37 protein-coding genes, 1 tRNA gene and 1 pseudogene are annotated in these 43,034 nt (G+C 44.3%); 35 read left to right on the top strand and 4 right to left on the bottom strand.

The features are described 5' to 3' along the window. Positions 1-123 (top strand): IS3 family transposase (locus IKG78_RS20375; protein WP_366075212.1); only part of this gene is annotated, 123 nt, incomplete at its 5' end. A gap of 62 nt (positions 124-185) precedes the next feature. On the opposite strand, the pseudogene IKG78_RS10465 reads toward IKG78_RS20375, so the two are convergent. Continuing rightward, positions 186-413: pseudogene (locus IKG78_RS10465) on the bottom strand (ORF6N domain-containing protein); the annotation flags it as partial. 311 nt (positions 414-724) lie between these two features. Here IKG78_RS10465 and hsdR point away from each other — a divergent pair. The 17 genes from hsdR to IKG78_RS10380 all read left to right on the top strand — a co-directional run bounded on the left by hsdR (position 725) and on the right by IKG78_RS10380 (position 22,528). Beyond that, on the top strand, positions 725-3,172 hold the full coding sequence (hsdR, locus tag IKG78_RS10460) for an EcoAI/FtnUII family type I restriction enzme subunit R (protein ID WP_290943118.1): 2,448 nt from the start codon (positions 725-727) through the stop codon (positions 3,170-3,172). Next, positions 3,172-4,608 carry an N-6 DNA methylase gene (locus IKG78_RS10455; RefSeq protein ID WP_173388370.1) on the top strand — a complete coding sequence of 479 codons (1,437 nt, stop codon included), beginning with the start codon at positions 3,172-3,174 and terminating at the stop codon, positions 4,606-4,608. Before hsdR ends, IKG78_RS10455 begins: the two co-directional genes overlap by 1 nt. Next, the gene (locus IKG78_RS10450) at positions 4,598-5,704 is read left to right on the top strand and encodes a PDDEXK nuclease domain-containing protein (protein ID WP_290943115.1); all 1,107 of its coding nucleotides are present in this window, start codon (positions 4,598-4,600) and stop codon (positions 5,702-5,704) included. Before IKG78_RS10455 ends, IKG78_RS10450 begins: the two co-directional genes overlap by 11 nt. A gap of 32 nt (positions 5,705-5,736) precedes the next feature. Further along, positions 5,737-7,035, top strand: coding sequence for a restriction endonuclease subunit S (locus IKG78_RS10445; RefSeq protein WP_290943112.1), 1,299 nt, complete (start codon positions 5,737-5,739; stop codon positions 7,033-7,035). 3 nt (positions 7,036-7,038) lie between these two features. Continuing rightward, positions 7,039-7,872 (top strand): hypothetical protein, encoded by an 834-nt coding sequence (locus IKG78_RS10440; RefSeq protein WP_290943110.1) that lies wholly within the window; start codon positions 7,039-7,041, stop codon positions 7,870-7,872. Continuing rightward, positions 7,872-8,165, top strand: coding sequence for a hypothetical protein (locus tag IKG78_RS10435; RefSeq protein ID WP_290943108.1), 294 nt, complete (start codon positions 7,872-7,874; stop codon positions 8,163-8,165). The genes IKG78_RS10440 and IKG78_RS10435 overlap by 1 nt, the downstream gene beginning before the upstream one ends. 230 nt (positions 8,166-8,395) lie before the next feature. After that, positions 8,396-9,436 (top strand): reverse transcriptase family protein, encoded by a 1,041-nt coding sequence (locus IKG78_RS10430; protein WP_290943106.1) that lies wholly within the window; start codon positions 8,396-8,398, stop codon positions 9,434-9,436. A gap of 50 nt (positions 9,437-9,486) precedes the next feature. After that, on the top strand, positions 9,487-9,813 hold the full coding sequence (locus IKG78_RS10425) for a hypothetical protein (protein WP_290943104.1): 327 nt from the start codon (positions 9,487-9,489) through the stop codon (positions 9,811-9,813). Positions 9,814-9,828: 15 nt separating this feature from the next. Then, positions 9,829-11,100: a nuclease-related domain-containing protein gene (locus IKG78_RS10420; RefSeq protein ID WP_290943102.1), complete on the top strand. Its 1,272-nt coding sequence runs from the start codon at positions 9,829-9,831 to the stop codon at positions 11,098-11,100. Positions 11,101-11,289: 189 nt separating this feature from the next. Then, complete coding sequence (locus IKG78_RS10415) at positions 11,290-15,057, top strand: hypothetical protein (RefSeq protein WP_290943100.1); 3,768 nt, start codon at positions 11,290-11,292, stop codon at positions 15,055-15,057. Positions 15,058-15,340: 283 nt separating this feature from the next. Then, positions 15,341-16,594: a hypothetical protein gene (locus IKG78_RS10410; protein WP_290943098.1), complete on the top strand. Its 1,254-nt coding sequence runs from the start codon at positions 15,341-15,343 to the stop codon at positions 16,592-16,594. Positions 16,595-16,790: 196 nt separating this feature from the next. Next, positions 16,791-17,630 carry a DNA damage-inducible protein D gene (dinD, locus tag IKG78_RS10405; protein WP_290943096.1) on the top strand — a complete coding sequence of 280 codons (840 nt, stop codon included), beginning with the start codon at positions 16,791-16,793 and terminating at the stop codon, positions 17,628-17,630. Positions 17,631-17,808: 178 nt separating this feature from the next. Then, positions 17,809-19,092: a phosphoribosylamine--glycine ligase gene (gene purD / locus IKG78_RS10400; RefSeq protein WP_097037028.1), complete on the top strand. Its 1,284-nt coding sequence runs from the start codon at positions 17,809-17,811 to the stop codon at positions 19,090-19,092. An 11-nt stretch (positions 19,093-19,103) separates the two neighbouring features. Further along, positions 19,104-19,637, top strand: a complete 534-nt coding sequence (locus tag IKG78_RS10395; protein ID WP_290943092.1) for a hypothetical protein — start codon at positions 19,104-19,106, stop codon at positions 19,635-19,637. Between the two features lie 14 nt (positions 19,638-19,651). Further along, the gene (purE, locus tag IKG78_RS10390; RefSeq protein ID WP_290943090.1) at positions 19,652-20,128 is read left to right on the top strand and encodes a 5-(carboxyamino)imidazole ribonucleotide mutase; all 477 of its coding nucleotides are present in this window, start codon (positions 19,652-19,654) and stop codon (positions 20,126-20,128) included. Positions 20,129-20,302: 174 nt separating this feature from the next. Then, entirely contained in the window at positions 20,303-21,463 is a 1,161-nt protein-coding gene (locus IKG78_RS10385; RefSeq protein ID WP_290943088.1) for a hypothetical protein, read from the top strand. Positions 21,464-21,607: 144 nt separating this feature from the next. After that, a complete protein-coding gene (locus IKG78_RS10380; protein ID WP_290943086.1) occupies positions 21,608-22,528 on the top strand; it encodes a DUF3108 domain-containing protein in 921 nt (306 codons plus the stop codon). A gap of 13 nt (positions 22,529-22,541) precedes the next feature. Here the strand turns inward: IKG78_RS10380 and IKG78_RS10375 are convergent. Together IKG78_RS10375 and rimO are read right to left on the bottom strand one after the other, a co-directional pair. Next, positions 22,542-22,613: transfer RNA gene (locus IKG78_RS10375), tRNA-Arg, on the bottom strand. Positions 22,614-22,756: 143 nt separating this feature from the next. Then, positions 22,757-24,079 (bottom strand): 30S ribosomal protein S12 methylthiotransferase RimO, encoded by a 1,323-nt coding sequence (rimO, locus tag IKG78_RS10370; protein WP_290943085.1) that lies wholly within the window; start codon positions 24,077-24,079, stop codon positions 22,757-22,759. A gap of 215 nt (positions 24,080-24,294) precedes the next feature. Here rimO and IKG78_RS10365 point away from each other — a divergent pair, with 215 nt between their 5' ends. The 5 genes from IKG78_RS10365 to IKG78_RS10345 all read left to right on the top strand — a co-directional run bounded on the left by IKG78_RS10365 (position 24,295) and on the right by IKG78_RS10345 (position 27,154). Next, positions 24,295-24,750 (top strand): hypothetical protein, encoded by a 456-nt coding sequence (locus IKG78_RS10365; RefSeq protein ID WP_290943082.1) that lies wholly within the window; start codon positions 24,295-24,297, stop codon positions 24,748-24,750. Between the two features lie 27 nt (positions 24,751-24,777). Continuing rightward, positions 24,778-25,218: a hypothetical protein gene (locus IKG78_RS10360; RefSeq protein WP_290943080.1), complete on the top strand. Its 441-nt coding sequence runs from the start codon at positions 24,778-24,780 to the stop codon at positions 25,216-25,218. A 74-nt stretch (positions 25,219-25,292) separates the two neighbouring features. Next, complete coding sequence (locus tag IKG78_RS10355) at positions 25,293-25,787, top strand: hypothetical protein (RefSeq protein WP_290943077.1); 495 nt, start codon at positions 25,293-25,295, stop codon at positions 25,785-25,787. Positions 25,788-25,810: 23 nt separating this feature from the next. Then, a complete protein-coding gene (locus IKG78_RS10350; protein ID WP_290943075.1) occupies positions 25,811-26,692 on the top strand; it encodes a hypothetical protein in 882 nt (293 codons plus the stop codon). A gap of 27 nt (positions 26,693-26,719) precedes the next feature. After that, a complete protein-coding gene (locus tag IKG78_RS10345; protein WP_290943072.1) occupies positions 26,720-27,154 on the top strand; it encodes a hypothetical protein in 435 nt (144 codons plus the stop codon). A gap of 139 nt (positions 27,155-27,293) precedes the next feature. On the opposite strand, the gene IKG78_RS10340 is transcribed toward IKG78_RS10345, so the two are convergent. Beyond that, entirely contained in the window at positions 27,294-27,848 is a 555-nt protein-coding gene (locus tag IKG78_RS10340) for an SPOR domain-containing protein (protein ID WP_290943070.1), read from the bottom strand. A 352-nt stretch (positions 27,849-28,200) separates the two neighbouring features. Between IKG78_RS10340 and IKG78_RS10335 the strand changes: the two genes are divergently transcribed. The 12 genes from IKG78_RS10335 (at position 28,201) to IKG78_RS10280 (ending at position 42,806) form a co-directional block, all read left to right on the top strand. Continuing rightward, entirely contained in the window at positions 28,201-30,144 is a 1,944-nt protein-coding gene (locus IKG78_RS10335) for a SpoIIE family protein phosphatase (RefSeq protein WP_290943067.1), read from the top strand. Between the two features lie 112 nt (positions 30,145-30,256). Next, positions 30,257-30,466 carry a 30S ribosomal protein S21 gene (rpsU, locus tag IKG78_RS10330; RefSeq protein ID WP_014546541.1) on the top strand — a complete coding sequence of 70 codons (210 nt, stop codon included), beginning with the start codon at positions 30,257-30,259 and terminating at the stop codon, positions 30,464-30,466. Between the two features lie 107 nt (positions 30,467-30,573). Continuing rightward, positions 30,574-31,044 (top strand): GatB/YqeY domain-containing protein, encoded by a 471-nt coding sequence (locus IKG78_RS10325; RefSeq protein ID WP_290943064.1) that lies wholly within the window; start codon positions 30,574-30,576, stop codon positions 31,042-31,044. Between the two features lie 449 nt (positions 31,045-31,493). Beyond that, on the top strand, positions 31,494-33,410 hold the full coding sequence (locus IKG78_RS10320; RefSeq protein WP_290943062.1) for a hypothetical protein: 1,917 nt from the start codon (positions 31,494-31,496) through the stop codon (positions 33,408-33,410). Between the two features lie 138 nt (positions 33,411-33,548). Further along, the gene (locus IKG78_RS10315; protein WP_290943059.1) at positions 33,549-35,078 is read left to right on the top strand and encodes a sigma 54-interacting transcriptional regulator; all 1,530 of its coding nucleotides are present in this window, start codon (positions 33,549-33,551) and stop codon (positions 35,076-35,078) included. Positions 35,079-35,280: 202 nt separating this feature from the next. Then, entirely contained in the window at positions 35,281-36,171 is an 891-nt protein-coding gene (locus IKG78_RS10310) for a LysR family transcriptional regulator (RefSeq protein ID WP_290943057.1), read from the top strand. Positions 36,172-36,377: 206 nt separating this feature from the next. Then, positions 36,378-37,595 carry a tyrosine--tRNA ligase gene (tyrS, locus tag IKG78_RS10305; RefSeq protein ID WP_290943054.1) on the top strand — a complete coding sequence of 406 codons (1,218 nt, stop codon included), beginning with the start codon at positions 36,378-36,380 and terminating at the stop codon, positions 37,593-37,595. 8 nt (positions 37,596-37,603) lie between these two features. Then, positions 37,604-38,560 carry a PfkB family carbohydrate kinase gene (locus tag IKG78_RS10300; protein ID WP_290943051.1) on the top strand — a complete coding sequence of 319 codons (957 nt, stop codon included), beginning with the start codon at positions 37,604-37,606 and terminating at the stop codon, positions 38,558-38,560. Between the two features lie 23 nt (positions 38,561-38,583). Next, positions 38,584-39,273 carry a futalosine hydrolase gene (gene mqnB / locus IKG78_RS10295; protein ID WP_290943048.1) on the top strand — a complete coding sequence of 230 codons (690 nt, stop codon included), beginning with the start codon at positions 38,584-38,586 and terminating at the stop codon, positions 39,271-39,273. Between the two features lie 87 nt (positions 39,274-39,360). Then, positions 39,361-41,535 carry a Vpu gene (locus tag IKG78_RS10290; protein ID WP_290943046.1) on the top strand — a complete coding sequence of 725 codons (2,175 nt, stop codon included), beginning with the start codon at positions 39,361-39,363 and terminating at the stop codon, positions 41,533-41,535. 149 nt (positions 41,536-41,684) lie between these two features. Further along, on the top strand, positions 41,685-42,476 hold the full coding sequence (locus IKG78_RS10285) for a 1,4-dihydroxy-6-naphthoate synthase (protein ID WP_290943044.1): 792 nt from the start codon (positions 41,685-41,687) through the stop codon (positions 42,474-42,476). Between the two features lie 126 nt (positions 42,477-42,602). After that, entirely contained in the window at positions 42,603-42,806 is a 204-nt protein-coding gene (locus tag IKG78_RS10280; RefSeq protein ID WP_290943042.1) for a hypothetical protein, read from the top strand. The last annotated feature ends 228 nt before the right edge of the window (positions 42,807-43,034 follow it).

Below are 43,034 nucleotides of genomic sequence, written 5' to 3'. Positions count from 1 at the left end.
GAGTTCAAGGCTGAACTTGAAAAATATCTGGAATGGTTTTGCTCGAAACGGATAAAGGTCGGACTCAACGGAATGAATCCAACAGATTATCGGAAACTATATTTGGACAAACAATCTGTCTAAATTATTGTCCGCATCCCCTTTTTTTTGCACCGCAAAATTTCTGCGTCATTTATGCCGGTAATTGCGGTCAAATTTTTTGACCGCAATTCTTCGACTTCCCTTTTGGATAGCTGAAACCGAAAATCCTCCGCAAAACGCTCGATATTATTCTTGACCTGCTGATTAAAAGACTTGGTCGAATACCCGTAAATCTCCGCCAAGTCGGCATCAAGCATCACCTTAACCCCGCGGATGGTATAAAATCCGCAATTGGCGAGTGTCGCGACAATCAAGCTTGCTTGAATTGGCATGACCGAGCCTTAGCGGATAGAACGAAGTACATCCGTGACTTGAGCAAATCCTCGTCTATCGGGGAAAATTCGGGCTTTTTCGGCGCAACGGCCCCGGCCGCACTGGCCGCAACATCTTTCTTCATCGTCGACTCCTCTGGCATACAAGCGAAAAAAATACCAAAGACTACACACTTGTGCACTGAATGTAAATTCAAAAAATCTTGTTTGTCAATAGGCTCGCGCGATTTTCTCTGAAATTTGCCTTTATCACCTTAATTCCGTATATTGCGCACTCTAATTTTGATATATATTTGCAAACAAGGTTTCCCATGGAAGTGAATAAGAAAGACCTCTCCGAACGCGACATTGTCAGCAAGTTCATTTTGCCCGGCATAACGAATGCTGGGTGGAGTCTTGATAAGCAAATTCGCGAAGAGGTCTCGTTCACAGACGGTCGAATTTTTGTGAAAGGCAAGACCATCGTGCGCGGGCAAAAAAAGCGCGCGGATATCATTCTCTATTACAAGCCGAACATGCCGATTGCCGTGGTAGAGGCAAAGGACAACAATCACTATGTAAGTGACGGCATTCAACAAGCTCTTTCTTATGCGCAGACTCTGGATATTCCCGTAGCGATTAGCAGTAATGGCGATGCGTTCTCGATTCGCTATCGTGAAAACTGCGGTCCGAAAGATAGCCAAGGAAACCCTATCGCAGTAGAAGAACGCGACCTGGACCATTTCCCGACAAGCGAAGAAATTTGGGCTTGCTACAAACGGTACAAAGGTATTGACTCTCCAGAAGCGGAATCCACGGCTACACAAGATTATTATGTCGATAGTTCAGGTTACAATCTGCGTTATTACCAACAGATTGCCGTCAACCGCACAGTAGAGGCGATTGCAAAAGGTAAAGATAGAATCCTTTTGGTAATGGCTACCGGTACCGGAAAAACGCTTACGGCATTCCATATCATTTGGCGGTTGTGGAAAAGCGGCTGGACAAAGAACAAGGTTCCGGGCAAGACCCCGCGAATTCTTTTCCTTGCTGACCGCGATAACCTGATTACGCAAACCAAGCGTGGAGACTTCAAGCCTTTCAAGGACAAAATGACGATTGTCCGCCATAAGCAGATTGATAAGGCTTATGAAATCTATTTGGCCTTGTATCAGGGGCTTACAAATTACGATGAAAATGCCGACGCATACAGGGAATTCTCGCCCGACTTTTTCGATTTGGTAGTTGTTGACGAATGTCACCGCGGGAGTGCGGCCGAAGATAGCGCTTGGCGAAAGATTCTGGATTACTTCAAGAGTGCAACTCACATTGGTTTGACTGCAACACCGAAAGAAACAAAAGACATATCGTCTTCGGAATACTTCGGTGACCCGATATACACTTATTCTTTGAAGCAGGGGATAGATGACGGATTCCTTGCTCCTTATACGGTTTTGCGTATTGGCATCAATGTGGACCTGGAAGGCTGGCGGCCTGAAAAAGGTAAACGTGACAAGAACGGAAACATCGTTGAAGATCGTATTTACAATACGAAAGATTTTGACCGCAACTTGGTGCTAGATGACCGCACGCCGATTGTTGCTCGCAGGATTGTAGAATTCCTGAAGCAGAACGATCCCATGGCAAAGACTATCGTGTTCTGCATAGACCAGGAACATGCTAGCCGCATGCGTGATGAACTTTGGAAAGCCGCTCCGCCGGAATGGCATGAAAGGTCTGACGAGTACATCATGCGCATTACCAGCGACGACAAAGAAGGCCGGCTAAAACTTGATGATTTCAAGAATCCAGAAAAGCCTTATCCCGTTATTGCCGTTACTTCAAAATTATTGAGTACAGGTGCTGATACAAAGACTTGCAAACTCATCGTACTGGAATCTAATATCAGCTCCATGACCGAATTCAAACAGATTATCGGCCGTGGAACAAGAGTTTATGAAGAATATGATAAACTCTACTTCACGATAATGGATTTCCGTAACGTGACGAACCTGTTCTCTGATCCAGCGTTCGATGGCGATGCCATTCGCATTAAGGAAGTCAAGCCAAATGACCCGATTCCTGCGGATAGTTCAACGGCTGGTGATGCTCCCGAAGACCTGATTGATCCAGTTACGGGCAGTGAAGTTGTCTTTCCGGACAAACCGCCGTATCCTACCCCCAATCCTCCTGGTGGAGAAGTTGCGGACAGGCCTTCAAAGGTCTATGTAGCGGGAGTTCCGATATCAATATTAAATGAGCGTAAGGAGTTCCTTGACCCCTCGGGCAAACTCATTACGACTACGCTCCGCGAATTTACCCGCCAGGGCATTTTAGACCGTTATCGCGACCTGCAAACATTCTTGCAAGAATGGAACAATGCGGATAAGAAAAAGGCGATTATCGAGGAACTTGAAAAACAGGGAATTATCGCCGAAAACCTGCAAGAAGAAATAAAAAAGGACTTGGATATTTTCGACCTGATTTGCCATATCGCATACGACGCTCCGGCACTCACACGCAAGGAACGAGCCGAAAACGTCCGCAAACGCAATTACTTTACCAAGTATGGCGACAAGGCGCGCGCCGTTCTGGAAGCCCTTTTAGACAAGTATGCCGAAGAGGGTATCGGAAATATCGAAGATACTGCAGTCCTAAAAGTGGACCCCATTACTAAATTTGGGACCCCGAAAGAAATTGTTGAACTGTTCGGCACCAAACAAGATTACCTGAAAGCTGTGCGCGAACTGGAAGATGAAATTTATAGAGGAGTAGCCTAATGGCCGACATCGGTGGAATTATCAAGACCCTGCAAAACATCATGAGAAAAGACCAGGGTGTTTCTGGCGATGCGCAGCGCATTGAACAGCTGGGCTGGATGATTACGCTCAAGATTATCGACGACAAGGATTCCGAAATGGAACTCCTGGATGATGACTACAAGTCGGTAATCCCCGAAAAATTGCAGTGGCGCAACTGGGCTGCCGATAGCGAAGGCATGACGGGCGACGCCTTGCAGGAATTCGTTGACAACAAGTTGATTCCTGGCCTGAAAAAGATAGACGTTTCTACCGGCAACAAGCGCGCTATTCTTATTCGCGATATTTTCGACGGCATCAACAACTACATGAAAAACGGCACCATCATCCGTCAAGTGGTGAACAAGCTGAACGAAATCGACTTCAATGTGTCCGAAGACCGCCACCTGTTTGGCGACATCTACGAAACTTTGCTGCGAGACTTGCAGAGTGCTGGCAATTACGGTGAATTCTACACCCCGCGAGCCATCACCGAAATTATGACGGAAATAGTGAACCCGCGACTTGGCGAACGCGTGCTTGACCCCGCTTGCGGTACGGGCGGATTCCTGACCTGCGCTATCGAAAACATCCGCAAGCAAGATGTTCATTCCGTAGAAGACTTGAAAACGCTCAACGCGACCATTCGCGGGCAGGAATTCAAGCCGCTCCCGTTCATGCTCTGCGTGACGAACCTGATTTTGCACGATATCGAAGTGCCGAACATCCTTTACACCGACAGCTTGAACCGTGAATACACGAGCATCGGCGCTAAAGATCGCGTGGATGTCATCTTGGCAAACCCGCCTTTCGGTGCTTCCGTCAGCGATGGCGTTGAGACGAACTATCCCGCCTCTTTCCGCACCACAGAAAGTGCAGACCTTTTCTTGCTCCTGATGATGCGTTACCTCAAGGACGGTGGCCGCGCGGCGATCGTGCTGCCCGACGGTTCGCTCACCGGTGACGGCGTGAAGGAACGCATCCGCAAGGAATTCTTGACTCAGTGCAACGTGCACACCATCGTGCGACTGCCCAATTCCGTTTTCCAGCCCTACGCAAGCGTCGCGACCAACCTGCTCTTCTTTACCAAGGGCGAAAAGACCAAGGATGTCTGGTATTACGAGCACAAGGTGCCCGAAGGAATGAAGGCGTATTCCAAGACAAAGCCAATCCAGAAATCGGAATTCGAACCGCTCAAAAAATGGTGGAACAAACGCAAGAAATCCGATGTCGCCTGGAAGGTCTCGATAAAGGAACTCGAAGAGAACGGCTACAATCTCGACATCAAGAACCCCACCGTCCCCGAAGAAGAAACCGTATATACCACCGCCGAACTCATGCAGAAACTCCACGAATCCTTCAAAGCAAGCGAAGAATTGCTGAACGATTTAAGAAAGGGACTTTCTAATGGCAAATAAAAGAAATCCTGTTGAAGTTTTGAACGATGAATATCGTGATTGGCTTCGTCAATTAAAGGCGAATATTCGGTCTGCTCAGATAAAAGCTTCCATTGCTGTAAATGAAGAAATGCTCATATTGTATTGGAATATTGGCAAAGATATCTCCAATAAAAAAATGGATGCGCAATATGGAAGCCGCTTTTTTGAAAAATTGAGTCGAGATTTGCGCTCTGATTTTCCAGATGCTCAGGGATTTTCAGAAACGAATTTAAAATATATGAAGCGTTTTTATCAGTTTTATACTGAAAAAATGTTGTTGCTTGCTCCAGATTCTATAATTCGTCACCAGCTTGGTGACGAATTGGAAAAAACGCTATTTGTCATTCCTTGGCGTCATCACGTGGAAATTTTCACGCGGTCCAAAAGCATAGAAGAAGCCCTGTTCTTTATAGAGAAAACCAAAGAAAATGGATGGAGTCGGGCTATGCTCGTAAACATGATGAAAACAAAGTTTTTCGAGACTCAGGGAAATACGGTAAATAATTTCTCGCTAACGATGCCGAAAAATGATAGTGAATGTGCAAGGCAAATCCTAAAAGATACATACAAACTTGATTTTCTGACCTTGTATGAGGACTATGAAGAAAACGACTTGCACAAGGCTTTAGAAGAAAACCTCATAAAATTTTTGTTGGAACTGGGTACTGGTTTTGCTTTTGTGGGTAGTCATGTTCCTTTTGTTGTCAATGGCGACGAATTTGAATGCGACATGCTGTTCTATAATCTTAAATTACGTCGTTATGTTGTTGTAGAGTTGAAAGTTGTCAAGTTTGAACCGGAGTTTGTAAGTAAACTCAATTTTTACTGTAATGCAGTAAATCATCTTATAAAAGATGATGTTGACAAGGATACTATAGGCCTTTTGATTTGTAGCGAAAAAAACGATTTAGTCGCTCAGTGGACCGTAGAAAACAGCCGTGAGCCTGTTGGTATTTCAACATACGAACTGACAAATATTATTCCGGCAGTAAAAAATATTTTCCCGGAAACAAGCGCGATTGAAAATAAACTTGGCCTCATTTTGCACAGAAATAGACGTAATAAAAGAAAATAGGGTATCAATTTTAGGAATATTGCAGGCGGAAAATGAGCGAATGGAAGAAAGTAAAGATTGGTGATGTGTGCAAAATTGTCAAAGGCACAACAGGGATTGCAAGTGCAGTACCTGGTGAATTTCCGCTTGTTGTGACCGCCGTAGAACGCAAGACTTGTTCTACTTACCAATTTGATTGCGAAGCCGTTTGCATTCCTCTCGTATCTTCTAGCGGACATGGTAAAAAGTCGCTGAACAATGTGCATTACCAAAGCGGCAAATTTGCTCTCGGAACAATCCTTTGTGCTGTCATTCCGAATAATCCCGATGAATTGGATGCTCGATATTTACATCAATATCTTCAATTTTATAAAGATACGGTTCTTGTCCCATTGATGAAAGGGGCTGCGAATGTATCTCTTTCTATGAAAGATATTGCGGGCGTTTCAATTCCTCTACCACCGATTCAGCGTCAACGCGAATTGGCTGAGATGTTTGTTACACTACAAGAAAAGCAAAAAGAACTCTTTACTGAATTCGAAAAACAGACGGAATATGCAAAACAACTCCGTCAGAACATCCTCCAAGAAGCCATAGAAGGAAAACTCACTGCAGATTGGCGTAAACAACACCCCGTCCAAAAAGGCAATCCCGACTACGACGCCGAAGCATTATTTGAGAAAATCCAAGCGGAAAAATTAGAAACCAAAAGTACAAAAAAAACAGTCGCTCCCATCGCAAAAGACGAAATCCCCTTTGAAATCCCAACCAACTGGAAATGGGTAAGACTCGGAGAAATCTGCTCAAAAATAGGTTCAGGTAGCACTCCTCTAGGAAGTGATTATTGCGAAAATGGAATCCCATTTTTTAGATCTCAAAATGTTTACAATGAAGGTCTTGAATTTAAAGATATCGTCTTTATTTCATCTTCTATGCAAAAAAAAATGAAGGGAACGATTGTTCGCCCAAATGATTTGTTACTCAATATCACTGGAGGCTCTTTAGGGCGTTGTGCCGTTGTTTCCGAGAATATAAAAGAAGGAAATGTTAGTCAGCATGTATGCATAATTCGCCCTTTATTAACCAATCACTTGCATCTTCATCTTTTTGTTTTATCGGAACTATTTCAGAAAAATATTAAAACATCCGGAGCAGGGAGACAAGGACTGCCTAAATATAATTTAGAAAGGATGTTAGTTCCTCTCCCTCCATTAGCAGAACAAAAAGAAATTGTCGCCCGAGTAGAACAACACTTACAAACCATCATCCAACTTGAAACCCAAATCGCCACCCGCGAAACCACCACCAAACAACTCATGCAAAGCATCCTAAAAGATGCTTTTGTAGGGTGAAAAATGACAGAAATTGAATTTGTAGAAAAAATTTCAAATCTCTTTATAGAAAAAGGATGGCACAACGTCAATGTCTATAAAAACTCTTTAAAGAGTATGCTTTGTATTTCTTCAAAAATGTCTGAAGATGAAAGGGAAATGTTTTATTCTTTGACGGAAAAATTTATTAAAGTTCCGATAAGTTTATATCCAAAAGAAATAATGGATAACATACAACGCATACCTGACGAATGGTTGATTGGAAAAAAATCATTGCATATTTTACCTTTACTCGATCCGAAAGATGAGGGAAAAAAAACAAAAAGTTCAATTCACATGACTTATTATTTCAGAACAGATGAAATTAACATGCATGAAAAATTCAGAGGGATTAGACTATATTTCGATGAAGAAGATCGAATTTTAGACGACATGAAACAAAAAAAAGCAAAAAAAAGGTGCTTAATTATGTTTGTTGACGATTTTATTGGTTCTGGAGAAACGGCGTTTAAATGTTTGGAAAAAAAACTAAAAAAATTTGAGATAGACGAATCTAAAGTTATTGTATTTTCATTGTATACAATGAAAATGGCTTTGTCAAAACTCCAGGAAAAAGGTATTCGAATTGTACCGGGAAAAATTTTACAGCAAGGAATATCATCTATCTCAAATGATGAAACCCGTGAAAAATATAAAGAGTGTATGGAAAATGTCGAAAATCAAATAGATGTTCCCGAGAAATACAGATTTGGATATGGACGTAGCGAAAGTTTAATCAGCTTAGGTCGAACCCCGAACAATACGTTTCCTATTTATTGGCAGCCTCACAAGAATACTCCCCCTTTTGAGAGAAAATAATGAATTACATACAATGTCGAATTTTAAAGTTGGTTAAACAACAGAAACCTTTAGAAAATGCTTTAGAGCAAGGTTTCTCCTTATTTGAACTTGCCGAGAATTTAGTATGCTTGCAACAATCAGGCTATTTGTTGTACAAGCAAGATCATTATGTTATAACAGAAAATGGAAAAAATGCTTTGGAAAACGAGGTTTATGTTAAAATAAGGCCTTTAAAAAAATATAAAATAGAGAAACCAAACAAATTGTCTCTTGACAATATTTATGTACCTAATTATATTAAGGAGCGTTGAGAGGACGAAGAACTAGTCTATGCAGCAATGCGGGAACAGCGAGTCGTTGTTCTGGAGATTTCCATACAATATCCCGCATGGTAAAGCGCAAAATGCGACGCGCCTTTTCCGCTTTACCGTATGCAATTCCTAAAGGAATTGCAAAGATGAAAACTTGCTCATAATCGCAAGTTTTCATCTGCGGACCCTGCGGGTGCAAAATATGTAGTTCTTCGTCTTCTCTTTTTTTTATGAATTGGACTGATTACAAAAAACAATTTGAATTAAAGTGTGATCTCAAAAAAATTCCACAAGTACAAGTTGACGTGTGGATAACTTATGCACGTTGTCTATGGGAAAAAAGTTTTCCTATAATATTTGATAAAGCTCACTTATCTAAATTGTTGGGTTATGAGTGTTCTTTGTTGGACAAAATTATACATCGTCCTGGAAAATTTTATCGGTCATTTTCAATTTCAAAACGAAATGGTGAATTTCGAGAACTAAACGCTCCATACCCTACTCTCAATGAAATTCAAAAATGGATACTGGTTAATATTCTTGAAAAAAAGAAGGTGAGTCCTTATGCTAAAGCGTATATAAAAAGAAAAAAAATTTTAGACAATATTCGTTTTCATACCAATCATGAAGTTGTTATAAAATTGGATGTTGATGATTTTTTTGGTTCTATACATAAAAGTGCTATCATCAAAATCTTCAATTCAATGGGTTATAGTCGACAACTTTCATTTGATTTGGCTTCATTGTGCTGTTTGAAAAAATCCCTACCTCAAGGAGCGCCGACAAGTCCTTGCTTATCAAATATTTTTTGCGAACAGATTGACGCTCGATTATCTAAATATTTGAAAAAATTAAATTTGTGTTACACTCGCTATTCTGACGATATAACGATTTCCGGGAATATTTCTGATGTACAAATTCCTCAAATAATGTCCTTTTGCAAATATCTGCTGTCAGATTATGGATTGAATCTCAATGAAAAAAAAACAAAAGTTCTTCGTCAACATCAAAAACAATATGTCACAGGCGCTGTAGTTAATAAAAAAATGTCTGCAGATATAAAGCTAAAAAAAGATTTACGCCAACAAATGTATTATATACAAAAATATGGTTTAAACTCCCATATGGTTTACAAACGCATTGATCAACAGAATTACGTGTACCATTTAATGGGAAAAATTCAGTGGGTGCTAGCTTTAGAGAAGAGTAACCAGGAATTCTTACGATACAAAGAGCATTTGACGGAAATACTTAAAAATTTAAAATTTTAGGATTTTTTTTGTTAAAAAAGTTACTTATCCTTTAATAAAGGAATTATACTATGACTTACCAGGAAATTGAATCTTTAGCAAAATCCCTATCTTATCGTGATAAACTTCATCTTGCACAAACGATGCTGCAAATGGCTCGTAAAGAAGAGGAAGAACAGAATTCCTCCGTAGCCAAGTTTGCCGCAGAATTTCCGAATATCGTAGAGAGAATTTTAAAATCTAAACCGGTCAAGAGAAAATCTTTATCTAGTTTCATCAAGGATATGTTCAATTTCCGTGGCGGGATAAGCGACGATGAAATTAATGGTGTCATAAATCAGTTGCAGAAACAAAAAGTGATTTCAATTGATGATGCCGGCCGAGTGACCTACCTTTAACCATTTGCAAATTTTATGCCAGATAAATTTTTTATGCAACCACAACAAGCTCGTCAAGTAAAATGGATTGACGGAAATCGGACCATCGGAGAAATGCTTGATGATGGTTCGATGACTCTTTCTATGCTTACGAAGGGACAGGAAAGTGAAAATCCAAATATCAAAGCGGCATGTTCCATTCTTAAAGTGGAACAAGAAAATCAGATAAAAGCGTATATCGCATCTGGTAAAATGCCTCGGAATCTAGATGAGGCCCGCGCTGTTGTATGGCCCTATGACAAATGGACTCAAAGACCGGGATGGACTATCGGACAATTGCTAGATAATCATGAAATTGGTCAACAAAACTTTAGCTATGCCCTTTATCAACATTGGAATGACCAGGTTTATCAAGCTAGTGCTATAATTTTAAGCGATTTACTCAATATTGAACGCAAAAAGATAATTTCTGGAAACTGCCCATTGCTTGTGGAACAAAAACGAACTAGCTTCATGAGTAAAGAGGGCGAAGCTGCAACCTATAAATACGGATTTTGGATGGGAATGACCTGGGCTTTTTGGACAGTCCTTGTCTTGGCTGATATAGGCTATCTTGTCTATCAAATAATCGAAAAAAATCTCATTGATGGTTTGCTAAGCTTAAATTGGTTCAGTTGGTTGATTGTTATTTTAGGCGTTGCCTTCGGAAGTATCTTGTGTGTCAAAATTATAAATAGAATGGTATTTCGTCGTATTGACACTCTTGAACTAGATATAAGAAAGCATAAAGCGGGTCAAATAGGAGAAGATAAAGTCGCTGATGAACTGAGAAAGAATCTCGATGGTGCGTGTCATCTATTTAGAAACTATCATATTAACGGTAAAAAACAGGACGTTGACCAAATCCTGTTATCTCCATGGGGGGTGTTTGCTATAGAGATAAAGAACCCTAGTGGAAACAGTGCTTTTGAATTATGCGGCGAAGAGTTTAAAAAAAGAATTGGAAACAAGTATGTTCAAGTAAAGGACAAGAGAAATCCTATCAAGCAAGTGCGTGGAAATGCGAGAGATTTAAAATGTTTCTTAGAACCGATTCTTAGTGAACATGCGTGTCCGGCGTATGTAACTCCCATTTTGATATGGGCGAATTCCGATGTCACGAGTTATGATAAAGATTGTGTTATTGATGTCTGGAAGATTAACGAATTGGCTCGAAAAATTGATGAACTAAAACAGAAACCGCAAAAGATATCAGATAAATGTTATAAAGAAATTGAAAAGAAGTTGATGAAATTTTATGAAGAATGAATTTGAGACAACTATTTAAAATAGCCTTATTCGATATATAGAAGTTTTTGCCCTATTGACAACTAATATGTGAGAACTTATATTTGAAAGTGAACAAATGTGCAAAGTTCACTTTTTTTTGTAAGATGGTCCGATATGTCAAAATTCTCACGATACAATACAAGGTTTAATGGAACATCATGGGAATCTATGATGCAAATGCTGTTATTGCATGAAGATTATCAAGTCAAAGCGTTTTCGCGTCCGGGAAAGGATAATGGTATTGATGCGATTAGTGGAAATGGCCAAATTGTTTATCAAGCTAAGTATCATGAAAATCCCTCTATTAGCAAATGTATAGCGGATTTGCAAAGTGAAATGGGAAAAATAGGAGAATATAAGGAAACCCTTGAATATTGGAAATCTGTAAAAAAATGGGTTCTTTTTACAAATATCGAAGAAAACCCTAATGACATGCAAAAATGGGAAGAGTCTATAAAGAATAGCGACTGTCATGGATTAGAAATTGAATTACGGAATTGGCCTGCTATTTGGACACTTTTAGAAAAACATCCCGAAGTCAAAAAAGAATATATTGATGACGAAGTTAGATGCTTTCTGCAAGAACAAGAATTTCATGAAAACAATCGAAATAGCTATTTGCCCGAATCCTACGATGTTGAATGTGTCGGAAGAAACAACGAATTACGAAAATTTGACGAATTTCTAAATTCAAATAAAAAAGTTTGGGCGATTTCTGGACCAGGAGGAATGGGCAAAAGTCGTTTTCTATTGGAATGTGCTAAGCGCGTTAACCGAAATGATCGAAATGTATTTTTCGGCATGCCGCAGGTTATGAAAATATCTTCGTCATGGACAAAAAGACTTGTTTTTGAGCATCCTTCAATTTTATTTATTGACGAACTAAATGATATAAATCTTTTGAGAATGCTTGTTGCAGTCCTTGCCAATGAAGCTAAAAATTGGAAAGTTGTCTTTTCAGAAAGAAATGCCGATGCGCAAACAATTAAAGAATTAAATCTTCCAAGGTATGAATCGATCAGAAAGGATACTTGCAGCCTTTCAAGGTTAAATTATCAAAATCGAAAACTATTTACAGAACGATTACTTGATGTCGTTGAAACTTCACGTAAAATAAAATTTGAAGACAAGGAAAGGGCGGCTCATAACATTTGCGAAACTTCTCAAGGAATCCCGTTGTGGATTTGTTTAACGTTAAAATCAATTCTACAAAACAACGGCTCTATTGGGGAAGAATTTGAAAAAAATGCGGCTGCACTATATGAAAAATATACAGAATCTATCATTCCTAATTTGGATTATAACTTTATTTCAAATGAACAGTATGATTCTGTTTTAAGATGGTGTTCGTTATATAGAGCAATTTCATTAAAGCAGGAAAAAGTAATTGACTTTATATGCTTAAAGGCAAGTGTTGACAAACCCAAACTTGAAAAGTTATTTCAAGTTATGACCAAAAATGGTTTGATGCAAAATTATGGATATGAAAATAAAACATATTCTATTTGTCCTGATGTAATTCGCGAGTATATTTTAAAAGAAAGGCTACTTTTCAATCAAAAACTTTCAAATTGGGGCGAGGAAGTCATTGACGGCTTAATCCACAATGATATTCCGTATCCAGATGCAGTTGTAGAATCGTTAAGTCATATTGAAAATACTATTTCAGGAAAAGAGCCTGTAGATGTATTAGGCTCTTTTACTGACTCGTTAAAGAAAAAATTCGAGACGTCCGATATTGATGATCATCGGCAATTATGGGATTTGGTGGCAAAATTGTGTGCTAGTAAAACAAGAGAAGCTCTTGAAATTATCCACGCACAATTATCCGAATATCCGGCAAAAAAAGATGTTTATAACAGCTTGTGGATCTGTTATATCAAAATTAGAGACATATTGCAGAATTGTTTGTATTACTGTGAAGATTTTTGCTCTAGGCAGTTGTGCTTGGAAAATATTTTAATTTTATGTAAAACGGGGCATTTATCTGTTGTAGAAAACCAAAGTTTGGAAAGTATTTTGCATTCCATCTTTGAAGGTGATTTGAGATCCGTTTACAAAGAGAATGTAGATGAAATATTGTCCGATTATTTTGAAGTAATTAAAAATGACAATTTTGACAATATTGATTACTCTATATTAAAATGTTTTCTTGATGGATGTTTTACTACAAAATACAATACAGGGGTATGTTTTAACGGAACATTATCATTTCGGCAAGGTTACCTTAGATTAGATACAATATCTGACTCGTTCAAATGGGTAAAAAGAATTCAAAACATCCTTGAAAAAAAGATTTTGCCAGAGGAACTAACGAGTGTTTTTGTTGACTGCTATGGAAAAATCTTTCATGAAGTTTTGCACTATCCATCATATTATCTAGATCAAGATACTAAAAAAATTAAAGAAGAGTTTATATCAAAACAACTCCAATGGACTGCTTTATTCATTTCTTCGGGGCAAGGGTTGAATCCCAAAATAAGAAACCATATGCGAGAGGTTATCTGGAGTTGGCTATTAGAATATGGCAAAGAGTATGATTCTTGGGAACTTGCAAAGAAATGTGAAGCGGCTTACTGTTTGAATAAAACTGATGAAGATGTTTTGTCTTATATAAACATGCCGTATGACGAAAACGAAAAAGAAGTTAGAACGGATTTAATAAAAAAACATCTTTTTGATAAAGAGGAAAAACAAGTCATCGCCTTTGTTGATAAATTGGCTTTTTATACAACTCATGACTTTTATCGAATAAATAACATTGCTTTTGAATATGGACAATCTTTGCAAAACAAGGACTTTATTATATCTATAACACAACAACTTGCTCAAAGGTCATTAAATAAAATTTTTGAACAATTTTATCTGTCTGTGATAAATGGAATCGTGAGCAACCAGGACGATGTTGATAGTGCGATAATATTTATAAGAATATTTTTAAAGCAGGGGCTAGATATTTTGGATGTTTTATCATCCTGCTTAGGAGAAAAGCGATTTTTTTGCATAAATACATATAATTTAGTCAAAGAAACAGTTTTGGATAAAGACATAAACAAATATGTGCTATTGATGAGTCGATTTACACTAAATATGCCTCAGGATTTCCTATATGAAATAGACTCATTATGGTCAAAATGGTCTGATCTTAATAAAAAAATTTTTTTGGGAAGATTGCTAAATGATGCATACGCATCCGCATCCGGATGGTCCCAAAATTCATTTGAATGGAATGAGTTTGCCTCAAATTGGATTATAGAAAAAATAGCACGAACAGAGAAACTCGATTCCTTTGCTAATGAAATCCCTCATTTGGAAAAACAAAAATCTTTGTTTTTTTCACGAAAAAATATACAGTGGCTTTATAGTGTATTTCTTTTCAGAAAAGACCGGGGTTATCATTTATCGCATGATTTCTCTTTAACCTATTTTGTAAAATCAAATTTCGATGAGAATGAGCGAAATGCTTTTGCAAATATTATCGATTTGATTTTGAGTTGGCAATCAAGTAGAATAAAGAAAGATATTGCGTTATTAGACCCAGAAAATAAATGTGTTGGACAAATTGTTGTTGAAAAGTTTAAAACGGCAAAAAATGATGATGAACGCCATACTTATGCTAGTATTGCGAGTTATCTTAAAGATGACACTTCTGCATGGCTGGAAATCGCCGCAGAAGTGTGTATATATGCAAGAAGGCTCTCTGATAAAGAAAAACAATCTTTTTGGTCGGATTTAGATTGGCATGAAGGAATTTTCTCATCTAGTGTCGTTGGTGAAGTCGCTAAAGTTTTTTTTGAAAATGTCGATCATTATGAATATATGCTTAAAGGAGAATCGCTTACGGCACGAAAGGATTATTGGGAAAGCCGTTTAGAGATTGCTCGTTATGAATTGAAAGATGAAGAAGAAAGAGCGAAAGTTCAAAGAGGTGAATGATTTTAATTGAGAATGGGTTTTAGGGGCAGAGCCCCTAGGAGAAGGGGTGGCGGAAAACGCCGAAGGCGGTTGCAGCGAGGGGAAAGCTTTCCCCTTCCAAATAAAAACTCAAAATGTCAATTTATGTCTTTGTAAGAATGTATATTTAACAGGATGACGGATTTACTTTAAGGACAAGAGGAAAATGCGAATGTCTTTACAGCAAGATTGAATGGCGATAAACTTAAAAAGTGGCGATAAAACGGCGATAAATCCCGAAAATGGCGATAAATATGGCGAAAAAGTGGCGATAAACGCCGAAAACGGCGATAAAAGTGGCGAAAAAATGATGTCAGATGTTTTTATCATAGGTGCCGGTTGCAGTGTCCCGTACGGATTTCCTACGGGCGCTATGCTGATGCAGAAGTTGAAGGATTTTAATTACGGAGATAATAACGTAGACAGTCCATCGTTCCGCCCTCCTTCTTACCTATTTGATTTGTACTATGAACTTTTTGGAAAATATCAAGAATACGCCAACTTAAGAAAGGCTGGTGGGCAATACAGTTATGTCGCTGATAGTATTGAAGCTAAGATTTCTAACAAGATACATGAAACAATAATTCTCTTTGCCCAAAGTATTCGCCATTCAATGATGGTTTCGACAGATGAATTCTTAAAGAATCGTCTTAACCAAGAGAAAGCAGAAGAGGCTGACTTTGGAAAGCGGCTTATCGCTAGAGAGATTCTTGTTGCGGAACGGGAATCGGAAAAACAATTTGCTTACGAAGATGGTAAAAGAATTTCAAAAAAGATTTGGCTTGGCAACATTGACTGGATTCAGCATTTGCTTTCTCTGATAGACCAACAAGATAATTGGGAAGAAATCTTAAAACAAACAGTGTTCCTTACCTTTAATTATGACCGCGTCTTGGAATATTGCATCTTCTTGTATCTGACATCGGACAAGCAATATGCAGATGCTGATGCTCATGCCTTCATAAAAGAAATGCAAATACACCATGTCAATGGCTTTATCGGCTCTCTTGAGGAAATTCCCTTTGGTGCTGTAGAAAATGGCAAGTATCAAGAAATTGCCAAGAGGATGGAAACGGTCTGGGAAAAGCGCCAGAATCGCGATGAATCCGAAAAAGAAAAGTATCAAAGATTCCTGAAAAATGCACAGAGAGTATATTTCATGGGATTCTCTTATATTCCGGATAATCTGGAATCTATAGGGATTCCTCGTGGTGCTGAGATTATTCGAAAAGCAAAAGTCTATGCAACGGCCATGGGCTTGTCTTCTCAGAACCGTCTAAGGATTTCGACGTATTTGGATCTCAAGGACTTTGAAAAAAGAAACGAACCCGAGCCAATGCCCGAGATAGAAGTTCAACGCACAGGTCTTATGTCGGATGCTATGTATCAACGGGAATATGAAAAGCAAGAAAGAATAGCGAATAGTCTAGCAAAAATAAGTCGAATACACTTCGAAAATCGAATCCTCAAGGACGCAAGTGCGGTTGACTTGATTCTTGATTATTATACGCTTGCGTGAAGAGTTTATAAGATATAGGCAAGTTAAGGAATACCCTTTGTAAAATTTTCTTGCCCCTCTTGCCGGTTTTTCAAATATTAGGTACATTACATCCCAGCGCGTCATTCCGTAGAAAGGAATGATGCGCTTTTGCTTTATTTGGCTTTGCCGTATTGCAAGGGCGTTCCTAGTAAAAACAACAAACACAGGAGGCCCTATGGCTAAAAAAGAAATTGTCACTTATTCTCAGCAGACGTTCGAGAATATCAAGCACACCGACGAAAATGGAACTGAATTCTGGTATGCAAGGGAGCTGCAAACGGCTCTTGAATATGCCCAGTGGCGCCGTTTTCAAGAATCGATTGTCCGTGCAAAAACCGCCTGTGAGGCCAGCGGGTTGGATGTTGAGGATCATTTTGCCGACGTCGGCAAAATGATAACCCTCGCTAAAGGTGCCCAGCGTGAAATCGCCGATGTCAAGCTTTCCCGTTACGCTTGTTACCTGATTGTGATGAACGGAGACCCCCGCAAAGAAGTGATTGCCCTGGGTCAAACATATTTTGCTGTTAAAACCCGGCAGAAGGAAATTTCGGACTCTGCGGCACAGCTTTCGGAAGACGAAAAACGCCTGGCGATTCGTGACGAAGTGACCATTCGCAACAAATTCCTTGCCAGTTCTGCAAAGGCGGCCGGTGTTGAAACTCCCGTAGATTACGCCGTGTTCCAGAATCGCGGTTACCAGGGACTTTACAACGGGTTGGGAATGAAGGATATTCACAAGCGCAAGGGACTCAAGAAAAACGAACAGATCTTGGACCACATGGGGGCCACCGAACTTGCGGCGAACCTGTTCCGCATCACCCAGACTGACGACAAACTCCGTCGTGAAAACATCAAGGGGAAGGAGCAGGCAAACGAAACACATTATGCCGTAGGTAAAAAAGTCCGCCAGACGATTGCTGAACTTGGCGGAACAATGCCTGAAAATCTCCCCACGCCCAAAATCAGTGCCAAAAAGTTGAAACAGGAGCGCAAAAAAGCCATTGCGAAAAAATAATGGTGGTTATACGGCTGATTTTAAGGTGATCGAATAGATAATCAAATAGATAATCAAATAGGTGGTCAAATCGTTTTGGATGGTCGATAAAGTGAAAGCTTGATTTTCGCAAGAGAGCTTTTTTCTCGCTTCCCGCATTTTTCTACATTATCCTCCGTAACAGTAAAGGATACGCTATATGAACATTCTCGTCGTTGGTAGCGGTGGTCGCGAACATGCCATCGCTCTTGCAGTCAAGAAGTCGCCGCTGTGCGACACTCTCGTGTGCGCTCCGGGCAACCCGGGCATGGCAAACCTCGGCAAGTGCGTGCCGGTGGATGTGGCTGACCCGAAGGCTATTGCCGACCTCGCCGTAGCCGAAAAGATTGACCTCGCGGTCATCGGCCCCGAAATTCCGCTGGTCGCTGGCGTAGTGGATGAATTCCGTCGTCGCGGGCTGCGCGCTTTCGGCCCGACTGCGGCTGCTGCCGCGCTCGAAGGCTCCAAGGCTTTCAGCAAGGATATCATGAAGAAGTACAACGTGCCGACGGCAGCCTTCGAGACCTTCACCGATCTCGCCTCCGCCAAGAAGTTCCTCGCCGAGCACCCGGCTCCGATCGTGGTGAAGGCGTCGGGCCTCGCTGCGGGCAAGGGCGCCATCGTCTGCATGACCGACAAGGAAGCGAACGACGCGGTCGAAGAAATGCTCGGCGACAAGGCGGTCTTCGGCGAATCCGGCAAGACGGTCGTGATTGAAGAATTCATGGACGGCGAAGAAGCCTCCATCTTCGTGGTTTGCGACGGCAAGGACTACGTGATCCTCAGCTCCGCCCAGGACCACAAGCGCGTCTTTGACGACGACAAGGGCCCGAACACGGGTGGCATGGGCGCCTACAGCCCGGCTCCGGTAGTCACGGACGCTCTCCTCGATGAAGTGAAAAAGACGATTATCGAACCGACCCTCAAGGGCATGGCCGCCGAAGGCAAGCCTTACACGGGCGTGCTCTACGTGGGCATTATGGTGACTGCGAAGGGCCCGAAGGTCGTGGAATACAACTGCCGCCTCGGCGACCCCGAATGCCAGATTGTGCTTCCGCTCTATGACGGCGATGTGCTCGCGTTGTTCGACGCTGCCGAAAAGGGCGAACTCGCCAAACTCGGTGCTCCGAAGGCTCCGAAGGGCAGCTCCGCTATCGTCGTGCTCGCCAGCGCCGGCTATCCGGGCTCCTACGAAAAGGGTAAGGTCGTCACGGGTATCGAAGAAGCCGAAAAGAACGGCGCCCAGGTGCTCCATGCCGGTACCAAGATGGTCGACGGCAAGCTGGTGACCAACGGTGGTCGCGTGTTCGGCGTGGTGGGCCATGGCGAAACGCTCCAGGCCGCTCTCGACATCGCTTACGAAGCCGCCGAAAAGGTTCAGTTCGAAGGCAAGTTCTACCGCAAGGACATCGGTAAGAAAGGCCTTGCAAGACTCGCAAAATAGGAGATGGGAAAATGCTCAAAACGAACACAATCAAAGTTGTGGCATTTCTTGGTCTGCTGCTAGCTTTTGTTGCTTGCGGTCCAAGTAAAGAAGAACAGGAAAAAGAAGCCCGCTTCAATTATGCAAAAAAGACTGTATCTGATTTGTTATCAGTGGATACTGTAGGTACAGAAAAGGAAGCTGTTTTTATAGTAACGAAAAATGCTTACATGCAAAAGGTTGCAAAAATAGTTGATATGCAACAATTAGTAGATTCCATTTATGCTCTTGAAAATTGGAAATTGAAACGTTGCCAAAAGTTGTCCGGCTTGGTTCCTTCAAGTATGCCGAATGATATGAAAGAGCAGATTGATGTTTTGTGGTCAACGACATGTTCAAAGTATCAGTTGAGACTTGGCTGTCTGGATGCTTTTGCTGCCTATATGAAGGCTAAGACAAAAGAGAATAAAAATGAAGTTGAACTTGAATGCAAAAAGGTTGAAATACAATCTAATTTGATGATAGCTCAGTTTAATAGATTAGCTGATATGTATGGGAAAAAATAAAAAAGGAATTGAAAATGCAGATTAATGAAGTTCCGAATGCTAAGGTCGGTATCGTTGCCGGTAGCAAGTCCGACCAGGAAACTGTAGATAAAATCACCGCGGTGCTCGACAGCTTCGGCATCGTGTGGGAATTCAACATTCTCTCCGCGCACCGCACCCCGAACGCCACCGCGAAGTATGCTCGCGAAGCCGCCGGGCGAGGCCTCCAGGTCCTCATCGGTGTCGCAGGCCTCGCTGCAGCCCTCCCGGGCGTGCTCGCAGGGCACACCATCCTTCCCGTTATCGGCTTGCCCTGCGCCGGCGGCCCGCTCAACGGCGTCGATGCCCTGCACTCCATTGTGCAGATGCCCCCGGGAATCCCGGTGGCCACGGTCGGCATTGGCAACGGCAAGAACGCCGGTTACCTCGCCGCCCACATCGTCGCCCTCTCTGACGCAAGCGTGCGCGAAAAGCTCGTCGCTTACCGCAAGGGCCTTGGGGACATAGATTAGACGAAAGAAAAATAATGGCGTTTCGCTCAATATAAAGTTCGCTGGCATTTCCGCCAGCGTTTTTTCGTATTAAATAAAATGTATATTGAATCTATTGGAAGAGGGTTGTTTGCGGCCAAATAAAATACGGCTAATTAAAGTCAACAACGAAAAATAATCTTGTTAGGAGGAAAAATGGTGAAAAAACTGTCTTGTGTTATTCCGCTGATGGTGCTGTTATCATGTTCGAGCGATTCGAACGATCCGGTTATGCCGATTGCTGGCGAAAACCACCTTTCATCAAGTGATGCAGAAAATTTGCGGGGAACCTCTTCTGATAGTGGTTCTGAACATAATGATTCTTCAACTGGCGAGAATCTTTCAAGCGACGGCTCCGACGAAATTCTTTCTAGCGGTAGTCCCGACAAGCCTCTCTCCAATGGAACTTCTCTCTCCAGTGGAATACCTCTATCGTCGTCATCTTCTGTCTCTAGTGGATCTGTGTCCGCGTCCTCCGTGGTAGAGAACGGTTCTGAACTTAAATATCAAGTTTTTGATGTCACCACAAGTGCTTCAAGCCAGGGCTATATTGCGGGCAGTGAAGTTCAATTTATTGGTAATGAATCTCTTTCTGACGGAGAAGTTCCGTTGCCAGCCGACGTTCACTACATCAATCTCAATGCTAATGGGGAATATGACCGCGTCAGCTTTGTTAGTCCTATGATGAAAAGCGGAGTCTTTGACACGGTGACTTTTGCCCTCGATGGAGATTGTACTTTAAAAGGCCTTTGTTACATCGGTTCTACTCAACTGGTATGTTATACGAAAAATGATTGCACTAGGTGTTACTCTGCATCAAAATACAATCCTGCAAGGATTACCGAAAAAACGCTATTTATCAACTACGGTCCGAATAAAATAACGGACGCGATGCCTGTATATGATATCCCGGCGTTGGATTCTGTCGCTTTCCGTGCCGCCTTTGCACAGTTGGACTATAAAACAGAAGACTATCTTAGCGGTCAAATTTTCAGCAACTACCAGCTCCAAGCGAAGGGTCTTCCTGAAGGAATGTCTTTCAAAAGTAGTCCCACGATTCCTCAATCATCGTCCAGTTATTATCCGTTCCCCTTCAGCTCATCACAAACAATTTTTGTTATGAATGCTTGTATCGATCAAGTTCACGATCGATATCCTTTTGCTTATGTGGATAAACAGAAAGTGAATTTGTACAATGCCAGTGCTCAAACTTTGAAAAACGATACGACCATTACGTGGACTCTGGTTTACACCGATCAGTTTGGCAGGCAGGATTCACTCGCTGTCACGACGAAGTTTAAAGCAACGAAACAGTAATGTGATTTTGTCGTCTCATCTATTGAAATTCGATTTTCATCACTTTCTTTCGTTTACTAATCACTAACCACTAGCCACTAACCACTTTTAACCTCTTTCTTTTGTATATTGTCGTTATCTTAAATTTCAGCCCATATTGAGCTTATGTTCTATCGCATTTTAAAAAACGTTTTATTGTTCGAGCTTGTGCTCCTGACGGTCTCATTTGCTGAGGAAACTGCTCCGCTATCATCGTCGGAACAGTCTCTTGTTACGCAAACGCAAGCTTTGCAACCGGATGTGCCGCAGTCTTCAAGTGAGTCAGCATTGTCTTCTAGTTCTGTTGTTTCTTCCTCAAGTGTTTCGCTTCCCAAATGGCAGACGCTCCCCGAAGTCGCCACTCCGTGGATGAAGGGCGAACGCCTCGATTATGAACTCCGTTGGGGTTTTGTCACTGCCGGTTACGCCTCGCTCGAAGTCAAGCCCCGCAAAGATGGCAAGACGGAATTCTTGACTTTTGCGACCGCTAACAAGACCATCAACAAGTTCTATCCGGTAAACGATACCGTTTATACGCTTGTCCGCAACAAGGGCCTCATGACGGATGTCTTCCGCAAGTCCCTCCACGAAGGCAAGTTCCACAACAAGTCGCTTATCCGCTTTGACCGCGACGGCAAAAAAGCAGTCCTTTCGGATTCGGTATTCAAGGACCCGGTCAAGCACACGGTCAAGCGTTCTGCCGATACCTCCGTGACGATAGACGGAATGGAACACAGCATCATGTCGGCGTTCTATTTGGTGCGTTCACTCCCGCTCAAGGTTGGCGAAACCTCGCGGTTCTCTGCGGTGAGTGGCAAAAAGCGTTACGAATTGAAGGTGATTGTCCACGGTCGCGAATCTATAGAAACGGATTTGGGAACGTTTAACACGATTAAGGTGGAACCTGTTCTCGATGGTGATGGAATTTTCAATTCCAGCGGTCGCATTTTCATCTGGCTTACGGATGACGAAAAGCGAATCCCAGTGTTGATGCAGTGCGAAATCAAGCTCGGGAGCATCAAAGCTAAAATCACTAAGATTCAGTAATTTGAATTTTTAATACCCATGTCCGGAATCGAACCGGAATACCTTCCTTCGGAGGGAAGGACACTATCCATTGTGATACACGGGCGTATGCTTTTTAAGCGGGTATAATATAGTAAATTAGACGAGAGAAGTGGCTAGTAAACAGTGGTTAGTAAACAGGATTGCGATAAGAACGTTGTTTGGCAATTCCTAACCACTAACCACTAATCACTAATCACTGTCTACTTCCTACTTCCTACTGTCTACTAATTTAACGATTAACTCGTGCGGTTCGGCATCGACTACGAGTGCGTTGTGGAATTCTCCTACGTCGCCGTCGCCTTCGACGACCTTCACGATGTCGTCGTTTTCCATCGAGTTGCCTTCCGTGCGACCGTAAAAATGGTATTCGCTCTCTTCGGCAACCTGGTCGATGATGATACGGACCGTCTTTCCGATCATGTTCTCGGCGTATTCGGCAGCAAGTTCTTCCTGGAAGTCCGTGACCGCTTCGAGTCTTGCGCGGGCATCGCTTTCGTCAACGGCGGGCAAATCCATTTCCATTACCGGCGTGCCTTCTTCGGGGCTGAACACGAATCCGCCCAGATGGTCAAACTGCACGTCCTGCAGCAGTTCCATCAGCTCTTCGAAGTCCTCGTGCGTTTCGCCGGGGAACCCGACGAGCACCGTACTGCGGAGTGTCACGCCCGGAATGCGTTCGCGGATCTTGTGTAACAGTTCGACAAGTTCCTTTTTGCGGTAATTGCGCTTCATGAGCTTCAGCATCTTGTCGCTGGCGTGCTGGATAGGCATATCGACGTACTTCACGAGACGCGGTTCGTTCGCCATCAAGTCCAACAGTTCGTCATCCACGAACATCGGGTACCAGTAGAGCATGCGTATCCACGGGATGCTCGTATTGTCGAGGAGTGCTCGCAAAAGTTGCGTAAGCGTACCGCCTTTCTTGCCCTTTTCACGTCCAAAGTAAGTCGTGTCTTGGGCAATCAAAGTAATTTCCTTGACTCCCTGCGCTTCGAGGTCTTTCGCTTCGGCCACGATATCTTCGATGGACCGCGAATCCTGCTTTCCGCGAATCAGCGGAATGGCGCAATATGCGCAACGGCGGTTGCAACCTTCCGCAATTTTCAGATAAGCGTGGTGCGGGAAACCGCCCAAGTTCATGCGGGCGAGGTTCTCGGCTTCGCAGCCTTGCGGGGCAACAATGCCCATCTTCTTCAAAAGCTCGCCCGGCTTATATGTGCCGACCCAGTAATCCACTTCGGGCAGTTCCTTCATCAGCTCTTCGCCGTAGCGACCGCTCAGGCAGCCCGAAACAATCAGCTTCTGCTTCGCCTTTTTCGCTTTCGCCTGTGCGAGAATCGCGTTGATGGACTCTTCCTTCGCGGCTTCGATGAACCCGCACGTGTTCACGAGAATGTAGTCCGCTTTCCCGGCGGTATCGCAAGTGACAAATCCCGCGTGGAGCATTTCGCCGACGAGGTTTTCCGCATCGACCTGGTTTTTTGCGCATCCGAGATGCACGACAAATACTTTGGGCTTTTTAGTAGGCATACCCCCAAATATAGAATTTAGGGCAAGGGTTGCTTTGACTGCACCTTCACGAGCCTTTTTTTTACCGATACGTTTTTTTTGGCGGTGGCGGCGTGCCATTTTTTTTCAATGTAGGCATTAAGGTTGTGCTTTTGGCTGGAATTTTGCTTTAAGTTGTTCTTTTGTGTCTTTTTTTTGTATTTTTTCAATAATAAAATAGTAAGGGAAGTATTTATATGAAAAAACTTATTCTCGCATCTGCGGTGTTGCTAGCCATGACTGCATGCTCTGATAGTGATTCGACGAATAGTGATTCGACGAGCGGTAACGGTACTGAGTATAGTTGCAATGTCTCTCGAAACGCTAATACTGTTGCCATGGATCTAAAGTATAAGGCTTATGAAGAACTTAGAACGGTAACTTTTGACTCGCATGGCGATAACCCGTATTATACGGTCAAACGGACATTCCCGACCGAAGCTTATGCACAAGACGAGTGTCAGGACGAGAAAGACGATGATTATTATAAGGATATTGAATGTCACGGAAAATCGGTTCAAGTGGGTGAGTTTGCTGAAGACGACAATATGGATTATTATGAAGATTATTATAAAAGGCGTTGCGCTAGGTACGATGAACAATATGAGAATGGTACGCTAGCGGAAGGATATGATGAAGCCTTTGGTCGCTAAGATAATTCTTTAATAAGGACAACTTGTATGAAAAAACTTATTCTTTCATCTGCGGTGTTGCTAGCCATGACCGCATGCTCTGATAGTGATTCGACGGGCGGTAATGGTAATGAATACAGTTGCAATGTTTCTCGCAAAGGAAATTCGGTAGAAATCGATGCATCGTACAAAGATGAGCGTGCCCAAGAAATTGTGACTCTTGTTTCGGGTGATGATTTTATGACTGTGACAAACAAAAAAACATTCCCGAAAGAATCTTATGCGCAAAAAGAATGTGAACTCATGAAAGATTTTCCGCTTGCGGATTCTCTAGAATGTCATGGAAGAACGGTGGAATTCTCCTACATTTATGAAGAGACGAATTTGGATGTGGCTGAAAAAAATTATGAAAAAAGATGTTCAGATTTTTATGAAAGTGTAGAAAATGGCACAAAGGAAAAGGAGTATCAAAAAAACTACGGCGAGTAGTATCATTTTCCCACGACCCGTTGTTTTTTATTAAATTCCCTATGTTAGCTTGAAATTGACTTGAGAGGAGAGTTATGAATTTGAAATTTTTGTTTTCCGTGGCTGCGCTTGCAGTCTCGTCTGGATTGGTCGCCTGTTCTGATTCCACAGGTAGCTCAAATGAAGACAACGGGGGCGCGCTAAACACCGATGTTTTGCAATGGTCCTATTCGCAACATTCGGATGATCTTTCTAATTGGCTTGATGTAACAAGATGCAACGTATTGAGAAATGATAGCTTGGTGCTCGTACAATCGAGCCTTGCCGGTCGAGAATCCTGTTTATTTTATTTTTTTCCAAAAGGATTGGGGGCCGAATTTTTCAATGAATGCTTGTATATAAATTCGGAAGAAGCCGATTTTCAATATGACATTGTGACATCGTATGCCGATGATGTTGATTTTCGAATTCTAAACTTGGTTCGTACGGATGATCGCATTGTGGTTCACGCAATTCATCCTACAAAAAATTTAGATGATTATGAGATAGAATATAAGGCATATTGCCGTAATTATCAAAAATGGATGTGATTGAAATTTTTTAAGGAGAGACTATGAATTTTAAGCATTTGTTCTTTACAACTTTGTTTGCTGCTTCGTTTGGCCTCGTGGCTTGTGACGATAGCAGCAGCGCTAATTCTTCGAACAATAACTCGAACAATAACGGTAAACAGGACGTAATTTCCGATGCAGGGCAGACATACTGCAACGTGACGACGACCGCTAATTCTGTGACAGTTAGCATGGCCTTGGAAGGCGAGGCTACCTATACGTCAACAGTCATTGACGGTGGTGGCAGGTACAAGACGATTTCGTCGGAATATTGGTATGCAAGTTCTTCTGATGCGAACGGCGAATGCGAAGACCAGAAGGAAGAAGCGACTCATTGGAAAGATGGTTCGTATCAAGTGACCTGTTCTGGCAATAGAATTTATATCAGCGAAATAGATGAAGGCTCCTTGAGGGAACATGAAACCGACTTTAGGGATTTGTGCCGTCAATTTGAGACGCGATATGGTTCTTCGACAGGAAAGAATAATTCTTCAACGAAAGAAAACAATGGGTCTAACGCCGAGTTCAAATGTGATGTTAGTCGCTCCGGTAATTCTGTTACCGTATTGTTTGTGTACAAAGATTTTACGACTGAAACGACGATGTCCTTGCGTGGAACTACATCTGTAGTTACTTCTAAAGCGACATATCCGAATGAATCTATTGCAAGTACAGAATGTAAAGAGGTAAAAAGAGATGCTGAGGATTTCCCCTTAGGCACAATGTCCGTGTCTTGTTCAGGTAATATGGTTATGACAGAAATGATAGAGGATGGAACGGAATCAATCGAATCCGCTGAAAAGTCCGGAAGAAAATATTGCGCTAACATTCAAGATGCTTATGAAAGCGGTGAACTTCAACGTTCGTATGATGACATGTTTTAAGATTTAATTTAGAAGAAAAAGATCGATATGAAAAAACTTATTCTTGCTTCTGCAATTCTGCTCGCCATGGCCGCGTGCTCGTCTGATGACAACAGTAGTGATTTGGAGTGCTATACAAACTTTACGGATGATACCGCTAAGCTGTTTTATTCGTATAAAGGTACTTCTGAAGAGAATATCGCTACTCATCATTTTGATGATGGAGAATATTCTTCGGTTGTCAGGAAATATACATTTGCAAATTCTGCCGATGCCGAAAGAAAGTGTACTGCGCTAAAAGCTGAATGGGGCGATGCATTGAATCACTATGAGTGCGATGGCAATGTGGTGATTGAACGATATGTTCGACTTGATAGTAGAGATGAAATTCGAGAGAATAATGAGTATATCTGCAATTACTTGTATCAGTTGGAAAAAAACGGAACTTTAGATTCGCTTTATAAAGCCAACGGCGGCAAGTGATAAGTTTGTTTTAGTTATTGGTCGTTTGTTATTGGTCATTAGTCAATAGTCATTGGTCAATAGTTGTTAGTTGGTGATTATGCAAAAAAAAGGCTCCGCAATCGCGGGGCCTTTGTCAGTTCGTTGCTTTTGTTAAAAATTACATATCTTCGCTCATGCCGGGCTTGCCGATACGGTCGTTCTTGCGGTTGTCAACCCAGCCTGCGTAACCTTGCGGGGCGAGCACTTCCTTGCCGAACTGCTGGGCGTTTGCAATCGAGGAAAAGTACCCGACGCGCACACGGTAGAACGTGCCTTCGAGTTCGCCCGGATTTTCGACTTCGGCGACGTATGCCTTGATGCCCTGATCAGAGAGCTTGCTCACGACGCTGTTGGCCGCTTTTCTCGTCGGCTGGATGCTCACTTGAATGACGTACGGTCCTGAAGATTCCTGTTCGACGCTAGAATGTGACGGAGCGAATTTTGCCGCTGGAGCTGGAGCCGGTGCTGGCTTTTCTTCGGGTTCGTTAAGGGATTGGATGGGAACCAAGTCCGGTTCATCTTGAACGGGGGCGGCTTCGACCGGTGCCGGTTTTTCCGCAACAGGCTTGGCTTCTGGTTGCGGTGCCGGTTGTTCTTCCTTGCTACCGCAGGCGCAAAGCAATGAACAGGAAAGGGCTATTGCCCCGAATAAAGATGCTGAATGCAACTTCATGGCTAAACTCCGCATTAAAACATTTCTCCATACATTTGGAATATTCTAGTAGAGAATATACATAAGTCGTTGATACTTCGCAAGTTATGAAGAATCAAAAATCGTAAAATTAACGAAATTTTACATAAAAAGACGGATTTTGACGGACTTTTTTTATATTTTATAGTGCTCAAATGTTTATACGAAACTTGAAATTCCCTTTTTCGCGATTGTTTTATAAACGCAAAACTTAAAAAAATATCATATTTTTTAGATAAAATTCTGTTAAAACTCGAGCGGCTGCAATTAAGTTACATATATTTCTACTTGTAATAGAAATAATTTCTATTTGTAGCGAAAAGAGAAGGTTTTTATGGGATTCAATATACACGGACTAGCGTTCAAACAGTCCATGCTGACTCTGCTTGGGTTCAGCATTGTCTTTGCGACGCTGTTCGGGATTCTCAGCTTTCAAGTTCAAAGTGAATTTTCGACCTTGCTTACGCAGAAAGGCGAAGAGATAAGCCTTGCGAATGTCGCCATTATTGAAAAGTTGTTTGAAAAAGGGCAGAAACTTGGCGACGAATATGCCGAAGTGCTTGGCAACGAGAAACTCGCAGGCAAGGATCTCGACGATTTCTTGACGCAGACTGTCTTTGACGCAAGGCAGACATTGCCGCAAGTTCTGGCAGTGGTTGTCGCCTATGAATCCGGCATGGCTCCCCAGTCTGAGTCGAACGTGAACGTGATGCGTCTCGCCCAGTTCTCGGAGAACGATATCAAGCTGTTCGACGGCAAGAACTATTTCGATAAGGAATGGTACAAGAGCACGAAGGAGCAGCAGAAAGGGATTTGGCAGGAGCCGTTCGTCGGGGACTTTATCAGGGAACCGATTGCGATTTACACGACCCCCATTTTCCACACGGACACTTTAGGGAACAAAGTATTTGCGGGTGTCCTGTGCCTTGATATGTCCATTGCGTTCCTCAAGGAAACGGTCGCTTCGATACCTGTATCGAATTCCGGTTACGTCGTTGTACTGTCCGCTAATGGTACCGTGATTGCGCATCCTCAAAGCGATATCGTTTTTAAGGAGACTCTGGCCGATCTCGCCAGGAATGACTATGATGAATCCTCGTCCGATTTTGAAAAAACGGTGCGAGGCATGAAAAAGGGACTCTTCATGGGGTTTACGCGTGATGGCAGGGAAACGGCTATTTACTTTAGCGCGATGGAATCGAACGGCTGGACGTTCATGATTGTATGGCCCGCCCAGAAGTACCTGGAAAGCCAGCGTTCGATGGAAAAGATGTTTGCTTGGATGTGCCTTATCGGTTATGTCGTTATGTTGTGCTTGATTTTCGTGATTTCGTCGAGGGTCTCGCGTCCGCTCAATGAACTTGCGATTGCGGCGGACAAGCTTGGGAACGGGGACTTCAATGCCGAAATCCCGCATCTTTCCGGTCGTGACGAAATCGCTCTGTTTGCGGGGGCTTTTACGCACATGCGCACCTCGCTCAAGGAGCACATGGAAAAGCAAAAGGACTTGGACCGCATCGAAAGCGAACTGGACTTTGCAAAGGATATCCAGATAGGATTCTTGCCGATGGACGAAAAAGAGGAAGATTCTGGAGATGAACTTCACGAATTGACTCCGTTCCTCCGTCCGGCCAAGGAAGTCGGCGGTGACTTTTACGATTTCTTCAAGTTGGATGACGGTCGTTTGTGCGTGGTTGTGGGCGATGTTTCGGGCAAGGGTGTTCCTGCCGCGTTGTTCATGATGGTTTCGCGAATAGTGCTTCGCACGATGGCGAAGAACTTGAAGTCCGTTGTCGAGACGTTTGATAACACGAATCGTGAATTGGAAAAACGGAACAGGGCGAACATGTTCGTAACGGTCTGGATGGGCTTCATCGACTTAAAGACGGGACATATCGAATTTGCTTCGGCTGGGCACAACCCTCCGGCCATTCGCCATAAGGATGGTCGGGTGGAATTTGCGAAGAGCAAGGCCGGGGTCGTCATGGCGGCGATGGACACCACGCACTACAGACTCCAGACGTTGGACCTTGCTCCAGGCGATACGTTGTTCCTTTATACCGACGGCGTGACCGAAGCGACCGATGCGAATAACGAACTGTTCGGGAATGAACGTTTGCTCGACGCTCTGTCTAAGGGTGGCGGTGACGGCACTAAAGAGACGTGCCGCTACGTCAAAAAACAAATCGACCAGTTTGTAGGGACGGCGCCGCAGTTCGATGACATTACCATGCTTGCTTTTAATTATAAGGGACCCGAAGGGGCGGACGGCGTTTGATTGTCTCAAAAAAAGAGCGTATGAATGCTTATAAAATGTTACCCTTGACGGATTTAAAAAATTTAGGTATATTTGGCTATCAAAAAAATTGAATTTTAACCAAAGGATTATCGTGATCGGCGTTATTGTTAAGTCCAACGAACCGTTCGAACGCGCTCTCAAGCGTTTTACCAAGTCTTGCGAAAAGAATGGCATCATCTCCGACGTCAAGAAGCGTCAGCGTTTCGAAAAGCCTTCTGAAGAAAAGAAGCGTATTGAAACTGCAGCTCGTCGCAAGCGTCTCAAAGAGATTGCTGATCAGAACCGCAAGCGTCTCTACTAATTCGATTTTTTAATCGGATAATTTTCTAAACTTTAATGAGTTGTCGGCTTACGTCGATGACTCGTTAGGTGTTTTTAGACTGCGGGATATCCGCAAAAGGAAATATTATGGCAAGTGAACTTTTGACAAAAATTCTCGACGACATCAAGACTGCAATGAAGGCTCACGATGCCGTAACTCTCGGAACGCTCCGTACGCTCCATTCCGACATCAAGAACGAAGCCATGAAGGCTGGGGCCGCCCCGGCTCAAATCATGGACACCATTACGGATGCCATGTGCGTTGACGTTCTCGCCAAGAGCGTGAAGCAGAAGCAGGAATCCATCGAAATCTTGAAGAAGGGCGGTTTCTTGGACAAGATTCCAGAAGAAGAAGCTTGCATTGCCATTTACCGCAAGTACATGCCCGCTGAAATGACCGAAGACGAAGTCAAGGCCCTCATCGCCGAAATCAAGGCTGCAACGGGTGCCGCTTCTCCGAAAGACATGGGCAAGATCATGAAGGAACTCTCCCCGAAGGTCAAGGGCCGTTTCGATGCCAAGCGCGCCAGCGCTCTCGTGCAAGAAGCGCTGAAGTAGTAGACAGTAGGAAGTGGATGGTTGGAAGTGGACTGTGGGAGGGGAAGGCCTTCCCCTGATTCGCACTTCGTGGCTCGTCACCCCTTCTAGCGGTGCCTCAGACGCCGGCCCCGCAACGCCCCGCTGTTATGCCTGCCACGGCGGGATCCGCGTCATTCCGCTTTGTCACCCCGGACTAAGGTTGGCGAACTGCCGCCCCACTCCGGGAATTTTTTTTTATTCCAACTGTCATGTTTTGACATCCTGCGGATTTATATTTGTATCCGTAAGAAAAAATGAAACTGGTTTACATTTTTAGATGAATGCCCGATATATGAAGTAGAAGCGTCTGTCTGACAATGTAAGCGGATTTCAGTGGATTTTAGCGAGTCATAGGCTGTTCCTATTTGCGCCCTCGCGGGCACGCCCTAAATTTTTACAGCCCGACTCGCAACTTTTGAGGATGCATTATGAATCTTGAGCTCATTTCGTATTTCAATATTGCCTTGAGCAATACCGAGGGTAACGCGAAGGCTCTCACCTTCGAAGATGTGAACGCCGAGGCCGCTCAATATGGGTGGTTGGTGCATCCTGATTGCTGCAACTCCGACACCTTGCAATGGGTCCGGGAAGTTGCCAAGACAAAATACAACAAGACGTTTTACAAGGAATGGGCGGATATCGTATCCAAGACTCGGTTTGAACTCTTGGTGGATCAGCTGTGCCATTACGCATCGACCTACGGAACGGGTTTTACGGAGGGGGAAGGCTATATGCCGAACCATGACGATGTCGTCATCCCCTTCAAAAAGTTCAAGGTCATTTTGCCGTGCACCAAGAGAGAGCTGTTCGACAAGTGCGCGGGGCTTATCAAGTCGGGTATCGCCATGAACGAGCAGACTCAAAAGACTTGCTCGGAATATGTTGTAAACGCTCTTGCCGATTGGGGCGAATTCGGTTTTTCGATTGACGACGTGAAGAACAAGGAAGCTCAGGCGACGATAGCCTCTTTGACGTGCGTGTATCCGCAAGATGAATTCGCGTTGCTTCGTTGCCTAGTCTATCGTGCGACCGGTTCTACCATGCTTATCAAGAGCAAGGACGCTATTGCCTGCGTAAAAAAGAATGCAAGCAAAATTCCCCTTGGCGCTTTGTCTGATGCCCAGCTTGTGAAACTCTCCAGGATTTTCCTTCGCTTTAAGCCGCTCTTTTTAGCCATGAAGGTGAACGCAGACAAATCTCCGATTTTGAATCCGGATTTTATTGCTGCTGCTCGAAAAATCGGCGTTGAAGTTCCAGCTGAAACAGGAAAAAGAGTTTCGAATGCCTCCGTGGTGAATAAACTCCGTAAGCTTGCCGAAAAGAACCATACCCCTCTTGAAAAGGGCTTCTGGGAGACCGTTCTTGTCGAGAAGAAAAGCCTTGACGATATCAAGAAAAATGTTGCCAATATTTCGAATTTCAAAAAGGCGACGCTCATGCAGGGCGTCAAGATGCGGCTTTCGGGGCAGTCGGGGCAGTGCTACGTCATCCGCAACGGTAAATTGTTCGTGCGTGAGGGCTATGCCCCCAAAAATGACGATGCGTACTTGATGCAAATCTATACGATTCTCCATGATTCGCTGGTTGAGAGTCTCAAGCCGAAGGCTTGCACGGTTCGCTATCCGAAGGGATTGAACATTGCAGTCCCCTCCAGCGAAAAGAATTTCATAGGCAATTACCCCATGGGAACTAGTGTGGATATGGGCGACGACCACAACGTTGTTGGAATCTACTGGCATAATGATTGGGGCACGAGTGATTTTGATCTCCATTATATGTCGCTTGACGGAGCGTCCTATGGTTGGAACGCACGTTATAGCTCCCAAAGCGGCAAGATAGAAAACGTCATTTACTCTGGCGATATAACCAATGCTCCCAAAGGTGCGACGGAATTGATGTATATCGGCGGGAAGGCACCCGAAGGAAAGTTCGAGGTTTGCAGATTTAGTGGAACAACGAATGATTCTCAGTTCAAGTTCTTTGTAGCCCGATGCGACCGTGCTTCGTTGAACTTAGACAAGAGCGAATGCGGCCCGATGGTGGATCCCAATGATGTTGTGGCGGAATTCATGATTCCTGTAGAAGGGTATGAAAGGAAGAATATCGCGATGACCATAGATAATCGCTTTGTGCTGATGGACTTGAATATCGGCAGCGGAAGGGTTCCCACGCGTGAATTGGAGAAAATTGTAATAGACAAGTTTCGTGTAAAAGTAAGATCTTTTCTAAATTTGAAGGAGGTTTTGGAAGCTGCTGGCTTTACGGAAGCCAAAAGCGACGATGATGAAGTCGGGCTGGACTTGACGCAACCGAGCAAGGACACCCTCATCGAATTGTTTGCGTAAGATTTAAAGACGGGCATAGAATGTTCCTATATTAGTTCCCATTTGTTGCCGGTTCGAGTCCGGCCAGGGGGTTCCCCTGTAGCTCAAGTGATAGAGCGATGGTTTTACATTCCGCCTGTTTTTTCTAAATTCTGTTCCATGCCTACGTCGCAATCCAAAATCCAGGAACTGGAACTGCTCTACAAAATCAGTTCCATTCTGAACCAGACGCTCGATTTCGAGAGTGTCGCGCATCCGATTCTGGAAGTGGTGGAATCCATGATGGGCGTGGAACATGCGACGCTTACGCTTTACAACCGCCACACCGGCGAAATCTCCATCGAAATCGCGGAAGGCCTTTCGAGCCGCCAGGCGCGTAAAGGCCGCTACAAGGTGGGCGAGGGCATTACTGGTCGCGTGGTCGAGACCGGCAAGCCGATTATCATTCCGTCGGTCGCTAAGGATCCGGACTTTTTGGACCGTACGGGCCGCGGCAAGACGGAGGACAAGGCGTTCCTTTGCGTTCCGGTCATTATGGAACATCAGGTGATTGGTGCTTTCAGTGCCGACGTGCAGAATCCGGTCGAAAACGAACTCCCTGAAAAGCTCCGCTTGCTGGAAATCATTGCGCAAATGTTGGCTGCGGCGGTAAAGCTTCGTCGCGAGGCACGCGAAGAGAACGAAATCCTCAAGGCCGAAAACGAACGCATGGCGATGGAACTCAAGGCACGTTTCCAACCGGATAACATCATTGGCCGTACGCCCGAAATGCAGCAGGTCTATACGCAAATCGATCAAGTCGCGAAAAGCCCGCTTCCGGCGTTAATCGTGGGCGAGGTGGGGACTGGCAAGGGGCTTGTCGCAGAGGCGATTCACTTTCGCTCTGATCGCAATTTAGGCCCGTTTGTGCGTGTGCATTGCGCGGCCCTCCCGGAGTCCGTTCTGGACCGGGAACTTTTCGGAAGCGAAAAGGGAGCCTTGGTCGGCGTCGTCAATGAGGCCCCGGGCCGCGTGGAGCAAGCTGATGGCGGTACGCTTTTCCTCGATGAAGTCGCTGAACTGACTCCGAACTTGCAAATAAAGTTGCTCCGTCTTTTGCAGCAAGGTGAAATGGAACGGGTGGGCGCCCGATTCCCGAAAAAGGTGAATGTCCGCGTGATTTGTGCGACGACAAAAAACTTACAGCAGATGGTGTCTGACGGGGCATTCCGTGAAGATTTGTACTACCAGTTGCATGTTGTTCCAATTTATGTGCCGCCATTACGCAAACGCCGTACCGATATTGTACTGCTTGCGGATTACTTTGTTGAACATTACTGCCGCTTGGTCGGCAAAAACGTTCGCCGTCTTGCTCGCGGCACCATCGAAATGCTCATGAGCTATCCGTGGCCGGGTAATGTGCGCGAACTTGAAAATGCTATAGAACGTGCGGTGCTTTTGACCGAAGAAGATGTCATTTATCCGCATCACTTCCCGCCGACAATCCAGACGGACGAAACGAGTGGAACGCCCGTGAGCGGAAACCTGAAGCTCATGGTCGAAGCGTACGAACGAGACATCATCTGCGATGCCCTCAAGAGCAGCAAGGGCAAAATGGCCGCTGCCGCCCGCAGCCTCTCGACCACCCCGCGTATCCTCACGTACAAAATCAAGCAACTCGGCATTGACCTCGCCGCCTTCAGCAAATAACCACTCCCCTTACGCTGTCATCCCGGCCCCTGTGCCGGGATCTCCTTACACAGTTCCAATAACAGATACGCTCCCCTTCATATTGTCATCCCGGACTCCGTTCTGGAATCTCTTTCAGTAAATAATTCTCATACCTCAAAGCGAAGCGACCTCATAGCGAGTTTACGAGCGTGCTCACAGCTCATTTGCTATAATTGCAAACATGGAACTCACTCAGCTTAAATACTTCTTGGAGGTGGCTCGCACGGAGCATGTGACGCAAAGTGCCAAAAACCTTTGCATCGTCCAGCCAGCGCTTACGCAGGCGATTCACAAGCTCGAAGACGAACTGGGCGTGTCGCTGTTCAAAAATTCGGGGCGCAACATCAAGCTTACCGACAGCGGAAAATTCTTTTATGAAAAGCTCCAGCCACTTTACGAAAACATGATGGCACTTCCTGGACTTGTGAAGGAAATTGCCGACAAGCAGAGCAGCAATGTCAAGTTAAATGTTCTTGCTGCGTCAACGCTTATCACGAAAGCAGTTATTGAATACAAACGGAGTAACTCCGACATAGATGTAGATATGCTGCAGAACGAAGAAACGAGTGTCTTTGATATTTGCGTTCGCACTTACGCGAACTACAGGCCAGAACTCGACAACACCGAAAGTGACGAAACGTTTGTCCATTCCGAAAAGATTTTCTTGGCGGTCCCGAATACGGCTCAGTATAAAAAGATGGATTCCATTTCTCTGTTTGATTTGAAAGACGAAAAGTTCATTCGCCTTTACGGTTCCAAACAGTACCGCAAAATATGCAATGAACTATGTGATAGCATTGGATTCCATACAAATGTGACGTTCGAAAGCGATAATGCCGCCGTCGTCAAGGATGCAGTCGCTGCAGGCATTGGCGTGGGATTTTGGCCGGAACTTTCATGGGGCAAGATGGATCACAAAAGAGTCAAGCTTCTCGAAATTACCGATACGGATTTTAAACGCGATATTGTGATTTCGCTCCGTCGCAACAAGCAGGATAATTCCAAGACCGAACAGTTTTATAACTTTTTGACGAAGTATATTTTGCAACGTCAATCCAAAATGCGAAAATAATTTTGCGTAGGTGGCCAAAGTCTTCCAATTTTACGGTTTATAACCCGCTATCAACTTCCTACTTCCTACTTCCTACTTCTTACTAATTCTATATTTTCCTCGTTATGATTATCCATTCCTTCTACATGGGCTTCCAGTGATTAGCGGTTTAAACCTGTAATTTCCCTAACCACTAACCACCAACCACTAACCACTTAATTAAAAACATGCAATTCCGTCCTGTAAAAGAACAGCTTGAAATTTTGATGCGCGGCGTGACTGACATTGTGCCGCAAGACGAACTCGAAAAGAAACTCCAGAAGTCTTACGATACTGGCGTCCCGCTCCGTATCAAGATGGGGGTAGACCCGACGGCTCCGGACGTGCACTTCGGCCACACGGTCGTGATGCGCAAACTCCGTCAGTTCCAGGATTTGGGCCATACTGTGGTGCTTATCGTGGGTGACTACACTGCCCAGATTGGTGACCCGAGCGGCCGTAACAAGGCACGCCCGCGCCTCACGCACGAACAGGTGCTCGAGAACGCGAAGGAATACCAGGAACAGTTCTTCAAGGTCGTCCGCCGCGACCAGGTGGAAATCCACTACAACGGCGAATGGTTCTCCAAGCTCCCGTTCAGCAAGGTGACCGAACTCATGGGCCAGTTTACTGTGGCCCAGATGCTCGAACGCGAAGACTTCCACAACCGCTATACGGCGAACACGCCGATCAGTCTGCACGAATTCATGTACCCGATGATGCAGGGTTACGATTCCGTCGCTATCCAGAGTGACGTAGAACTCGGCGGCACCGATCAGAAGTTCAACGTGCTTCGCGGTCGCGACTTGCAGATTTTTGAAGGCATGGAACCGCAAATCGGTCTTTTCATGCCGATTTTGCTCGGTACCGACGGCAAGGTCAAGATGTCCAAATCCATCGGCAACTACGTTGGCCTTAACGAACCAGCCGACGTGATGTACCACAAGATTTACAGCCTTGCAGATAGCATCGTCGAGAATTGGTTTGAGCTCTTGACGAACATCCCGCTCGAAGAAGTCAAGCAGATGATGGCTGACATTGCCGCAGGCAAGATGAACCCGAACGACGCGAAGCACCGCCTCGCTATCGACATCGTGACGCAGTACTACGGTGCCGAAGCTGCCGAAGCCGCTGCTGCCAAGGAACGCGAAATCCACAGCGGTAATGCTATCCCGAGCGATGCTGCCGAATGCTCCGTCGAAGCCGGAACTTATGGCGCTCTTGACTTGCTCGTGAACATCAAGGCGTTTGCATCCAAGGGCGAAGCCCGCCGCATGGTGCAGAATGGCGGCGTCAAGATTGGTGGCGAAAAGCTTGCTGATCCGCAAGCCTCCTTCGAAATCAAGGGTGGCGACCAGTTGGTTATCCAAGTGGGCAAGCGCAAGTTCTACAAAGTGAACTTCTAAGGCGTTTTATGTCTCGCGAAATCTTAGTTCTCGGTTTGAATCCCGCATGGCAGAGAGTCTTCTTCTTGGACAAGTTTGTCCCAGGTGAAGTCCATCGTATATCCAAAGTCAAGGAATATGCGTCGGGCAAGGGCATCAACTGCTGTCGCGTTTTGCAACTGTTGGGCGGAACTCCCCGCTTGATGCATTTCCTCGGTGCCGGGAACGGCGAGAAAATTTTTGACGAGCTGTCGACTTGTGGCATTCTGCAAGTTCCGGTCTGGATTCGCGAGAACACGCGTATCTGTACGACCATCGCTTGTAATGGCGATACGACGGAACTCGTGGAACCGTCGCCGACGCTTGCCGATTCCGAGAACGATGATTTTGCACAAACGCTTAATGATTATTGGGATTCCACGCAGTATGTGGCGCTTTGCGGAACGTTCCCGCAGGGCTTCGATACCAAGATGTTCGATTCGCTTGACTTTAACGGCAAACAGATTTTTGCCGATGCCATTGACGGAATCGACGAACTCCTTGCGAAAGGTGTCGAACTCTTGAAAATCAATAAGCTGGAATACTGCAAGCTGCTTGAACGCTTGGGCATTCCGTTGGTCAAGTCTAGCCCGCAGTTCTGGAAAATGACCGCGACCGCAGTCCTGGAACGTTTGCCCATCAAGAATCTCGTCGTGACGGACGAAGATTCCCCAGTTCGTGCATTCCGGCTTGTCGAAAAGAAGTTCCTGGGCATCCAGTTGCAACCGCCTTCCGTTACGGTCAAAAACGATATTGGTGCTGGAGATTCCTTCTTTGCTGGCTGGCTCTACGCTTGCGATCAAGGCATGAGCTTTGAAAGCTGCCTTGCCAAGGCCACCGCTGTTGCTTGTGCCCGCTGCGAAGTCGAGCGCCCGTGGAACTTGAGCCTAGATCGTGTTGCCGAACTTGAAAACGAACTTGCGACAAAGGTTGAACGTCTCGAATAAAATTTTTGCTTAAGAGTTCTGTTATGGAAGACCGCTTTGTTCCTTTGTTTGCCTTTGCGTCAAGCTTGGAATTGTTCGGTGCATTTCCTGAATGTAAAGATTTTGTTCAAAAAAATATTCGCTTGGGCGAAATCATAGAACTCTCTGATAGCCGAGGCTTTGCAGTAGTCCTCGGCATTGGCATTCTTGAATTTTCTACAAACTTGTCTATGCTGCTCTCGCGATTTGCTGCCGAAGGCTCATTTACGCATGTCGTACTGGCGGGCATTTGTGGGGCTTATCCCGGACGCGGATTGAATATTGGCGATGTTGTTCGTGTTGATTCTGAAAGGGTTGGGGACCTAGGCGTTGTCGAACGCGACGGCTCGTTTATGCCTTGGAACAAGGTCACTGGAACGTCTGTGCAAACTTACGAAAGTTTTCCGTTGCAATGTGTCCCCGACTGGCTTGCAAAATTGAAATCCGCAGCAGGTCTTACCATCAATTGCTGTACAGGAACGTCTGCAATGGCCGCAGAACGCGTCCAAAATTTCAACGTCGATGTCGAATCGATGGAAGGCGCCGCGTGTTTTTCCGTTTGCCGTGCGTTTAACATTCCCTGCTACGAAATCCGTGCTGTGAGCAATATTGCGACTGACCGCGATAAAACTACATGGCGCATTCAAAGTGCGTTAGACGCGTTGCAAAAGCTTTTTTCGTCATTCCCAACTTGATTGGGTATTTCATCTTCGTTACTCGTGGCTTACATCATTTTTATATTTTCTTGAAGTCGCGTTTTCCGAGTCCAAGAGAATGATCTCATGAACAAAAGTAGATTTGTAATCATTGCTTTGATTGTGGCTGTTATTGCCTCGATTGTCGTGTGGTGCGTCGTTTCTAGCAACGCAAAGGATGAAAAGGTCCAGCAAGAAATAGACGCTGTCGTGAAAGTGCTTGACGAAGCGTCGGGCGATTCCGCAAATTCCGCTGAAATGGATGGTTTAGGGACGGTTCGCGAACAACAGGCATCTTCTGGATCGGAGGCTAGTCTCGTTGAGTTCGGGGATTCCATTGATGTATCGAAATTTGATTTGGAAAAGACGATTAGGTTATTCCATATTTTGGACGCGGGCTACGAAAAAAGCCATAACATTCAGGAATACCTCCAGTTTTTGGCCGTGCAAGATTATCGCGGAATCCCGCCCGAAGTCATTCGTGCGAAAAAGAAGTTGATTCCGTACTATAAGACTCTGCGCCGTGCCGAAGAAGACTTGAACGAAGCCGAAAAACGCAATCTTTGGAACGCCGTGGCTGGGAACGAGACTTTGATTTCTATGAATTCTCCTATTGCGGAGGGCATCCGAGCCGCGTTTTCTGGCGGATTGGATGTCATTGCCGTTTCGAATCTGGTGACGAAGGGCATTTTAACGGGCAAGGATTTTTTCAAGAACTTAAAGCAGAACGAAAAAATCGAGAAAGAAGCACGTGCGGCTCTCGAAAAACATCAAGACGCTTACTTGGCGTATTTGGAGGACTACATCTCGCTCTATATCCGTTACATGGCGAAATGGAACCGTCTTTGCCTCATGCGCGACCAGGCGTATATTTCCATCAGCAATGGCGATATTGACGGGGCGCTTGCAGTGCTTATGCAGGTGCTTTCGGAATTTCCGGGCGACCGCGAGTCTATTTTACTGAAATCGTTCTGCCTTGTGAGGCGTGCTCAGTTGGGCGAACCCCGTTCAGAACGTTTTGGAGGCCTCGAAGAGGCCAAGCAAATGCTGGGTGCATTTATCCACGACAATCCTGAAAAATCAGCTCCGGCGCTGGTGCTGTTGGGAACTTGCCACATGCTTGAGGGCGACGAAGTCAAGGCGAAAAATATGTTTGACCAGTCTTCGGTTGAATACCCGCGGGAATCCGATGCGCTTTTGGACATGTACAACTCGTACAATTACAGAAATTATTTAATGAAGTCCGTTGAAGGCCATTTTGTGCAGACGATGTACAAGTCGATGATGGAAGGGTTCGGTTTTTTCTCGCCGAATTTCCAGAAGGCAATTGTTGCTTACGAAAAGGGAAATTTCGCGAAGGCCAAGGAAGAAATTTTCCGCCACTTTTTCCGCCGCGGGAATCAAGCCGTTTATGATTTTCTTATAGCGGATATGAAGTATGTGGAACAGTACATGCCTACGCTTTTGAACATGATTTTCGAGGAACACTCTTTCCTTGACTTGCAGACGTACAATCCAACGCTTTCTTTTTCGGATAAGTTAGCCGTGAAGGTGGAAAACCGCTCGGACAAAAAGCTTTCGAACGTGCGTTTGTTCCTGTGCTTGCACTTGACCGATATGTACAAGGACGAATACCAGGTAAAAAAGATGGAAACGACGGTCAACAATATCGAGCCGCATTCCGTTGCCGATTTTGGAAAGTTGCAATTGGATTACGAAATTTATGGCAAAAAGAAAAACAGCGTTTCGGATATCGTTTCTGTAAGGGCGGTCATCATGACGGACAGCTTGATTATTTGGGTAGATGAGGATAAAGTCAAGCGGACGAATATTCTAGACAAAATGGGGGCTCGCTTGAATCGCAAAAGCTTTGAAAAGAAGAATTTTTCCTACATGGATAAATTGTGGAACGGAAAACGCTTTGCTGAATTTGTCCGTTCTGCAACTTCTGCCGAAATGAAGGACCGTAAGGGAATTCTTGGTTCTGTGATGGGTTCGAAGAACATGGCGTTCCATTTCCCGCGCATTTTGGATGGGCTGAATCCATATTTTTCGTTTGGCTTGCTGAACAACAAGGATGCTCTCATGCCGGTATCGGTCATTTTGAATGGCGACCATATCGATGTCGAATTCGAAAAGCAGACCGTTTGGACGAACACCGTAAAGCCGTTGTACATCAGCAGCGCTGAAGGAATTTTCTACATGGATGTCTTGTTTGATGCAAACGGCGACATAAAAGACATTTCTGAAGTGAAGTTTTGAACGAAGAACTGTTAGCAGTGTGAGGTATGGGCTATGAGCTCGGGGCTAAGCCCCTTGGACTTTTTTTCTAATTTCTAGTTGCTTAACCTCAGAGGGCCGTAGGCCCGACCCCATACCTCAAAGCGCCGTAGGCGCGACCTCATACCTCTATGCAACTCTCTCTCGGTATTTCCACCTGCCCAAACGATACATTCATCTATGAAGCCCTGATTCATGGCCTTGAAAATTCCCCTTTTGACTGGAAGGTCACGTATGCCGACGTGCAGACGCTCAACGAAAAGGTTTTGCGGGGCGAACTCGACGTGGCGAAAATCAGTGCGCAAGTCTATCCAGGCATCAGCGAAAAGTACCGCTGTCTCGGTTGCGGTGGCGCCATTGGATACGGTTGTGGCCCCCTTTTGCTCTCTTCCGCTGCCGATTCATTTCAACCGGAACTTGAAACGACACTTCCGGGGGCGAATACAACCGCAGCGCTCCTTTTCAAGTTCTGGTACTCCCGGCAGTTTGCGGATGCTCCAAAACTCCGTTATGCCCTCTTTAACGAGGTTTACCAAGGGCTCCTGAGCAAGAACGTTCCTCAGGGAGTTACTATCCATGAGCATCGTTTTACGTGGAAACGTGATGGTCTTCATCTTTTGCAGGATTTGGGGGCATTTTGGGAGCGAGAAACGGGTTCTCCGATTCCGCTGGGAATCGCGGTCGCCAAGAAGGAACTCGGCTTTGAAACCATCGAAAAAATCGAAAACGAAATTCGCCGTAGCCTCCAAGAAGCCCGAAAAAGAATTGATCCGATTACGTCATTTATTGTCGAAAAAGCGCAAATTGATGATGAAGATGTCATCAAATCTCACATCGCAATGTTCGTGAATGATTTTTCCGAAAACGTCGGAGAATCGGGTTGGAGGTCTCTTGAGAATCTTTGGCGGTTATCACATTGTTAATAAGTTGTTGAATTGACCGAAACCTATGTAATAGTTTGTAAACGTAAACGTAATTTTGCAAAACAGCGAATTTTTAGCAAAAACTTTATTTATTTTCCAAAAAGCATCTTTTTTTGGAGTTTGCTTATGAGTTTAGTAAACGATCTTGAACTAGAAATTGAAAATTTCAAACGCGAATACGAAAAGTTCCAACGCGGTAACAAGTCAGCTGGCACGCGTGCTCGCAAGGTCTTGCAGAATATCAAGAAGACCTGTCAGGAAATCCGTGTTTCAATTCAAGGTGCAAAGAAGGAGGAGGACGAGAAGGACGATCTTCCGAGCGAGGATTGACAGATAAATTTCCCCCCAAAAGGCTATACCTGTGTAATTTTTACACGAAAAATGGCGTTTTTTGCCGAAAAGTATTTGACTAAAGCTATTTTTGAAGGTATATTCCCACATGGGTTTTGTGTTTGCCAAACTGGCAAGCGTATGTTTAACGAATTTAAGTGTTCTATGATTGGAGAAACGTAGCAGTATGACCCTAAAGAAACTGGTCTTAATTACGGCCGGGGCGAT

Origin of the sequence: Fibrobacter sp. (assembly GCF_017545445.1) — a bacterium.
GTDB lineage: Bacteria > Fibrobacterota > Fibrobacteria > Fibrobacterales > Fibrobacteraceae > Fibrobacter.
This window is presented reverse-complemented; position numbering and strand designations above follow the sequence as displayed.

Bases quoted from the DNA above. Each gene is read 5' to 3' on its own strand.
- hsdR (WP_290943118.1), top strand. From the start codon at position 725: ATGGAAGTGAATAAGAAAGACCTCTCCGAACGCGACATTGTCAGCAAG.
- IKG78_RS10455 (WP_173388370.1), top strand. From the start codon at position 3,172: ATGGCCGACATCGGTGGAATTATCAAGACCCTGCAAAACATCATGAGA.
- IKG78_RS10450 (WP_290943115.1), top strand. From the start codon at position 4,598: ATGGCAAATAAAAGAAATCCTGTTGAAGTTTTGAACGATGAATATCGT.
- IKG78_RS10445 (WP_290943112.1), top strand. From the start codon at position 5,737: ATGAGCGAATGGAAGAAAGTAAAGATTGGTGATGTGTGCAAAATTGTC.
- IKG78_RS10440 (WP_290943110.1), top strand. From the start codon at position 7,039: ATGACAGAAATTGAATTTGTAGAAAAAATTTCAAATCTCTTTATAGAA.
- IKG78_RS10435 (WP_290943108.1), top strand. From the start codon at position 7,872: ATGAATTACATACAATGTCGAATTTTAAAGTTGGTTAAACAACAGAAA.
- IKG78_RS10430 (WP_290943106.1), top strand. From the start codon at position 8,396: ATGAATTGGACTGATTACAAAAAACAATTTGAATTAAAGTGTGATCTC.
- IKG78_RS10425 (WP_290943104.1), top strand. From the start codon at position 9,487: ATGACTTACCAGGAAATTGAATCTTTAGCAAAATCCCTATCTTATCGT.
- IKG78_RS10420 (WP_290943102.1), top strand. From the start codon at position 9,829: ATGCCAGATAAATTTTTTATGCAACCACAACAAGCTCGTCAAGTAAAA.
- IKG78_RS10415 (WP_290943100.1), top strand. From the start codon at position 11,290: ATGATGCAAATGCTGTTATTGCATGAAGATTATCAAGTCAAAGCGTTT.
- dinD (WP_290943096.1), top strand. From the start codon at position 16,791: ATGGCTAAAAAAGAAATTGTCACTTATTCTCAGCAGACGTTCGAGAAT.
- purD (WP_097037028.1), top strand. From the start codon at position 17,809: ATGAACATTCTCGTCGTTGGTAGCGGTGGTCGCGAACATGCCATCGCT.
- IKG78_RS10395 (WP_290943092.1), top strand. From the start codon at position 19,104: ATGCTCAAAACGAACACAATCAAAGTTGTGGCATTTCTTGGTCTGCTG.
- purE (WP_290943090.1), top strand. From the start codon at position 19,652: ATGCAGATTAATGAAGTTCCGAATGCTAAGGTCGGTATCGTTGCCGGT.
- IKG78_RS10385 (WP_290943088.1), top strand. From the start codon at position 20,303: ATGGTGAAAAAACTGTCTTGTGTTATTCCGCTGATGGTGCTGTTATCA.
- IKG78_RS10380 (WP_290943086.1), top strand. From the start codon at position 21,608: ATGTTCTATCGCATTTTAAAAAACGTTTTATTGTTCGAGCTTGTGCTC.
- rimO (WP_290943085.1), bottom strand. From the start codon at position 24,079: ATGCCTACTAAAAAGCCCAAAGTATTTGTCGTGCATCTCGGATGCGCA.
- IKG78_RS10365 (WP_290943082.1), top strand. From the start codon at position 24,295: ATGAAAAAACTTATTCTCGCATCTGCGGTGTTGCTAGCCATGACTGCA.
- IKG78_RS10360 (WP_290943080.1), top strand. From the start codon at position 24,778: ATGAAAAAACTTATTCTTTCATCTGCGGTGTTGCTAGCCATGACCGCA.
- IKG78_RS10355 (WP_290943077.1), top strand. From the start codon at position 25,293: ATGAATTTGAAATTTTTGTTTTCCGTGGCTGCGCTTGCAGTCTCGTCT.
- IKG78_RS10350 (WP_290943075.1), top strand. From the start codon at position 25,811: ATGAATTTTAAGCATTTGTTCTTTACAACTTTGTTTGCTGCTTCGTTT.
- IKG78_RS10345 (WP_290943072.1), top strand. From the start codon at position 26,720: ATGAAAAAACTTATTCTTGCTTCTGCAATTCTGCTCGCCATGGCCGCG.
- IKG78_RS10340 (WP_290943070.1), bottom strand. From the start codon at position 27,848: ATGAAGTTGCATTCAGCATCTTTATTCGGGGCAATAGCCCTTTCCTGT.
- IKG78_RS10335 (WP_290943067.1), top strand. From the start codon at position 28,201: ATGGGATTCAATATACACGGACTAGCGTTCAAACAGTCCATGCTGACT.
- IKG78_RS10325 (WP_290943064.1), top strand. From the start codon at position 30,574: ATGGCAAGTGAACTTTTGACAAAAATTCTCGACGACATCAAGACTGCA.
- IKG78_RS10320 (WP_290943062.1), top strand. From the start codon at position 31,494: ATGAATCTTGAGCTCATTTCGTATTTCAATATTGCCTTGAGCAATACC.
- IKG78_RS10315 (WP_290943059.1), top strand. From the start codon at position 33,549: ATGCCTACGTCGCAATCCAAAATCCAGGAACTGGAACTGCTCTACAAA.
- IKG78_RS10310 (WP_290943057.1), top strand. From the start codon at position 35,281: ATGGAACTCACTCAGCTTAAATACTTCTTGGAGGTGGCTCGCACGGAG.
- tyrS (WP_290943054.1), top strand. From the start codon at position 36,378: ATGCAATTCCGTCCTGTAAAAGAACAGCTTGAAATTTTGATGCGCGGC.
- IKG78_RS10300 (WP_290943051.1), top strand. From the start codon at position 37,604: ATGTCTCGCGAAATCTTAGTTCTCGGTTTGAATCCCGCATGGCAGAGA.
- mqnB (WP_290943048.1), top strand. From the start codon at position 38,584: ATGGAAGACCGCTTTGTTCCTTTGTTTGCCTTTGCGTCAAGCTTGGAA.
- IKG78_RS10290 (WP_290943046.1), top strand. From the start codon at position 39,361: ATGAACAAAAGTAGATTTGTAATCATTGCTTTGATTGTGGCTGTTATT.
- IKG78_RS10285 (WP_290943044.1), top strand. From the start codon at position 41,685: ATGCAACTCTCTCTCGGTATTTCCACCTGCCCAAACGATACATTCATC.
- IKG78_RS10280 (WP_290943042.1), top strand. From the start codon at position 42,603: ATGAGTTTAGTAAACGATCTTGAACTAGAAATTGAAAATTTCAAACGC.